The sequence below is a fragment of the Xylanimonas allomyrinae genome, from assembly GCF_004135345.1.
Classification (GTDB): Bacteria; Actinomycetota; Actinomycetes; order Actinomycetales; family Cellulomonadaceae; genus Xylanimonas; species Xylanimonas allomyrinae.
In genome coordinates, this window is record NZ_CP035495.1 from 518101 (window position 1) to 575771 (window position 57671).

Annotated in this window: 47 protein-coding genes and 7 pseudogenes (2 of these 54 only partly in view); 29 read left to right on the plus strand and 25 right to left on the minus strand. The window is 73.6% G+C overall.

From position 1 onward, the window contains the following. The 5 genes and pseudogenes from ET495_RS02310 to ET495_RS02330 form a co-directional block, all read right to left on the minus strand. Positions 1-1133 carry the 5' portion of an MFS transporter gene (locus ET495_RS02310; protein ID WP_342770140.1) on the minus strand. Its footprint begins 145 nt before the window's first position, so 1133 of the gene's 1278 nt are visible here — the first part of the coding sequence; the start codon lies at positions 1131-1133; its stop codon lies off the left edge, out of view. Between the two features lie 102 nt (positions 1134-1235). Then, the gene (locus ET495_RS02315; RefSeq protein WP_129202306.1) at positions 1236-1766 is read right to left on the minus strand and encodes a GNAT family N-acetyltransferase; all 531 of its coding nucleotides are present in this window, start codon (positions 1764-1766) and stop codon (positions 1236-1238) included. A 72-nt stretch (positions 1767-1838) separates the two neighbouring features. Beyond that, positions 1839-2158, minus strand: a pseudogene (locus ET495_RS18395) (AzlD domain-containing protein). Then, a complete protein-coding gene (locus tag ET495_RS02325; RefSeq protein WP_245993254.1) occupies positions 2155-2871 on the minus strand; it encodes an AzlC family ABC transporter permease in 717 nt (238 codons plus the stop codon). The pseudogene ET495_RS18395 and the gene ET495_RS02325 overlap by 4 nt, the downstream one beginning before the upstream one ends. Before the next feature lie 76 nt (positions 2872-2947). After that, complete coding sequence (locus tag ET495_RS02330; RefSeq protein WP_129202310.1) at positions 2948-4417, minus strand: NAD-dependent succinate-semialdehyde dehydrogenase; 1470 nt, start codon at positions 4415-4417, stop codon at positions 2948-2950. A gap of 76 nt (positions 4418-4493) precedes the next feature. Here ET495_RS02330 and dapA point away from each other — a divergent pair, with 76 nt between their 5' ends. Together dapA and ET495_RS02340 are read left to right on the plus strand one after the other, a co-directional pair. Then, positions 4494-5408, plus strand: coding sequence for a 4-hydroxy-tetrahydrodipicolinate synthase (gene dapA / locus ET495_RS02335; protein ID WP_129202312.1), 915 nt, complete (start codon positions 4494-4496; stop codon positions 5406-5408). A gap of 67 nt (positions 5409-5475) precedes the next feature. After that, on the plus strand, positions 5476-7161 hold the full coding sequence (locus ET495_RS02340; protein WP_129202314.1) for a ribonuclease J: 1686 nt from the start codon (positions 5476-5478) through the stop codon (positions 7159-7161). A 69-nt stretch (positions 7162-7230) separates the two neighbouring features. Here ET495_RS02340 and ET495_RS02345 read toward each other — a convergent pair whose 3' ends face one another. Beyond that, positions 7231-8070 carry an MBL fold metallo-hydrolase gene (locus ET495_RS02345; RefSeq protein WP_245993256.1) on the minus strand — a complete coding sequence of 280 codons (840 nt, stop codon included), beginning with the start codon at positions 8068-8070 and terminating at the stop codon, positions 7231-7233. Positions 8071-8396: 326 nt separating this feature from the next. Between ET495_RS02345 and ET495_RS18030 the strand changes: the two are divergent. Next, a pseudogene (locus tag ET495_RS18030) lies at positions 8397-10945 on the plus strand (FtsK/SpoIIIE family DNA translocase). Between the two features lie 8 nt (positions 10946-10953). Here ET495_RS18030 and ET495_RS02355 read toward each other — a convergent pair. After that, entirely contained in the window at positions 10954-12240 is a 1287-nt protein-coding gene (locus tag ET495_RS02355; protein WP_245993257.1) for a CapA family protein, read from the minus strand. A gap of 123 nt (positions 12241-12363) precedes the next feature. Here ET495_RS02355 and pgsA point away from each other — a divergent pair, with 123 nt between their 5' ends. The 3 genes from pgsA (at position 12364) to ET495_RS02370 (ending at position 14144) form a co-directional block, all read left to right on the plus strand. Next, a complete protein-coding gene (gene pgsA, locus ET495_RS02360) occupies positions 12364-12966 on the plus strand; it encodes a CDP-diacylglycerol--glycerol-3-phosphate 3-phosphatidyltransferase (protein ID WP_129202316.1) in 603 nt (200 codons plus the stop codon). Between the two features lie 70 nt (positions 12967-13036). After that, complete coding sequence (locus ET495_RS02365; protein ID WP_129202318.1) at positions 13037-13528, plus strand: CinA family protein; 492 nt, start codon at positions 13037-13039, stop codon at positions 13526-13528. A 274-nt stretch (positions 13529-13802) separates the two neighbouring features. Then, a complete protein-coding gene (locus ET495_RS02370; protein WP_129202320.1) occupies positions 13803-14144 on the plus strand; it encodes a helix-turn-helix domain-containing protein in 342 nt (113 codons plus the stop codon). A gap of 158 nt (positions 14145-14302) precedes the next feature. Here ET495_RS02370 and ET495_RS18400 read toward each other — a convergent pair whose 3' ends face one another. Beyond that, positions 14303-15385: an Fpg/Nei family DNA glycosylase gene (locus ET495_RS18400; RefSeq protein ID WP_245993260.1), complete on the minus strand. Its 1083-nt coding sequence runs from the start codon at positions 15383-15385 to the stop codon at positions 14303-14305. Between the two features lie 3 nt (positions 15386-15388). Further along, positions 15389-20422, minus strand: a complete 5034-nt coding sequence (locus tag ET495_RS02385; RefSeq protein WP_425471185.1) for an Lhr family helicase — start codon at positions 20420-20422, stop codon at positions 15389-15391. Positions 20423-20634: 212 nt separating this feature from the next. Between ET495_RS02385 and ET495_RS02390 the strand changes: the two genes are divergently transcribed. The 5 genes and pseudogenes from ET495_RS02390 to ET495_RS02400 all read left to right on the plus strand — a co-directional run bounded on the left by ET495_RS02390 (position 20635) and on the right by ET495_RS02400 (position 24046). After that, on the plus strand, positions 20635-20871 hold the full coding sequence (locus tag ET495_RS02390; protein ID WP_129202322.1) for a DUF3046 domain-containing protein: 237 nt from the start codon (positions 20635-20637) through the stop codon (positions 20869-20871). A 311-nt stretch (positions 20872-21182) separates the two neighbouring features. Continuing rightward, a pseudogene (gene recA / locus ET495_RS19600) lies at positions 21183-21815 on the plus strand (recombinase RecA); the annotation flags it as partial. A 6-nt stretch (positions 21816-21821) separates the two neighbouring features. Then, positions 21822-22856 (plus strand): annotated as a pseudogene (locus ET495_RS19605) (intein-containing recombinase RecA); the annotation flags it as partial. 24 nt (positions 22857-22880) lie between these two features. Further along, positions 22881-23372 (plus strand): annotated as a pseudogene (locus ET495_RS19110) (recombinase RecA family protein); the annotation flags it as partial. 65 nt (positions 23373-23437) lie between these two features. Then, positions 23438-24046, plus strand: a complete 609-nt coding sequence (locus ET495_RS02400; RefSeq protein ID WP_245993262.1) for a regulatory protein RecX — start codon at positions 23438-23440, stop codon at positions 24044-24046. Positions 24047-24286: 240 nt separating this feature from the next. Here the strand turns inward: ET495_RS02400 and ET495_RS02405 are convergent, their stop codons facing one another. The 4 genes from ET495_RS02405 to ET495_RS02420 all read right to left on the minus strand — a co-directional run bounded on the left by ET495_RS02405 (position 24287) and on the right by ET495_RS02420 (position 27594). Next, positions 24287-25180 carry an amino acid ABC transporter permease gene (locus tag ET495_RS02405; protein WP_129202328.1) on the minus strand — a complete coding sequence of 298 codons (894 nt, stop codon included), beginning with the start codon at positions 25178-25180 and terminating at the stop codon, positions 24287-24289. Beyond that, positions 25177-25854, minus strand: coding sequence for an amino acid ABC transporter permease (locus ET495_RS02410; RefSeq protein WP_129202330.1), 678 nt, complete (start codon positions 25852-25854; stop codon positions 25177-25179). The genes ET495_RS02405 and ET495_RS02410 overlap by 4 nt, the downstream gene beginning before the upstream one ends. A 76-nt stretch (positions 25855-25930) precedes the next feature. After that, a complete protein-coding gene (locus ET495_RS02415; protein WP_129202332.1) occupies positions 25931-26791 on the minus strand; it encodes a glutamate ABC transporter substrate-binding protein in 861 nt (286 codons plus the stop codon). Between the two features lie 53 nt (positions 26792-26844). Next, complete coding sequence (locus tag ET495_RS02420; RefSeq protein WP_162616529.1) at positions 26845-27594, minus strand: amino acid ABC transporter ATP-binding protein; 750 nt, start codon at positions 27592-27594, stop codon at positions 26845-26847. 182 nt (positions 27595-27776) lie between these two features. Here ET495_RS02420 and miaB point away from each other — a divergent pair, with 182 nt between their 5' ends. Then, positions 27777-29408 (plus strand): tRNA (N6-isopentenyl adenosine(37)-C2)-methylthiotransferase MiaB, encoded by a 1632-nt coding sequence (gene miaB / locus ET495_RS02425; RefSeq protein ID WP_129202334.1) that lies wholly within the window; start codon positions 27777-27779, stop codon positions 29406-29408. Positions 29409-29427: 19 nt separating this feature from the next. Here the strand turns inward: miaB and ET495_RS02430 are convergent, their stop codons facing one another. Beyond that, positions 29428-29940 carry a type III secretion system chaperone family protein gene (locus ET495_RS02430; RefSeq protein WP_245993263.1) on the minus strand — a complete coding sequence of 171 codons (513 nt, stop codon included), beginning with the start codon at positions 29938-29940 and terminating at the stop codon, positions 29428-29430. After that, positions 29937-30578 (minus strand): YbjN domain-containing protein, encoded by a 642-nt coding sequence (locus ET495_RS02435; RefSeq protein WP_245993264.1) that lies wholly within the window; start codon positions 30576-30578, stop codon positions 29937-29939. The genes ET495_RS02430 and ET495_RS02435 overlap by 4 nt, the downstream gene beginning before the upstream one ends. A gap of 84 nt (positions 30579-30662) precedes the next feature. Here ET495_RS02435 and ET495_RS02440 point away from each other — a divergent pair, with 84 nt between their 5' ends. Continuing rightward, complete coding sequence (locus ET495_RS02440) at positions 30663-31271, plus strand: hypothetical protein (RefSeq protein ID WP_129202336.1); 609 nt, start codon at positions 30663-30665, stop codon at positions 31269-31271. On the opposite strand, the gene ET495_RS02445 is transcribed toward ET495_RS02440, so the two are convergent. Then, complete coding sequence (locus ET495_RS02445) at positions 31264-31728, minus strand: VTT domain-containing protein (protein ID WP_129202338.1); 465 nt, start codon at positions 31726-31728, stop codon at positions 31264-31266. The genes ET495_RS02440 and ET495_RS02445 overlap by 8 nt on opposite strands. A 7-nt stretch (positions 31729-31735) precedes the next feature. Next, on the minus strand, positions 31736-32386 hold the full coding sequence (locus ET495_RS02450) for a CDP-alcohol phosphatidyltransferase family protein (protein ID WP_129202340.1): 651 nt from the start codon (positions 32384-32386) through the stop codon (positions 31736-31738). Between the two features lie 67 nt (positions 32387-32453). Here ET495_RS02450 and miaA point away from each other — a divergent pair, with 67 nt between their 5' ends. Together miaA and dapF are read left to right on the plus strand one after the other, a co-directional pair. Further along, a complete protein-coding gene (miaA, locus tag ET495_RS02455; RefSeq protein ID WP_129202342.1) occupies positions 32454-33440 on the plus strand; it encodes a tRNA (adenosine(37)-N6)-dimethylallyltransferase MiaA in 987 nt (328 codons plus the stop codon). A 28-nt stretch (positions 33441-33468) separates the two neighbouring features. Beyond that, entirely contained in the window at positions 33469-34398 is a 930-nt protein-coding gene (gene dapF / locus ET495_RS02460) for a diaminopimelate epimerase (protein ID WP_129202344.1), read from the plus strand. 12 nt (positions 34399-34410) lie between these two features. Here the strand turns inward: dapF and ET495_RS02465 are convergent, their stop codons facing one another. Together ET495_RS02465 and ET495_RS02470 are read right to left on the minus strand one after the other, a co-directional pair. Next, positions 34411-35067, minus strand: a complete 657-nt coding sequence (locus ET495_RS02465; protein ID WP_425471186.1) for a class I SAM-dependent methyltransferase — start codon at positions 35065-35067, stop codon at positions 34411-34413. A 9-nt stretch (positions 35068-35076) separates the two neighbouring features. After that, on the minus strand, positions 35077-35844 hold the full coding sequence (locus tag ET495_RS02470) for an IclR family transcriptional regulator (protein WP_245993265.1): 768 nt from the start codon (positions 35842-35844) through the stop codon (positions 35077-35079). A gap of 202 nt (positions 35845-36046) precedes the next feature. Here ET495_RS02470 and ET495_RS18405 point away from each other — a divergent pair, with 202 nt between their 5' ends. The 7 genes and pseudogenes from ET495_RS18405 (at position 36047) to ET495_RS02495 (ending at position 43551) form a co-directional block, all read left to right on the plus strand. Continuing rightward, positions 36047-36517: a hypothetical protein gene (locus ET495_RS18405; protein WP_162616337.1), complete on the plus strand. Its 471-nt coding sequence runs from the start codon at positions 36047-36049 to the stop codon at positions 36515-36517. Beyond that, positions 36460-37293: a hypothetical protein gene (locus tag ET495_RS02475; protein ID WP_162616338.1), complete on the plus strand. Its 834-nt coding sequence runs from the start codon at positions 36460-36462 to the stop codon at positions 37291-37293. The genes ET495_RS18405 and ET495_RS02475 overlap by 58 nt, the downstream gene beginning before the upstream one ends. Before the next feature lie 146 nt (positions 37294-37439). Next, a pseudogene (locus tag ET495_RS19335) lies at positions 37440-37709 on the plus strand (amidohydrolase family protein); the annotation flags it as partial. Positions 37710-37762: 53 nt separating this feature from the next. Then, positions 37763-38635, plus strand: a complete 873-nt coding sequence (locus tag ET495_RS19340) for an amidohydrolase family protein (RefSeq protein ID WP_342770141.1) — start codon at positions 37763-37765, stop codon at positions 38633-38635. A gap of 186 nt (positions 38636-38821) precedes the next feature. Continuing rightward, positions 38822-40372 carry a GTPase HflX gene (hflX, locus tag ET495_RS02485; protein ID WP_129202348.1) on the plus strand — a complete coding sequence of 517 codons (1551 nt, stop codon included), beginning with the start codon at positions 38822-38824 and terminating at the stop codon, positions 40370-40372. A gap of 86 nt (positions 40373-40458) precedes the next feature. Continuing rightward, positions 40459-42522 (plus strand): ATP-dependent DNA helicase, encoded by a 2064-nt coding sequence (locus ET495_RS02490; protein ID WP_129202350.1) that lies wholly within the window; start codon positions 40459-40461, stop codon positions 42520-42522. Positions 42523-42582: 60 nt separating this feature from the next. Continuing rightward, positions 42583-43551, plus strand: a complete 969-nt coding sequence (locus tag ET495_RS02495) for an L-lactate dehydrogenase (RefSeq protein WP_211340896.1) — start codon at positions 42583-42585, stop codon at positions 43549-43551. 389 nt (positions 43552-43940) lie between these two features. On the opposite strand, the gene lexA is transcribed toward ET495_RS02495, so the two are convergent. Next, on the minus strand, positions 43941-44732 hold the full coding sequence (gene lexA / locus ET495_RS02500) for a transcriptional repressor LexA (RefSeq protein WP_129202352.1): 792 nt from the start codon (positions 44730-44732) through the stop codon (positions 43941-43943). A gap of 270 nt (positions 44733-45002) precedes the next feature. On the opposite strand from lexA, the gene ET495_RS02505 reads away from it, so the two are divergent. Beyond that, positions 45003-45371: a LysM peptidoglycan-binding domain-containing protein gene (locus tag ET495_RS02505; RefSeq protein WP_162616339.1), complete on the plus strand. Its 369-nt coding sequence runs from the start codon at positions 45003-45005 to the stop codon at positions 45369-45371. 60 nt (positions 45372-45431) lie between these two features. Further along, entirely contained in the window at positions 45432-45932 is a 501-nt protein-coding gene (gene nrdR / locus ET495_RS02510) for a transcriptional regulator NrdR (RefSeq protein ID WP_129202356.1), read from the plus strand. Between the two features lie 4 nt (positions 45933-45936). On the opposite strand, the gene serA is transcribed toward nrdR, so the two are convergent. Together serA and ET495_RS02520 are read right to left on the minus strand one after the other, a co-directional pair. Continuing rightward, positions 45937-47178 (minus strand): phosphoglycerate dehydrogenase, encoded by a 1242-nt coding sequence (gene serA, locus ET495_RS02515; RefSeq protein WP_129202358.1) that lies wholly within the window; start codon positions 47176-47178, stop codon positions 45937-45939. 105 nt (positions 47179-47283) lie between these two features. After that, positions 47284-49578 carry a HelD family protein gene (locus ET495_RS02520; RefSeq protein WP_129202360.1) on the minus strand — a complete coding sequence of 765 codons (2295 nt, stop codon included), beginning with the start codon at positions 49576-49578 and terminating at the stop codon, positions 47284-47286. A 307-nt stretch (positions 49579-49885) separates the two neighbouring features. On the opposite strand from ET495_RS02520, the pseudogene ET495_RS02525 reads away from it, so the two are divergent. Both ET495_RS02525 and ET495_RS02530 read left to right on the plus strand, forming a co-directional pair. Next, positions 49886-50835, plus strand: a pseudogene (locus tag ET495_RS02525) (PAC2 family protein). A 104-nt stretch (positions 50836-50939) separates the two neighbouring features. After that, complete coding sequence (locus tag ET495_RS02530; protein WP_129202361.1) at positions 50940-51143, plus strand: cold-shock protein; 204 nt, start codon at positions 50940-50942, stop codon at positions 51141-51143. 109 nt (positions 51144-51252) lie between these two features. On the opposite strand, the gene ET495_RS02535 is transcribed toward ET495_RS02530, so the two are convergent. Continuing rightward, the gene (locus ET495_RS02535; RefSeq protein ID WP_245993266.1) at positions 51253-52185 is read right to left on the minus strand and encodes a spermidine synthase; all 933 of its coding nucleotides are present in this window, start codon (positions 52183-52185) and stop codon (positions 51253-51255) included. Between the two features lie 194 nt (positions 52186-52379). On the opposite strand from ET495_RS02535, the gene ET495_RS02540 reads away from it, so the two are divergent. The 3 genes from ET495_RS02540 (at position 52380) to ET495_RS02550 (ending at position 54699) form a co-directional block, all read left to right on the plus strand. Continuing rightward, on the plus strand, positions 52380-52886 hold the full coding sequence (locus tag ET495_RS02540; protein ID WP_129202365.1) for an SAV_6107 family HEPN domain-containing protein: 507 nt from the start codon (positions 52380-52382) through the stop codon (positions 52884-52886). Further along, entirely contained in the window at positions 52883-54175 is a 1293-nt protein-coding gene (locus tag ET495_RS02545) for a DNA polymerase IV (RefSeq protein ID WP_129202366.1), read from the plus strand. The genes ET495_RS02540 and ET495_RS02545 overlap by 4 nt, the downstream gene beginning before the upstream one ends. A 125-nt stretch (positions 54176-54300) precedes the next feature. Continuing rightward, a complete protein-coding gene (locus tag ET495_RS02550) occupies positions 54301-54699 on the plus strand; it encodes a DUF3040 domain-containing protein (protein WP_129202367.1) in 399 nt (132 codons plus the stop codon). A gap of 241 nt (positions 54700-54940) precedes the next feature. Here ET495_RS02550 and ET495_RS02555 read toward each other — a convergent pair whose 3' ends face one another. Both ET495_RS02555 and ET495_RS02560 read right to left on the minus strand, forming a co-directional pair. Then, complete coding sequence (locus tag ET495_RS02555; RefSeq protein ID WP_129202368.1) at positions 54941-57232, minus strand: transglutaminase TgpA family protein; 2292 nt, start codon at positions 57230-57232, stop codon at positions 54941-54943. Continuing rightward, positions 57229-57671, minus strand: partial view of a DUF58 domain-containing protein gene (locus tag ET495_RS02560; RefSeq protein ID WP_129202369.1) — the final stretch only. It continues 856 nt past the right edge of the window; the window shows 443 of its 1299 coding nt (coding positions 857-1299); its start codon lies beyond the right edge, outside the window; it ends in the stop codon at positions 57229-57231. Before ET495_RS02560 ends, ET495_RS02555 begins: the two co-directional genes overlap by 4 nt.

The following is a 57671-nucleotide window of genomic DNA, read 5'->3' on the forward strand; positions in this document are numbered from 1 at the left end:
GAGATCCAGCCGAACGGTGCGGCGGCGAGCATGATGCACGTGCGCTGGATCGCCATGACCCGGGACCGTTCGGCCTCGTCGACGTGCAGCGCCACGAGCGACTCCGAGAGCATGAACAGCATGCCCGCGCCGAAGCTGTCGAGCAGCAGGCACAGCGCGAGGAACGCGTAGGTGCCCGCGGTCGCGGCGCCGTCGGCGGCCGGGATGGCGACCAGCGTGAGCTGCCCGGCCAGGTAGACCCCGAACCCCCACAGGGTGGGCCGTTTGAGGTCGACGGCCGTCGTCAGCCGGGGGATGAGCGTGAAGAAGAACACCATCGACAGGATCGAGCGCACCATCGGGAAGAACGGCAGCACCGGGTCGGGCACATGCAGGTGCTGGCTGGCCACGACCTGCCAGAACGTCCCGTTGACGAGCGTGACCGCTGCCGTCAGCGCCGCGATAGCCAGGGCCATGAGCGAGCCGCGCGAACGCAGCAGCAGCCCGAGGGCACCCCGGTACCCGGCCAGCAGCTGCCACACGCTCTGCCCGCGCGTCTGCTCCATGCGGATCGTGCCCTGCCGGGTCTCCGACGACCACCGGTACAGCCAGATGATCTTGACCGTCATCACGAGGGCGGCGTTGACGAACAGGATGCGCACCGCGGGTTCGAGCCCGAGCTGCGCCACGAGCACGGCGGCCAGCGGCGCGAACAGCGCCGAGCAGTCGGCCGCGACCTTCACGAGCGAGTAGATCCGGGTGATCTTGCCGCGCTCGGCGTCCTCGACCATGAGGCAGTCCCACGAGTTCTGGGTCACCTGGAGGGTCCCGTTGACGAGCGACGCGGCCAGGAAGAACCAGAAGTTCTGCGCGAACGCCCACAGGATGCACGGGATCACCCAGGCGGCGACGTCGAACCACGCGGTGGTCGCGCGGCGGCCGAGCCTGTCGGTGATGATGCCGCCCGCCAGGCCGAACCCGACCTGCGACACCATCCCGAGCGTGGCGAGCAGACCGATCTGGGAGTCGTGCAGCCCCGGGCCAGCATGAAGACCGAGAGGTAGGGCAGCACGAGCGCCATGGACAGGCCCCACAGCGGCTCGGTCCACACGCAGGCGCGGGGGTTGCCGCGCAGGTGCACCAGGGTGCGCCACAACGAGTCGCCGGTCGAAGCCATGCGGCAAGTCAAGCAGCGGCAGCGAAAACGGTGTCGGAGCAGGCGCGCGTGGTGCGCGTCGGCGTCGCGCCGCGCGGGTCTACAGCAGCGCCGACCACCGGTGCTCGACGACGCTGCGCACCCCCAGGTCGTCGAGTCCGACGGCGAGGGTGCGCTCCTGCCCGTCGGGCCCGAGGCCTGATTCGGCGAGGAACCGTTCGCGGCCCGCGTCGCCGTCGAGCACCCAGGTCGCGACGGCCTCGGCGCCGTCGGAGCGCAGCCTGTCGACGGCGGCCGACAGCAGGCGCGACCCGTGCCCCCGGCGGCGGTGGCCGGGGTCGACCTCCAGCGCCAGCAGCTGCCCCGGGGCGACCGCGGTGAAGCCGACGACGGCGGCGCCCGCGAGCGCGACGAGAACCACGAACCCGGGCCCGGGCGGGGCGGTGACGGCCTCGGCCCAGCGCGCGCGGACCGCGTCGTCGTCGACCAGGTCCACGACGGGGTCGCCCAGGGCGGGCGCCACGCGCCACGCGGCCGTCTGGACGCGGGTGACCGCGGCCTCGTCACCGGGTACGGCGGGGCGGACGGAGACGTCGGCGGTGGCGCCGTCGGAGGACGTGAACAGGGCCATGCGCCCAACCTAGGGCCTCGGCGGGAGGTCGCGGTCCGCTGCGGCGACGGCGCCGCCGGTCCGTGCTGCCGGTCAGCCCCAGCCCAGTGCGCGCAGCCCGGCGGCCGTCGCTGCCGCGAGCACGACGACGACGACGAAGGGTGCACGTCGCAGCAGCGCGACCGCGGCGACCGCGAGTGCCGGGACGCGGGCGTCGAACGTGAGCCCGCGCCCCGCCCGAGCGTCTGGACGACGACCAGCGAGGCCAGCAGCGCGACCGTGACGAGCGACGTCAGGCGCGCGACGCGCGGGTCCGCCAGCCAGTGCTCGGGCACCAGGTGCCCCGCGAGCTTGAGCGCGAAGCACGCGAGCGACGCGGCCAGCACGGTGGCCCACAGGACGGCCGCGGTCATGCGTCCACCTGTGCGTCGGCGTCGCGGGCGCGCTCGGGCCGACCGGCAACGACCCCGACGGCGATCGCCGACGCCGCGGCCGCGAGCACCGGGACGCCCGAGGGGACCAGGGGTATGAGCCCGGCCGACACGACGACGGCGATGCCGGCCACGAGCTGGGCGGTGCGCGACGCGAGCCGCGGCCACACGAGCGCGAGGAACGCGGCGGCGGCGGCCGCGTCGAGGCCCCAGGCGCGCGGGTCGCCCATCGCGTGCCCGGCGAGCGCGCCGAGCAGCGTGAAGGAGTTCCACAGCACGAACACGCCACCGCCCGCGACCCAGAACCCGGCCCGCGCGGCCCGCGTGTCCGTCTGGGCGGTGGCGACCGCCGTCGACTCGTCGATCGTGAGCTGCGCCGCCGCGACACGTCGCAGGCCGTGCACGCGCAGCAGCGGCGTGACGACGGCCCCGTACAGCGTGTTGCGTGCGCCCAGCAGCGCCGCGGTCGCGACGGCCGCGACGGGGGAGCCGCCCGCGCCGACGACTCCGACGAGCGCGAACTGCGATCCGCCCGAGAACAGCAGCAGGCTCAGGGCCATGGTCGGCAGGACGCCGATGCCTGCGGCGACCGACAGCGCGCCGAACGAGATGCCGTACAGCCCGGTCGCGACCGCGACCGACAGCCCCTGCCGCACGGCGGCGCGCACCGCCGGGTTCGGGGGAGCGTGCGTCACGGCCCTACTGAACCATGCGCCGCGCGGGCGGTGCATGCCCGTGTCGGATTCGCGTGCCTGCCGGTGGCGACCGTGGTCACAGGGCGACGTACACCGTCTCCAGGTACTCCTCGATGCCCGCCTCGCCGCCCTCACGGCCGATCCCCGACTGCTTGAGCCCGCCGAACGGGGCGCTCGCGTCCGAGACCATGCCGCGGTTGATGCCGATCATCCCGGCCTCGAGCTCGTCGGACAGGCGCATCGCGCGTGCCAGCGACGTCGTGTACGCGTACGCGGCGAGCCCGTGCTCGGTGTCGTTGGCCAGGGCGATCGCCTCGTCGTCGTCGGCGAACGCGACCACGGGCGCGACCGGCCCGAAGATCTCCTCGCGCACCGCGCGCGCCTGCGGGTCGACCCCCGTGAGCACCGTCGGACGGTAGAAGGACCCCGGGCCGCGCGGCCGTTCGCCGCCGGTGAGCACCTGGGCGCCGCGCTCGGTGGCGTCGGCGACGAGCTCGTCGACCTTGTCGACGGCCGCCGGGTCGACGAGCGGGCCGAGGTCGACGCCGTCCTCGTTGCCCGGCCCGAGGCGCAGCGCCTCGAACCGCGCGGCGAGGCGGCGCGCGAACTCGCGCGCGAGCGAGTCGTGCACGAGGAAACGGTTGGCGGCGACGCACGACTGCCCGGCGTTGCGCAGCTTCGCGACGACGGCCCCGTCGACGGCGGCGTCGAGGTCGGCGTCGGCCAGCACGAGGAACGGTGCGTTCCCGCCGAGCTCCATCGACACGTTGAGCACGTGGTCCGCCGCCTGCGCGAGCAGCGTGCGGCCGACGGCGGTGGACCCCGTGAAGGACAGCTTGCGCAGTCGGTGGTCGGCCAGCAGCGGTGCCGTGGCCGCGGCGGCGCGCGCGGTGGGCACGACGTTGACGACTCCCGGCGGCAGGCCCGCGTTCGCGAGCTCCTCGCGCAGCACCTCGGCGGCGAGCATCGTCGTCAGCGGGGCGAGCCGGGCGGGCTTGACGACGACGGTGCACCCGGCGGCGAGCGCCGGCCCGATCTTGCGGGTCGCCATCGCGAGGGGGAAGTTCCAGGGCGTGACCAGGAGCGCCGGCCCGACGGGGCGGCGGTGGACGAGCTGCCTGTTGGTCCCGGCCGGGGCCGTTCGCACCAGGCCGGGGTGGCGCACGGCCTCCTCGGCGTACCAGCGCAGGAACTCGGCCCCGTAGACGACCTCGGCGCGCGACTCGGCCCGCGTCTTGCCGCACTCTGCCGTGATGAGGGCGGCGACGTCGTCGGCGCGGGCGACGAGGCGCTCGAAGGCGGCGCGCAGCACCTCGCCGCGTGCCCTCGGCGGGGTCGCCCGCCACGCCGGCGCGGCCTCGTGCGCGGCGGCGAGCGCGCGCCGCGTGTCCTCGGGGGCGGCGTCGGCGACGTCGAACAGGACGGCGCCCGTGGCGGGGTCCGCGACCTCGAACGTGCGGCCGCCGGTGGCCGGCCCCCAGTGGCCGTCGACGAGGAGGCCGGTGGGCAGATGGGCGACGAGGGCGGGAGACAGGACGGCGCTCATGGCTCCACCTTGCCCTGCCGCGGCGCGCGCCGCCGTGCGGCGGGTTGCTGACAGTGCGGGCCGGTACGGTGTTCCCATGGCATTGACGTCGAACCCTGCCCGCCCGTTCGGGGCGGTGCTCACCGCGATGGTGACCCCGATGACGGCCGGCGGGGAGGTGGACCTCGAGGCCGCGCGCACGCTGGCGACCTGGCTGGTCGACCACGGCTGCGACGGTCTCGTGCTCAACGGGACCACGGGCGAGGCGCCGACGACGCACGCGCCGGAGAAGGCCGCGCTCGTCGCCGCCGTCGTCGAGGCGGTCGGCGACCGTGCCGCGGTGCTCGCGGGCGCGGGCTCCAACGACACGTTGCACGCGGCCCGCATGGCCGAGCAGGCGGTCGAGGCGGGCGCCGACGGGCTGCTGGTCGTCTCGCCGTACTACTCGCGGCCCTCGCAGGAGGGCCTCGCCCGGCACTTCGAGATCGTTGCCGAGGCAGGCGGCAGGCCCGTCATGCTCTACGACGTCCCCGGGCGCACCGGGGTGCGTATCGGGGCCGACGCGTACGCGCGCCTCGCGCAGCACCCGTTGATCGTCGCGACCAAGGACGCCTCGGGCGACGTCGCCGCAGCCGCGGGCCTGGCCGCCAGCACCGGCCTGGCGTGGTACTCGGGCGACGACGCGCTGCTGCTGCCGTTCCTCGCGCACGGCGGCGCGGGCGTCGTGTCGGTCGCCACGCACGCCGTGCCCGACGCGTTCGCGCAGGTGGTCGCCGCCTGGGACGCTGGTGACACCGCGCGCGCCCTCGACGTCTTCCGCGGGGCGCTGCCCGCGATCAGCGCGCTCAACGCGGCGGGGTTCCAGGCCGTCATGGCCAAGGCAGCCGTCGAGGTGCTCGGCGTCGTGCCGGGCCGCACCGTGCGTCTGCCGCTCGTGGCGGCGTCCGACGACGAGGCGGCCGCGGTGCGTGCCGGGCTCCTCGCCGCGGGCGTGCTCACCGCGACCTCCTGACCGAGGCCACTCCCGGGCCGGCGGCACCGGCCAGATCCTTCCGTACCGACGTCCTGATGGAGTCACCGTGAGCCACCCCCACCCCGAGCTGACCCTGCCCCCGCCCCTGCCCGCGGGCGGCCTGCGCGTCGTGGCGCTCGGCGGCCTCGGCGAGGTCGGGCGCAACATGGCCGTGCTCGAGCACGCCGGGCGCCTGCTGATCATCGACTGCGGCGTGCTGTTCCCGGAGGACAGCCAGCCGGGCGTCGACCTGATCCTGCCGGACTTCGACTACATCAAGGACCGCCTGGACGACGTCGAGGCGATCGTCCTCACGCACGGGCACGAGGACCACATCGGGGCCGTGCCGTACCTGCTGCGGCTCAAGCGCGACATCCCGCTGCTGGGCTCGCAGCTGACCCTCGCGTTCGTCGAGGCGAAGCTCAAGGAGCACCGCATCACCCCGGTGACGCTCGCCGTCAAGGAGGGGCAGCGGGAACGCCTCGGGGTGTTCGACCTGGAGTTCGTCGCGGTCAACCACTCGATCCCCGACGCGCTCGCCGTCGCCGTCACGACGGCGGCCGGCACCGTGCTGCACACGGGCGACTTCAAGATGGACCAGCTCCCCCTCGACGGGCGCATCACGGACCTGCGCGCGTTCGCGCGCCTGGGGGAGCAGGGCGTCGACCTGTTCATGGTCGACTCGACCAACGCCGAGGTGCCCGGGTTCGTGACGCCCGAGGTCGAGATCGGGCCCGTGCTCGACTCCGTCTTCGCGCAGGCCGAGAAGCGCATCATCGTCGCGTCGTTCTCCTCGCACGTCCACCGCGTGCAGCAGGTGCTCAACTCCGCGCACAACCACGGCCGCAGGGTCGCGCTCGTGGGTCGCTCGATGGTGCGCAACATGGCCATCGCCGCCGACCTCGGGTACCTCCAGGTGCCCGACGGCGTGCTGATCGACCTCAAGAAGGCGACCGACCTGCCCGACGACCGCATCGTGTACATGTCGACGGGGTCGCAGGGCGAGCCGATGGCCGCGCTCAGCCGCATGGCCAACGGGGACCACCAGGTGCGTGTCGGCCACGGCGACACCGTGATCCTGGCGTCCTCGCTCATCCCCGGCAACGAGAACTCGGTGTTCCGCGTCATCAACGGCCTCACCCGCATGGGCGCGCGCGTCGTGCACTCGGGCAACGCCAAGGTGCACGTCTCAGGGCACTCCTCGGCCGGCGAGCTCCTGTACTGCTACAACATCCTCAAGCCCAAGAACGTCATGCCGGTGCACGGCGAGGTACGTCACCTCGTCGCCAACGGGGCGCTCGCGGTGCGCACGGGCGTGCCCGCCGACCGGGTGGTGCTCGCGGAGGACGGCGTCGTCGTCGACCTCGTGGACGGCAAGGCGTCGGTGGTGGGCGCCGTGCCCTGCGGGTACGTGTACGTCGACGGCTCGAGCGTGGGGGAGATCACCGAGGCCGAGCTCAAGGACCGGCGGATCCTCGGCGAGGAGGGCTTCGTGTCCGTCTTCGCCGTGGTCGACTCCGCGACCGGGAAGGTGCTCGCCGGCCCGCAGATCCTCGCGCGCGGCATGGCCGAGGACGCCGCCGTGTTCGACGACATCCGCCCCGAGGTCGTCAAGGCGCTCGAGGACGCGATCACCGCGGGGGCGACCGACACCTACCAGCTCCAGCAGATCATGCGCCGCGTGGTCGGTCAGTGGGTCAACCGGCGGCTGCGCCGTCGGCCGATGATCGTGCCGGTGGTGGTCGAGGCCTGACGGTAGGCGCTGCGCGGCGCCGGCGGCCCTGCCGGGCCCTGGCGCCCGCCCCGCCGCGCCCGCGACGGTTCAGCGACCCTCGCGCAGGAACGCGCGCTGCGCGGTGTGCTCGCGCGCGACCCAGGGGTCGGCCAGCCGCGGATCGGCCGCGTCCGGGCCCCCCGTCACGAGCGAGCGCAGGTAGGCGCGGTCGGCCGTGAACCGCCCACGGATCGCGTCACGCCCGAAGGCGGGCGTGCCGTGCCCGGGCACCAGGACGTCGACGTCGTACGCCTCGACCGCTCGTTCCAGCAGGTCCAGGGCGCGCGCATAGTCGCCCAACGGGTCGGCCGGGGCGCGCGACGTGTCACCGCCCGGGCCGATGTCGAGCAGCGGCACCTCGGCGTCGGAGAGCATGTCACCCGCCACGAGCACGCCTCGCGTCACGAGCGCCGCGTGCCCGGGAGCGTGCGCGTCGTGGACGACGACGCGGCACGCGGGCGGTGCCGGTGGCGGGAGCGCACCCCCGGGCGCGGCCATCGCGGTCAGCACGCCGAACAGCGACCGGTCGTGCCCCGGCGCGGCGGCCGCGGCCTCGGCCCAGGCGCGGTCGGCGTCGCCCGCGAGCGCGTCGATCGCGTGCGACGACGCGAACCGGGGAACGTCGCCGAGCGCCGGCGACCACAGCACATGGTCCCAGTGCGGGTGCGTGGCGAGTCCTGCCGTGACGTGCCAGCCGCGCGCGTCGATCGCCGCCGACAGCGCGTCGACCTCGTCGCGGGTGATCCCGGGGTCGACGACGAGCGCCGCGCCGTCGTCGACCACGACGACGGAGTTCGACGTCCAGATCCGCGCCGTCGCGACCCAGACGCCGTCCGCGACGTGTCTCAGGTCGCGCATGCGGCCGCCCACCGCCGTCACGTCGTTCACCGGGGCATCGTGGCACGACGGCGTCGGCGCGGCGCGCACTGCCGTGTCGGTGCGGCACGGTGCGGCATCCCTTGACTACCGTGGGGTTCACTATGGCGACCCGGACCCCTTCTTCGCGGGCGACGCAGAGCTCGGCCGGGAAGGCACGAGCCGCGTCGTCTGGCCGCACGGCCGGGCGCCCCGCGGCCGTACGGTCGCAGGGCACGGCGACGCGGGCGCGCGCAGCGGCGACCGGGAAGTCCAGCGGACGACCTGGCGGCTCGCGCGCCGCTCCCGCCGCCGGTGGCCGCGCGAAAGCCGCTCGTCCCGCCTGGCCCGTCCGCGCGCTGCGTGCCGTCTGGCTCGGCATCGCCCACGGCATCGGGGGCGCCGTCCGCACGATCTTCCGAGGAGCGAGAGACCTGGAACCCGAGCACCGCCGCGACGGAGTCGCCTTCTTCCTCATCGCGTTGGCCCTGGTGGTCGCGGCGCGCGAGTGGTGGGGCGTCTCCGGCGTCTTCGGCGAAGCCGTCCACGCCGTCGTCGCCGGGACCGTCGGCGCGGCGGGCGTCGCCGTGCCCGTGCTGCTGCTGTGGCTCGGTGTGCGCGTCATGCGTCACCCCGAGCGCGCGCAGTCCAACTCGCGTGTCGGCGTCGGCGTGACGCTGCTCGTGGTGAGCGTGTGCGCGCTGATCGCCGTCTCGGCGGGTGGCCCGAGCCCGCGCGACGGGTTCGAGGCGGTGCAGGACGCCGGCGGCGTCGTCGGCTACCTCGTCGCCACGCCCGTGGTCGCGGGGGTCACCGCGGGCGTGGCCGTGCCGATCTTCCTGCTGCTGGGGTTCTTCTCGGTCCTGGTCATCACGGCGACCCCGGTGCACCGCATCCCCGAGCGTCTGCGCGGCATCTACGACCGCCTCACGGGCAACCATCGCGACGCCGCAACCGACGCCACGCTCGAGCTCGCCGACGGCGTGAGCGCGCACGACGGCACCGACGCGCCGCCGGCCAAGCGCCGCCGCAAGTCGCGCGCCGAGCGCGCCGCCGAGAAGCGGGCGCTCGAGGCGCCCGAGGGCGGGTTCGCCGGGGACGAGGCGTTCGAGAAGGCGGCGCTGCTCGACAAGGGCCCCGCCGCAGGCAAGCCCGGACGAGGCGCCCGGCCTCCCGCCGCCATGCCGAACCCGGCGACGGAGATCCTCACGACGGTGCACCCCACCGACGCCGAGGCGTCCGTGCGCGAGACGCCGCCCCGCCCGCGCCCGCGCCGATCGGCCGTCCCGTCCAGCCGATGCTCGACGGCGACACGGTCTACCTGATGCCCGACGAGGACCTGCTGGTCCAGGGTGCCCCGCACAAGACCCGCTCGGCCGCGAACGACCGCGTCGTCGAGGCGCTCACCGGCGTGTTCGAGCAGTTCGAGGTCGACGCGCAGGTCACCGGCTTCATGCGTGGCCCGACCGTCACGCGCTACGAGGTCGAGGTCGGCCCCAAGGTGAAGGTCGAGCGCATCACGTCGCTGTCCAACAACATCGCCTACGCCGTCGCGTCGGCCGACGTGCGCATCCTGGCCCCCATCCCGGGCAAGTCGGCGATCGGCATCGAGATCCCCAACACCGACCGCGAGATCGTCGTCCTGGGCGACGTGCTGCGCTCGGGCGCGGCCCGCCGCACCGAGCACCCCATGGTCGTCGGCATCGGCAAGGACGTCGAAGGCGGGTACGTCGTCGCCAACCTGGCGAAGATGCCGCACATCCTGGTCGCGGGCGCCACCGGCGCGGGCAAGTCCAGCTTCATCAACTCGATGATCGTCTCGATCATGATGCGGTCCACGCCCGAGCAGGTGCGCCTCGTGCTCGTGGACCCCAAGCGCGTCGAGCTGACCATCTACGAGGGCATCCCGCACCTGATCACCCCCATCATCACCAGCCCCAAGAAGGCCGCCGAGGCCCTCGACTGGGTGGTGCGCGAGATGGACGCACGCTACGACGACCTCGCGGCGTTCGGCTTCAAGCACATCGACGACTTCAACGCCGCCGTGCGCGCCGGCAAGGTCACGCCGCTGCCCGGCTCCGAGCGCAAGATCGCCCCGTACCCGTACCTGCTGGTCGTCGTCGACGAGCTCGCCGACCTCATGATGGTGGCCCCGCGCGACGTCGAGGCGTCCATCCAGCGCATCACCCAGCTCGCGCGAGCCGCCGGCATCCACCTGGTGCTCGCGACGCAGCGCCCGTCGGTCGACGTCGTCACGGGCCTCATCAAGGCCAACGTGCCGTCACGGCTCGCGTTCGCGACGTCGTCCCTCGCCGACTCGCGCGTGGTCCTCGACCAGCCCGGCGCCGAGAAGCTCATCGGGCAGGGCGATGCGCTGTTCCTTCCGATGGGCGCAGCCAAGCCGATGCGCGTGCAGGGCGCGTGGGTCTCCGAGAGCGAGGTCCACGCCGTCGTCGAGCACGTCAAGGCGCAGCTCAAGCCCGTCTACCGGGCCGACGTCGTCGCACCCGCCGGGGCGAAGAAGCAGATCGACGACGACATCGGCGACGACCTCGACGTGCTGCTCCAGGCCGCCGAGCTCGTGGTGACCACCCAGTTCGGCTCGACGTCGATGCTTCAGCGCAAGCTGCGCGTCGGGTTCGCGAAGGCCGGACGGCTCATGGACCTGCTCGAGTCGCGCGAGATCGTGGGGCCGTCCGAGGGGTCCAAGGCGCGCGACGTCCTCGTCCCGCCCGACGACCTGCCCGCCGCGCTCGCGCTCATCAGGGGTGAGCAGGCCCAGGTCTTCGACCAGGACGAACGCGCGGCCGGCGACCCGTATGCCGACGGCGTGGACGGGCACCGGCCGCCCGCCGCGACCGACTACCACGACGGCGCCGACACCGACCCGGAGACCGGCTGGCGCTGAGCCGCGGCTCAGGCGGCCCGCGGCACCACGACCGGCGCCGGACCCGTCGGCTCGGGCGGTGCCGTCCGCTCGGGCGCCTGCTCCCCGACGACGTCGCGCACCCGCTGCGCGCGGGCAGCCAGCTCGGCCGGGGCGAGCGTTCCGGCACTTGGGTCGGCCTCGGCGTCGGGCAGCGCGCGGACCCGGTGCCCCGCGGCGCGGTCGACCGTGATCGGCGTCCACTCGACACCCGTCACGCGTGCAGGCTGCCCCGGCTGCGCGACGACGGTCGCGGTCAGCAGCACCCCGCTCGACGACGCCGCGGTGCAGCAACCGGCGCTCTGGTTCGACACCAGGTTGCCCAGCCCGTAGGCGACCCACATGCCCGAGCCGTCGGGTCCGCCGTCGAGCCGCACGACCGGCTGCGGCACGTGGGCGTGGTGGCCCAGCACGAGGTCCACCACGCCCGATGCGGCGAGCGCCTGCGCCACCACCCGCTGCTCGTCGGTGGGCTCGGCGCGGTACTCGACGCCGTCGTGCAGGCTCACGACGACGAGGTCGGCGCCCGCGGCGCGCGCGGCGGCGGCGCGGGCGACGGTCGTCTCCACGTCGACGAGCTCGACCGCCCACGGGGCGGCGGCGGGCAGCGTGAGCCCGTTGAGGCCGTAGGTCACCGACAGGTGCGCGACGGTCAGCGTCCGGTCGGCGCGTTCGAGCCGGTAGAGCTGGGGTGCGTCGGCCTCGGCGGCGCTGCGGGCCGTGCCCGCGTGACCCAGACCCGCGGCGTCGAACGCGTCGAGTGTCGCGACGATCCCGGGCCAGCCCCGGTCGATCGAGTGGTTCGACGCCGTCGAGCAGCCGTCCCAGCCCTGCTCCGCGAGGTCGGTGACGATCTGCGCGGGCACGCCGAACATCGGATAGGTGGTGACCCGCTCCCCGGGTGGTGCGACCGGCGTCTCGAAGTGGCACAGGGCCAGGTCGGCGCCCTGCACCCACGGGTCGAGCCCTGACAGCAGGTCCGAGTAGTCGAGCACGCCGCCGTGCGTGGCGGACTGCGTGACCGGGGCGTGCAGGAGCACGTCTCCGGCGGCCACGAGCGTGAAGACCGCGGGCTCGGGCGGCGGCGGTGCGGGCGTCGCCGACGTGGCCGGTGTGGCCGGTGTGGGCCGCTCTGCGGCGGGCACGGTCGGCTGCGGCGTTGGCCCGGCGTCGGCGAACGTGCCGGACGTGAGGGCACCCGCCAGGACCCCGCCGGCGAGGCCCAGCGCTGCGAGCCCCGCGGCAGGTCCGCGGCGCAGGCCCGCGCGCCGGTTCACCAGGCGCCAGCTGCGGTCGGGGCCGTGATCTGCATCGTCGAACGGTAAGGCATGAAGGTGCTCTGGGCGACGACGGCTGGCGTCGGCGGCCCGGGGTCTGCCGGCACCAACTAGGCTGGTCGGGTGGTCGCCGCAGCTCCCTCCCCGTGGAACGTCGCCAATCTGGTGACGATGGCACGCATCGTGCTCGTGCCGGTCTTCGCGTGGGCGCTGCTCGCCGGGGACGGTCAGAGCATCGCGTGGCGGCTGGTCGCCACGGGCGTGTTCGTCGTCGCCGCCGCGAGCGACCGTGTCGACGGTTACCTCGCCCGCAGCCGCAACCTCGTCACCGACCTGGGCAAGCTCCTCGACCCGATCGCCGACAAGGCGCTCGTGGGCGTCGCGCTCGTGCTGCTGTGGGTGCCGCTGGGGGAGCTGCCGTGGTGGGTTCCCGTGGTCGTGCTCGTGCGCGAGCTGGGCATCACGGCCATGCGCATGTCCTTGCTGCGCTACGTCGTCATCCCGGCATCCCGCGGGGGCAAGCTCAAGACGGCGCTCCAGGTCGCCGCCATCACGCTCTTCCTGCTGCCGCTCGAGCATCTTCCGGGCATCGTCCGCGTCGTGGCATGGGTCGTGCTCGTCGCCGCGATCGCGGTGACCGTGCTGACGGGCGCGGACTACGCCGTGGCCGGCTGGCGTGTGCGCCGCGACGCGCACCGCGACCCGTCCGTTACGTCTGCATCGTGAGGTCGACGGCGACCGGTGCCGTGCGCGGCGCCCTCGCGACGGGTGCTGGGTCGTCTCGCGCGACGACGCCGTGAACACGGGCGCGCCGCACCGGGGACCGGGGGAGCGGCCCGCCGAGGTCCTCAGGCTGGCCGCAGCGCGCGGCTGGACGCTCGCCGTCGCGGAGTCGCTCACCGGAGGGCTCGTGGCCGCGGCCCTCGTCGACGTCCCCGGGGCGTCGTCGGTGCTGCGCGGCGGCGTCGTCGCATATGCGACCGATCTGAAGGCATCGCTGCTGGGCGTCGACGCCGCGCTCCTCGCCGAGCGGGGCGCCGTGGACCCGGACGTCGCGACGGCGATGGCCGCGGGCGTCCGACGCGTCGCGCGTTCAGACGTCGGGCTCGCGACCACCGGCGTCGCGGGCCCGGACGCCCAGGACGGTCAGGCGCCGGGCGTCGTCTACGTCGCCGTCGTCACCCCGGAGCGCACCGACGTGCGACGCCTCGACCTCGCCGGGGACCGCGCTGCGATCCGGTGCGGCGCGGTCGGCGGGGTGCTCGATCTCGCGGCCGAGGTGCTGTGACCGCGAGGTGAACTCCGTGTCACGATTCGGAGTCGAGGTTGGCACGGACGCGGTACGCGTGGGAGGTTCAAGACATGGTCACGTGTGACGAGCGTCCCACGGGCGGCGGCCCAGGGAACAACGGCCGGGGGCCGGCGTTGTGGAGGGCGTGATCAGCACCAGGCCAACAGGCCGGCCCGGGATGCGCCAGTCGAGGCTCGTCTCCGGGACCACAGGGTACGGTAGGTCGACTTCCGGTCACGGGGACCGGATGGGTGACGAGAGGGGGCGCGAAATGGTCGTTCTTCGACGAGAGATCGGCGACGTGCTGCGCGATGCGCGGCAGCGTCAGGGGCGCACCCTTCGTGAGGTGTCCTCCGCCGCACGGGTCTCGCTCGGCTACTTGAGCGAGGTCGAGCGCGGTCAGAAGGAGGCGTCGTCGGAGCTCCTGGCCTCGATCTGCGAGGCGCTGGACCTGCCGATGTCGCTCGTGCTGCGCGAGGTCAGCGACCGCATCGCGATCGCTGAGGGCCTCGCCATCCCCGACACCATCCCCGCGGACTTCGTGGTCGGCTTGCTGGCCCGCGGTGGGGACTGGCGTACGGGCATCGAAGCGGAGCTGACACCGGTCGGCTGATCCGCACCAGAACTCATCTGACGACGTGAGGCGGGCCGCCCCCGATGGGGCCGCCCGCCTCACGTCGTCCACACCCGAGATCGCGCGCTCCGGGGCCCGTGCCGCGGGCGTGGGGCACACCCCGCCGCGGCACTCCGCTGCCGACCCGCACGGCGGGTTCACGCCCCGGGCGCCTGGCAGCGCGGACACCAGTAGACGACCCGCTCAAGCGCTCCCTGGTCGGGGCGGACGTCCTGCCCTCGCGTCGACCCCAGCGCGATCGGCGTCCCGCAGCGCACACACGGCCCACGGTGGCGGCCGTGGACGCGCCGCTCGACGGCGCCGAGCCCGGCCCGCCGAGCGACCGTCACGCTGGCGCCGACGAGGCGCGACGCCGTCAGGAGCAGCCCTCGGACTCGCCGTGCGTCGAGAACGCCGACGGGGGTCCACGGCCACAGCCGCTCGGCGAACAACGACTCCGCCATCCAGATCGTGCCGAGTCCCGCAACGACCCTCTGGTCGAGCAGTGCGACGCACACCGGGCGCTGCGGCGCGACCAGGAGGCGGCGGACGCCCTCGTCGACGCCGCCGTGCGCCGTGGGGCCGCTCGACGCGAAGGCGTCGGCCAGCACATCAGGACCCAGCCCGGCGAGCAGCGTGTGCTCGTCACGCGTGCGCAGCAGGTCCAGCATGCCCAGATGCCACCCCACGCAGGTCCAGGTGCTGGTCGCGAGCACGGCGCGCACCGCCGGGGACCGCCCGGCCGCTTCGCGGCTGCCCGTCCTGTGCACGCGCCAGAAGCCGTCCATCCTCAGGTGCGTGTGCAAGGTCCAGCCGCCGGCCCGGCTCGCTGGCGTGGTCGAGCCGAGCCGCCCCGAACGCGCGGACGACGCCTCCTGCCGGGCGGATCGTGAGGCCTCGTCGGATCGTGGAGGCACGCCAGGGCGCGGGACCGCGCTGGTGTTCCGGGACTCACCGACCTGTTCGGTGGTGTCGCGCGGGGACTCACCGGGGCGCACGGTCCCGCGGGTGGGCGGGGCCGCGCCGGTCCGCGGGCCGGCGCCGTGCGGCGTGAGGTTCGGGCCCGCGTCGAGGCGCAGCAGCAGGTGCTTGCCGTAGGCCGTCGACTCGACGAGCGTCCGGCCGACGAGGTCGGCGCCCGCGACGGAAGGCCAGCGCAGCTCGGCGCGCACGAGCGGGGACCCGCCGAGCGCGGCACCGAGCCGCTCGGCCGTCAGGCGCAGCACATCTCCCTCGGGCATCGGTCAGCCGCCCGCCACCCGCAGCCCCCGGGGCGTCACGGCGAACCCGGCGTCGAGCAGTGCACCCGCACCGAGCGTGCGTTCTCGGGCCGCCGTGAGCGCGGCGACGCCGTCGACCCGCTGCACGAGCACGCGCCCGAGACGACCCGTCCGGGCCGCGTCCGCCAGCACCCGCCCGGCGGTCGCGAGGCGTCGCACGGCGCCCGGCTCGGACGAGCCGAACGTCAGCACGGTGCGCCCTCCGCGCTCGACGAAGAGCACCACGTCTCCGTCGACCAGGACCACGACGGCGCCCGCCTTGCGGCCCGGACGGTGCGCGCCGGGGCCGTCTGCGGACGTCGACCCGGGCGGCCAGGCCAGAGCGGCGCCGTACGGGTTGGCGGGATCGGTCGCGGCCAGCAGCAGTGCGCCGGGCACCGAGACGTGAGCGGCGAGCGACCCGTCCGGGCCGCCGACATGATGCGGGAGCTGCCGGGACGCGGCGAGGCTGCCCGCCTCGTGCGGGCCGGTCGTCTCGTGCGGCCGGGTCGCCGCGTGCGGGTCGCCGGCGCCACGCGTCCCCTGCGGATGCCACGAGCCGGCGACGAGGTCGGGCGGGTTCGTGCGGAACGCCTGGGTCACGTCGGATCCGTCGTCCGGGTCGACCTCATGGGCTCGGGCACGGTCGGCGGCGTCGGTGCGGAGCTGGTCGACGGCTCCCGGCAGAGCGAACTGCGACCCGCCGAGCCCTTCCACGAAATAACCGCGACGCACCGCACCGCGCTCCTCGAGCTCGCGCAGCACGCGGTAGACGTCGCGGAACGCTCGCGTCGCTCCCTCCGACGGAGCGACCGCGCGGGTGAGCACGCCGTGCCGTTCCAGGAGCACCTGCGTCAGCGCGTGCGCGCGCAGCGTCGGGTCCCGTTCGACGGCAGGCAGGGCGGCCCAGCGGCCGCCACCGGTTCGCACCGCCGACGCGGGCGACACGGCCGGTCGGCTGAGTCCGCCGAACCGTGAGTGCCGCACCGGGCGTGCCCGCGCCGGCGCGCGCGGCGCCCGGTGTGCGCCTCCGGCACCCGCGCCGACGGCCTCACGCAGCGGCCCCAGCCCGTCGTTGGTGACCCAGCCCGCCCACACCAGGTCCCACAGCACGTCGAGCGTCGCACTCGTCGACGCGTCCGCCAGCTCGGCCAGTCGGGTCAGGAAGTAGCCGCCGGATCCCGTGAGCAGGTCGAGCACCGCGCGGTGCAGGTCGGTGTCGAGCGCGCCGCCCTCCTCGACCGGGTCGGGTTCCCGCAGCGTCAGCGGCGCGCCGTCGGCCAGGTGCAGCGACACCATGCCATCACCGCCGCCCGACCCGGGCAGCCGCGCGTGACCGCACCACAGCACCTCGCCCGCGGTCGTGAGCTCATCGAGCAGCGCAGTGGAGTAGTCGGGCACACGCGCAGGCAGCACGAGCGTCTCCAGCGCGCTCGCGGGTACCGCGGCACCGGCAAGCTGCTCGACCGCCCTCAGCACACCGTCGACGCCTCGGGCCGCCGAGCGGGCGCCGACCTGCTGCCAGTGCGGCAGGAAGACACCCAGCGCCTGCGGCTCGACGGGCTCCACCTCGGCGCGCAGCGCCGCCAGCGACCGGCGTCGGAGCCGTCGCAGCACCTCGGGGTCGCACCATTCGTCGCCCGTACCGCCCAGCGAGGACGGCCGCAGCGCCCCCCGCACCACGGTTCCCGCCGCCTCGAGCCGAGCAAGCGCATGCAGGACGACGGCGATGCCGAGCCCGAACCGTGTCGCGACGTCGGTGGCCGCGACCGGCCCGTGGGTGCGCACATGGCGGCGCACCAGGTCGCCCAGCGGGTCGGGAACGAGTTCGGTGTAGGCCTCGGGCACGCCGACGGGGAGCGCGACGCCGAGCGCGTCGCGCAGCCTTCCCGCATCCTGCGCGACGGCCCACTGCTCGGCGCCGGCAAACCGCACCCGGATGACGCGCCGGTCACCTTCCAGCGCGTCGAGCCACCCGGCGACCTCGGTGCGCGACTGCGTACGCGTGCGCGCCTCCAGCGCAAGGAGGTCGTGCGGCCCGGTCCGGCGCAGTACGTCCCACAGGCCCTCGGCGTCCTTGGCCTGCCGCTCGGGCGCGAGCGCCTGGAGCTCCGCCTCGGTGCGCTCGACGGCGGCCGGGTCGAGAAGGTCGGCGATCGCGGTCGCACCCTGTTCGCCCAGCAGCTCGGCGAGCAGGTCGGGATCGAGCGAGAGAGCGGCAGCGCGGCGCTCGGCCAGTGGGGCGTCGCCGTCGTAGAGGAACTGCGCCGTGTACCCGAACAGCAGCGACTGCGCGAACGGTGACGGGCTCTGCGTGGTCACCTCGACGATGCGGATCCGGCCCGCGGCGACGTCCGCCATCAGGGCGCCGAGAGCGGCGACGTCGAAGTCGTCCTGAAGGCACTCCCGAGCGGCCTCGAGCGTGATCGGGAAGTCGGGGAACTGGGCTGCGACCTGCAAGAGCTGGGCCGCGCGCTGGCGTTGCTGCCACAGCGGCTGGCGGCGGTCGGGGCGCCGGCGTGGCAGCAGCAGGGCGCGCGCGGCGGCCTCGCGGAAGCGGGCGGCGAACAGCACCGACGAGCCCAGCTCGTCGCGGACGGCGCGCACGACGTCGTCGGGATCGACCAGCAGGTCCTCGGCGGTGACGAGCGGAGCATCGCCCCCGGGGCCGCCCTCGGCGGGAACCTCGGCGACGTCCCAGGCGGCCCCGGCGTCGGGCAGCCGCAGCACGATCCCGTCGTCGGAGTGCATGGCGGCGACGTCGAGGCCGTGCCTCTCGCGCAGCCGACCGGCGAGGATCAGTGCCCACGGTGCGTGCACGCGCGCGCCGAAGGGTGAGTGGACCACGACGCGCCAGTCGCCGAGCTCGTCACGGAACCGCTCGACGACGATCGTGCGGTCGTCGGGCACGCGACCCGTCGCGATGCGTTGCTCCGTCAGGTACGCGGCGAGGTTGTCGGCCGCCCAGGCGTCGAGCCCGGCCTCGCGCAGGCGGGCGCGGCCGGTGGCGGCGTCGTCGGCGAGCAGCGCGTCGCTGGTGCGGACGAACGCGCCCATCGCGCGGCCCAGCTCGACCGGCCGACCCGGCGAGTCGCCCTTCCAGAACGGCAGGCGGCCGGGCAGCCCGGGTGCGGGGGAGACGAGCACGCGGTCGGGCGTGATGTCCTCGATGCGCCACGTCGAGGAGCCGAGCGTGAACGTGTCGCCCACGCGGGACTCGTAGACCATCTCCTCGTCGAGCTCGCCCACACGCTTGCCGCCGCGCTGCGCCACGCCGTCCGCGGCGTCGCCCGACGCGAGGAAGACGCCGTAGAGCCCCCGATCGGGGATGGTGCCACCGCTGGTGGCCGCGAGGCGCAGCGCGCCTGGCCGGGCCGACAGCCGCCCGGTCGCGCGGTCCCACACGATGCGGGCGCGTAGCTCGGCGAAGTCCTCGGAGGGGTAGCGGCCGGCGAGCATGTCGAGCACCGAGGCCCAGGTCGCCCGGCCCAGGTGGGCGTAGGGGTGCGCGCGGCGGAACGTGGCGAGGAGGTCGTCGGCGTCCCAGTCGTCGGTCGCGAGCGCGGCGACGACCTGCTGGGCGAGCACGTCGAGCGGCGTGGTGGGCACGTGCAGGGGCTCGATCTCGCCGTCGCGCATGCGCTGGGCGACGACCGCCGCGGGAACGAGGTCGCCGCGGTGCGTCGGGAAGACGACGCCGTGCGACACCGCGCCGACCTGGTGACCGGCGCGGCCGATGCGCTGCAGCCCGCTCGCGACCGACGGCGGCGCGCCGACCTGCACCACGAGGTCGACCGCGCCCATGTCGATGCCCAGCTCGAGCGAGCTCGTGGCGACGACGGCGGGCAGCCGTCCCTCCTTGAGCTCCGACTCGGTGCGCGTGCGCTCGGTGCGGCTCATCGAGCCGTGGTGGGCGCGCGCGAGGATCTCGACGCCGGGAGCGATCCCGGCCGCCGTGCCGGACTGGCCGGGGGCCTGTGCAGGCCACGTGCCGCTCGGGTCGGCGACGCGCTCGCCGAGGCGCTGCGCCCACAGCTCGTTCATACGGCTGGTGAGACGCTCGGCGCCGCGCCGCGAGTTGGTGAACACGAGAGTCGATCGGTGCGAGGCGACGAGGTCGACGACGCGCTCCTCGACGTGCGGCCACACCGACGACCGGCGCAGCGGCGAGGTGGCGTCCCCCGCGATGTCGGGAATGCCGGGCACCTCCGGGGCACGGGCGAGGTCGTCGTCCGACGGCGCCGAGTCCTCGGGCCCCGACGCGCCCGGCGCGGTGCCGGGGGGCGCGTCGAGGTCGGACAGGTCCGGGACCGGGACGACGACGTCGATGGCCCATTCCTTGGCCGCGGGCGGCTGCACGACGGCGACCTGACGCCCGCCCTCGTCGGGTGCACGGTGCCCGCCGAGGAAGGCCGCCACCTGGTCGACGGGCCGGACCGTCGCCGACAGCCCGACACGCTGGGCGGGTGCCGAGCCCGCGCCGACCAGGAGCGCGTCGAGCCGTTCGAGGCTCAGGGCCAGGTGCGCCCCGCGTTTGGTGCCCGCGACGGCATGGATCTCGTCGAGGATCACCGTCTCGACGCCGAGCAGGCCCGCGCGAGCCTGCGAGGTGAGCATGAGGAACAGCGACTCGGGCGTCGTGACGAGGATGTCGGGGGGCCGGGTCGCGAACGCGCGGCGCTCGTTCGCAGGTGTGTCACCGGTGCGCATCCCGACGTCGATCCCGGGGGTCTCGATCCCGGCGCGGGCCGCGGCCTGGCGGATGCCCGTCAGCGGAGAGCGCAGGTTGCGCTGGACGTCGGCGGCCAGCGCCTTGAGCGGCGAGACGTACAGGACGCGACAGCGCAGCCCGCGCTCGGGGAGCGGCTCGTGGTGCAGGCGGTCGATCGCCCAGAGGAATGCGGCGAGCGTCTTGCCCGAGCCGGTCGGTGCGACGACGAGCGCGTGGTTGCCCTCGCCGATCGCCTCCCACGCGCCCGCCTGGGCCGCCGTCGCCCCTCGAACGCACCCGCGAACCAAGTGCGAGTCGCGGGGCCGAAGCGGGCCAAAGGAGAGGTCACGCGACCATTCTGGACCGCGGGTCCGACACGGCGCCGACCTCCTGTGGACGACGCTGGGCAGCAGCGTCGTCGTGCGCGCGGGCAAGGTCGCGGCGAGGAGCAGGCGCCGGTGGACGACGCCGGGGCCGCCCGTGCCGGCCGGAGGCTTGACGGCGGTGGCACGCTTGCCCCGTGCGTCTGCGGGAGTTCTGGGAGTTGATCGACGAGGTCTTCGGGCCCGGGTACGGGCGCGCGCTCGCGCGAGAGCAGGTGCTGGCGGCGCTCGGCGACCGCACCCCGGCCGAGGCGCTGGACGCGGGGCTCCAGCCGCGCGACGTCTGGCACGCGCTGTGCGACGCGCTCGACGTGCCCGACGCGGACCGCTGGGGCACGAGCCGCGGGCGCAAGGCGCCGCCGCCGTCGCGCTGACGGCGCACCGGCGCTTCACCGGCGCTCGCCGGCACCTCGCCGGCACCTCGCCGGAGCCGAGAGGCCGCGTCGTGGCCGCTCGACCGCTCGGCGGAGACGCGGACGCGTCGTGGACGCGTCGGCGTGTCGCTCGCATCGAACAGATGTTCGGCTAAAGTCGTCCACAGGCACGGATTCTGGAACCTTGTCGTCAGGCAGGGGCCGGAGAAGGCGTCCGTGTCGGTGGCTGCACATACGGTCTGGCACCGATGAGCTCGCAGACACAGAAGCCGGCGCGCACTCGCCGCGCCCCGACCACAAAGGTGACCGACATGCCCGCACCGGCAGACCGCGACAAGGCCCTTGAGGCTGCGCTCGCCCAGATCGACCGCAGTTTCGGCAAGGGCTCGGTCATGCGCCTGGGCGACGACTCTCGCGCTCCCGTCGAAGTGATCCCCACCGGCTCGATCGCGCTCGACGTGGCGCTCGGCATCGGAGGACTCCCGCGCGGGCGCGTCGTGGAGATCTACGGCCCGGAGTCCTCGGGCAAGACGACGGTCGCCCTGCACGCAGTCGCCAGCGCGCAGCGCTCGGGCGGCATCGCGGCCTTCATCGACGCCGAGCACGCGCTCGACCCCGAGTACGCCAAGAAGCTGGGTGTCGACACCGACGCCCTGCTCGTGTCCCAGCCGGACACGGGCGAGCAGGCGCTCGAGATCGCCGACATGCTCATCCGTTCGGGCGCGCTCGACGTCATCGTCATCGACTCGGTCGCGGCACTGGTGCCGAAGGCTGAGATCGAGGGCGAGATGGGCGACAGCCACGTGGGCCTCCAGGCGCGTCTGATGTCGCAGGCACTGCGCAAGATCACGGGTGCGCTGAGCTCGTCGGGTACGACCGCCATCTTCATCAACCAGCTGCGCGAGAAGATCGGCGTCTTCTTCGGATGCTTCGACTACTCGACGCGTGTCGTGCTCGCCGACGGCACGACGGAGCAGATCGGCACCATCGTCGACGAGAAGCGGCCGGTCGAGGTGCTGTCGTACGACCCGGAGTCGGGCCAGGCGGTTCCGCGGAAGGTCGTCAACTGGTTCGACAACGGCCCTGCCGAGCGGTTCCTGGAGTTCACGGTCGAGTCGGGCACGGGTGAGGGCGCCCAGTTCGCGGCGACGGAGAACCACCTCGTCCGCACCCCGGGCGGCTGGCGCGAAGCAGGCGAGATCCTCGCGGGAGACCGCGTCATGGTTGCCGAGGACGCGCTCCTGTCCGACCAGCAGTGGCAGGTGGTGCTCGGTGGACTGCTCGGAGGCGCCACCCTGTCGTCCCTTCCCGGCGGACGAGCTCAGTTCCGCATGGATCACAGCCCCGCGCAGGCCGCGTACCTCGGCTGGAAGGCGTCGATGCTTCACAACGTGGGGCAGACGCGCACGGTCCTGCCGGACGGTGCGACGCAGGTCGGTCTGAGGCCGCTCGCCGAGCTGTCCGAGCTGCGCGAGGTCGTCGACTTCGGCGACGGCAAGAAGCACATCACGGAGGACTACCTCAAGGCGCTCACCCCGCTCGCCCTCGCCGTCTGGTACATGGACCGCTTCTCGGTCGACGTCATGTCCGGGTGCCCGCAGGCGAGCACGGGCGGCAGCGTGGGGCACGCCGAGGTCTGCGTCGACGAGATGAGCCCCGGATCGCGCGAACGTCTGGCCGGCTACCTGCGGGACAGCCACGGCGTCGACTGCGCGCTGCACCGGCAGGACTCCGGGCAGCAGTGGGTCATCCGGCTCACGCAGGCTGGGACGGCACGGCTCCAGGAGGTCGTGGCACCGTACGTTCACGCCTCGATGCAGCACCTGCTGGACCCGCGGTTCCGGGGGCAGTTCGACGTGACGCCGGAGGTCGTGGCGCCGCGTACCGTTCTGATGCCCGCGCGCGTTAGCGACGTCCGCGTCAAGCCGAAGGCCCCCTCGATGCGCCGCTTCGACATCGAGGTGGAGGGAAACCACAACTACTTCGTCGACGGCGTGATGGTGCACAACAGCCCGGAGACGACGACCGGCGGCAAGGCGCTCAAGTTCTACGCGTCGGTCCGCCTGGACATCCGTCGCATCGAGACCCTGAAAGAGGGCACGGAGCCGGTCGGCAACCGCACGCGCGTCAAGGTGGTCAAGAACAAGATGGCCCCGCCGTTCAAGCAGGCGGAGTTCGACATCCTCTACGGGGTGGGCATCTCACGCGAGGGTGGCCTCATCGACATGGGCGTGGAGCACGGTCTCGTGCGCAAGTCGGGCTCGTGGTTCACCTACGAGGGCGACCAGCTCGGCCAGGGCAAGGAGAACGCGCGAGGGTTCCTGCGCGACAACCCCGACCTCGCCAACGAGCTGGAGAAGCGCATCAAGGAGAAGCTCGGCGTGGGCGCCAAGCTCGACGCACCGGCCGACGACGTCGCGGCAGGCAAGGCGGGCACCGCAACGCCGGCCGCCGCCGCCGCGCCCGCCGCGGGTGCCAAGGGCAAGAAGGCACCGTTCTGATGCTCGGTTCGCCGGGGTCCTCCGTCCCCGGACCGGAACGTGATGGCGACGAGGGGGGTCGCGGCGTGGGGAAGCGCCGCGGCCGGACCGGTCGGAGCGGTGTCGGTGCGCGCTCGGGTGAGCGCGCACCGCGCCGTTCCGTCACCGAGCGCCTTGAGGCGGGCGAGGTCACGGTCGACGAGGCCGGCGACCTGGCCCGCGAGACCGTCCTTCGCATCCTGACCGCTACGCCGAAGAGCCGCCGCGAACTGGAGCAGGCGATGGCCCGCAAGGGCTACCCGGAGCCGGTGGTGGCGCGGGTCCTGGATCGGTTCGCCGAGGTGGGCCTGATCGACGACGTCGAGTACGCCCACATGGTCGTGCGCACCCGGCACTCCGAGAGGGGCCTCGCACGCCGCGCCATCGCCGCAGAGCTGCGCCGGCGCGGGATAGACGACGACACGGCGGCCGAGGCGCTCGGTCAGGTTGCCGACGACGACGAGCGCGAGACGGCGGCGCGCCTCGCCGGCGGGCTGGTGGCCCGCACGCGTGGGCTGGCGCGCGACGCCCGCGTCAGGCGGGCCGCGTCGGCGTTGGCCCGGAAGGGCTATCCGACCGGGGTTGCGTTCGCGGCGGTCAAGGACGCGCTCGCGGCAGAGGGTGTGGAGACCGGCGACCTCTCCGAGCTCGGATAGGTGCCACGGCAGTCGGTCGAGTGCGTGCCATCGGCCGAGTGCGGGCGCGGCCCCCCCGAGATCTTCGTGGCGAGCGGGGCGATGCCCGCAGGGTAGAGGCGCGGCCGGCGCACGAGCGGGTCCACGAGCCGGCAGACGACTACCTTCACGGCCCCATCGTGGGCCGCTGACGCCGACCCTGCGGTGCCCGGCCTGGACGAGCGTGGCCGGGGTCGCCGCAGAACCCGCGCGGCGCGCGCATCACCCTCCGGCCGTCACACCGGGCGCGGTCCGTGGGACTGCGATGCCTGGGCCGATGCCGCTGCCTGTGGCCGTCTTGCCGGAGGTTCGGCTGGACAGTCGCCGGGCGAGCCTGCGCGCGACCCACGACAGCACGACGTTGAGCAGGATGAACAGGATCGCGGCGACGAACAGCGCCTGCAGCGGGTTGCCGCCTCCTGAGGCGAGGATCTGGGCGGAGCGCAGCAGCTCCTTGTACCCGATGAGCTGGCCGAGCGCGGAGTCCTTGAGAACGACGACGAGCTGGGAGACGACTGCCGGGAGCATCGCGATGAGGGCTTGGGGGAGCTGGATCGAGCGGAGGGTCTGCCCGCGTGTGAGGCCCAGCGACACGCCGGCCTCGGCCTGCCCGCGCGGCAGGCTGCCGACGCCCGAGCGAACGAGCTCGGCGATGACCGACCCGTTGTAGAGGATGAGCGCCACGACGACGGCGGTGAACGCCGAGTCGGCGACGACGCCCCGCAGCGTGACCCCGAAGAGGATGTTGAGGAAGACCATCATCAGGAGCACGGGCACGGCGCGCAGGAACTCGACGAGCAGTGAGGAGACCCAGCGGATCGCCCGCAGGTGCGACAGCCTGCCCATGCCGAAAAGAATCCCGAAGACGACGGCGCCGACCGTGGCGAAGGCCGCCGCGCGCAGGGTGTTCTGCAACCCGGGCAGGTAGTAGTACTGCCACGCGCGCGGGTCGACGGCGGTGCGCCACAGGCCGGCGGCGAGCTGGCCCTTGCCGCTGAGGACGACGAGCACCCAGGCGAGGATGCCGAGCACCACGACCGCGCCCAGGGCGTTGCTGATCGCCATGCGGCGCCGGCCGCGTGGGCCGGGGGCGTCGAACAGGACGGAAGCGCTCATCGACGGACCGCCAGACGGTTGGAGAGCCAGGTGGTGGCCAGCCCGATGGGGATGATGAGGATGACGAAGCCGATCGCGAAGGTGAAGAAGATCTCCCACAGGTAGTCCGGGCGGATCTCGATCATGGTCTTCATGACGCTCGACGTCTCTGTGGACACGGACGCGGCTGCCGCGACCGTGGAGTTCTTCAGCAGCGCGATCAGGGTGTTGCCCAGCGGCGCGATCGCCCCGCGGAACGCCTGGGGCAGCACGATGATGCGGGCCGCCGAGAGGAACGGGAGGCCGATGGCGCGAGCCGCCTCGGCCTGGCCGACGGGCACGGTGTTGACGCCGGAGCGGATCGCCTCGCACACGAACGCCGCGTGGTAGGCGCCGAGTCCGAGCACTGCGAACAGGAAGAAGTTCGTGGTGAAGTCCCGGGAGAGCGTGACGCTGAGCTGGGTCCACACTGCGAGCACCAGGAACGTCATGATGACCGTGAGCGGTGTGTTGCGGACGATGTTGACGTACGCCGCGCCGGCCCACTGCAACGAGAGCAGCGGCGAGATCCGCATGACGGCGAGGACTGTGCCCAGCACGAGGGCCAGCAGCGCACCCCAGACGGTGAGCTGCACGTTGACCCAGAACGCGCCGAGCACGTCGTAGCTGGCGAGCACGTCGAAGAACCCGGCCACTAGCGGCTCCTTTCAGGTGTGTTCGACGGGCTCGGCCACTGCGGGTGGCCGAGCCCGTCGAAGCGCGGTCCGAGCGTCAGGAGCAGGCGTCCGGCGTCGGCGGGTTCTCGGCGGCGTTGGGCGTGTAGCCGGTCCCGGCGGTGTTCTTCTCGATGAGCTGCTCCCACGTGCCGTCGTCGATCATCTCCTTGACGGCCTCGTTGACCTTCTCGCACGTCTCGGTCGAGCCCTTGGGGAGCCCGATGCCGTAGCGCTCTTCCGTGAACGGCGCACCGACCACCTTGACCTTGCCCTTGTTGGCGTCGGTCGCGGCGAGGCCTGCGAGGATGATGTCGTCCGTGGTCACCGCGTCGACCTGGCCCGCGACGAGGGCGGTGACGCACTCGGCGTAGCCGGGACGCTCGAGCAGGTTCACCCCGGCCGAGTAGCTGTCCTTGATCTTCTGGGCGGACGTCGACCCCGTGACCGAGCACAGGTTCTTGCCCTCGAGCGCGTCGGGGCCGGTGATGTCGGTGTTGTCCTGCGAGACGAGCAGATCCTGGCCCGCGATGAAGTACGGGCCGGCGAAGTCGACGATCTCCTTGCGAGCGTCCGTGATCGAGTACGTCGCGAAGATGATGTCGACCTGCCCGGTCTGGAGCATCGTCTCGCGCTGGGCAGACGGTGACTCGACCCACTGGATCTGGTCGGGCGTGTAGCCGAGCTTGCCGACGACATAGGTGGCGACGTCGACGTCGAAGCCTGTGTGGTTGGGGCCGTCCTGAAGGCCGAGGCCGGGCTGGTCGTACTTCACGCCGACCTTGATGGTCTTGCTCGTCCCGCCGCCGTCTTCCGAGGGGTCGGCGGCCGGTCCGCCTGGTTCGGCGCTCGAACAAGCGGTGAAGGTGAGCGCGGCTGTCGCCGCGAGGGCGAGGAGCCCGGTGGTGCGTTTGCGCATGATATCCCCTTCGTTCGGTGCGTCCCCCCGGACGCGTGTGGCGATGTGGTGCCTCAGTGGATGAGGATCTTTGAGAGGAAGTCCTTCGCCCGCTCCGACTGAGGCGCGGTGAAGAACGTGTCGGGATCTGCTTCCTCGACGATCTGACCGTCCGCCATGAACACGACTCTGTCCGCGGCTTTGCGGGCGAATCCCATCTCATGTGTCACGACGATCATCGTCATGCCCTCCTTGGTGAGCGCCACCATCGCGTCGAGCACCTCGTTGACCATCTCGGGGTCCAGGGCGCTGGTGGGCTCGTCGAAGAGCATGACCTTGGGATGCATCGCGAGGGCTCGGGCGATCGCGACGCGCTGCTGTTGGCCGCCGGAGAGCTGGGCGGGCATCTTGCGCGCCTGGTCCTCGACACCCACGCGCCGCAGCAACGCCAGCGCCTCCGTCTCTGCATCCTTCTTCGACGCCCGGCGGACCTTGCGCGGTCCGAGCGTCACGTTGTCGAGCACGGTCTTGTGCGCGAACAGGTTGAACGACTGGAACACCATGCCGACCTCCGCACGCAGCTTGGCGAGCCCGCGGCCCTCGCCAGGCAGGGGGTTGCCGTCGACGCGGATCTCGCCCTCGTCGATGGTCTCGAGCCGGTTGATGGCTCGGCACAGCGTTGACTTGCCCGAGCCCGACGGCCCGACGACGACGAGAACCTCACCCTTGTGGACCGTGAGGTTGATGTCGCGCAGCACGTGGAGAGCGCCGAAGTGCTTGTTGACCCCCGTGAGCTCGACCAGTGGCGGTGCGGCTGTCTCCATCGTGATCGGCCCTTTCGTCGGTGTCGTCCTCAGCCCCAGCATCCCTGCCTCGTGTTTCCACGAACAGCCCCGGACCGCCCAGTCCTGCAACAAATTGGTCACGGTATTCCCCTTGGCGGTCATGACCTGCTCCGATGCGGGTCTGGTTCCGTGCCCGGGGTGGGGACCGTACCCTAGACGCGATGTCCTCCGCCACCCTCCCCGTACCAGGCGCGCCCGCAGCGCGCACCTACGTCGTGCGCACCCTCGGGTGCCAGATGAACGTCCACGACTCCGAGCACATGGCCGGCTTGCTGGAACAGGCCGGCTACGTGCGTGCGAGCGCCGCCGACGACGCCGCGAACAGCGCCGACGTCGTCGTGATCAACACCTGCGCCGTGCGGGAGAATGCGGCGACGCGCCTTTACGGAAACCTGGGTCATCTGGCGAGCATCAAGGCGCAGCGGCCGGGCATGCAGATCGCCGTGGGTGGTTGTCTGGCGCAAAAGGATCGGGGCGAGATCGTCGAGCGAGCGCCCTATGTCGACGTCGTGTTCGGCACGCACAACCTTGACGCGCTGCCGGTGCTCCTGGAGCGTGCCCGGCACAACGCGGCGGCGCAGGTCGAGATCGCCGAGTCGCTCCAGGTGTTTCCCTCGACGCTGCCCACGCGTCGTGAATCGGTCTACGCCGGCTGGGTGTCCATCTCGGTGGGCTGCAACAACACGTGCACCTTCTGCATCGTGCCGCACCTGCGCGGCAAGGAGCGTGACCGGCGCCCCGGCGAGATCCTCGCCGAGGTGCAGGCGCTGGTCGACGGCGGTGCGATCGAGGTGACGCTCCTGGGCCAGAACGTCAACTCCTACGGCGTCGAGTTCGGCGACCGCGGCGCCTTCGCCAAGCTGCTGCGCGCGTGCGGCCAGGTCGAAGGGCTGGAGCGGGTCCGCTTCACCTCCCCGCATCCGGCCGCCTTTACCGACGACGTCATCGCCGCGATGGCGCAGACGCCCAACGTCATGCCGAGCCTGCACATGCCTCTCCAGTCGGGATCCGACAGGGTGCTGCGCGCGATGCGCCGCTCGTACCGGTCCGAGAAGTTCCTCGGCATCCTCGACCGTGTGCGCGCGGCGATGCCGGACGCCGCCATCACGACCGACCTCATCGTCGGGTTCCCGGGCGAGACGGAGGAGGACTTCGCGGAGACGCTGCGTGTGGTCGAGGCCTCCCGGTTCACGTCCGCGTTCACCTTCCAGTACTCCCCGCGGCCGGGAACCCCCGCCGCGACCATGGCTGACCAGGTTCCCAAGGATGTCGTGCAGGAGCGGTTCGACCGGCTGCTGGCCTTGCAGGAGCGCGTCTCGGCGCAGGAGGCCGCCCGGCAGGTGGGCCGCACGATCGAGGTGCTCGTCGTCGAAGGCTCGGGCAAGAAGGACGGCGCCACGCAGCGGATCTCGGGCCGCGCACCCGACAACCGGCTGGTGCACGTCGCACTGCCCGGCGGTCTCGTCGCACCCGGCGCGCCGGCGTCGCTTGACGACCCGCGCCTGGCCGACGCGGCCGACCTCGACCCCCGCCTGCCCCGCCCGGGGGACATGGTGACCGCCGTCGTCACGCACGCGGCGCCGCACCACCTTCTCGCCGATTCCGCGGCCCATTCCGCTGCCGACGGCGGTCCCGACGGCGGTACGCACGCGGTGCGTCGCACGCGCTCGGGTGACGCGTGGGCCGCCCGCGAGCGGACGCGGCTCGGCGCGCCCGACGACGGTCACACGCACGGAACGCCCGCGCCCTCCGGGCCGGTCTCGCTCGGACTGCCCACGCTGCTGCGACGCTGAGCGCGTCCGGGGGAGTGCGCTACCCGGCCGCGGGAGGCGCGAGCGTGGCCAGCGAGTCGAAGAACTGCGTCGCCGTCACCAGGCCGCAGGACACGGTCGCGGCGACCTGCGCGTCGGTCGCCCCGTGCTCGAAGTCGACCGACACCTCGGCGTACAGCGCGAGGCCGTCCTCCTCCTCGCGTATGTAGACCTTGGGCCAGATGCGCTCGCGGTTCCAGTCGTTCACCGCCTGGAGCACGGCCAGGCGGGTCGTGGCCGCCACCTCCCCGGCCCAGCGGCCGCGCACCTGGAGGATCTCCTTGTGGTCGCCCAGCAGCAGGAACCAGAACCGGTTGCCGTCCCACGTACCGGTGATGTCGCCGTCCGAGTCGATGCGGAAGCGGTAGCCGCGGCGGGTCAGCTCGTCGCCCACGCGCTGCGCGGTCAGCGGTTCGGGTGGCCGGGCGGACCGGCCACCGGTGGGCCGGGTCGCGCCCTGGCCGCGCGGCGCGAGGCCGCGCGCGCGGTCGAGCCACGCGGCCAGGCGGCTCACGGCGCCTCCTGGAGCGGATCGGGGTAGGTCTCGTCGAGGCTGTCGAAGAACATCGAGCCCGTGATGAGCCCGCACTGCAGGTGCTGGGCGAGCTGGTCGTCGGTCACGCCGGGCTCGACGTCGACGGTGCACTCGGTGCACACGACGACGCCGCCGTCGTCCCGCACGCGCGTGTACGCCTTGGGCCAGATGTGGTCGGCGTTCCACGAGTTGCAGGCCTCGAGCAGCTCCTCGAGGCGCTCGATGGTGGCCTCGCGGTGCCACTGTCCGCGCACCTGGAGGACTTCCTCGCGCTCGCCGAGCACGAGGAAGTAGAACAGGCGCCCGTGCCACAGCCCGCCGATGTCACCGTCCGAGTCGGTGAAGTAGGTGAACCCGGACCGCTCGAGCCATGCGCTCACGCGGTCGTGGGAGAGCGGCGCGGGCAAGGGTTCCTGGGCAGGCTGCCCGGTCCTGCCGCGCGGGCTGCCGACGACGCGCGCCAGCAGGCCTTCGACTCGTTCGCGCAGCTCCTGGTCGTCCAGGGCGGGCGGCGCGTCGGCGGACGCGGTGTCGTCGGCTGGCGGCGTGGTCGGGGACCATCCCTCGTCTCGCCCCGAGGGGCGTCCGGTGTCCCGGCGTGACCCGAAGAACCTCACCCCGTCCACACTACCGGGAGCGCCCCGCGCCGAGCACACACGTGCAGCCGTTCGAAGGCGAGGCGCGACGGTACTGTCGGGCGCGTGCCGTGCCTCGTCGTCGTTCCCGCCACGCCTCTGCTCGCGCAGGGCGTCTCGGGAGGCGCAGACGCCCTGCCCGGGCTGCGCCGCACGGTGCGGGACGTTCTGTCGGGCGAGCTCGCCGTGTCGCGTGGCGGCGTCGCGGTGCTCGCGACGGGTCCGACGGCGCGGGCCGGGCGGCTGCGGCCGAGCCTGGCCGCGGTCGGCGTCGCCGACGCGTTCGTTCCCCTGATGTCCGCCTTCGGGCCGCGCGGCGAGGACTGGGACGGCATCGCCGCGCCCGGGGCCTCGGTGGCGCTGCTCGCGCTCGGCGACGCCGGGCTCGACGTCGCGACGTGCCCGGTCGACGTCGTCGAGGTGCCGGGGGAGCCGGCGACCGCGGCCGTGCTTGCAGCCACGGCCCGGATCCGTGCGACGTTCGACGACCAGGCGGTGACGTCGACCGCCGGAGGGCTCCTCGTCGTCGCGGACCAGCCGGCGCCGGGCGTCGACGCCGTGCTCGAGCGCCTCCTGGCGTCGGGCCGGTGGACGCACGACGTGCTCGACGTGCACCAGCGCCACGAGCACCTGCCCGGCTCCTACAGCGTGACGGTGCACCGACTCGTCACGTGAGCACGGCCCCGACCCCGGCGAGGATCAGCCAGGCGCGCACGGCCCGGCCCACCGCGACGGTTGGGACGAACACCTCCAGGCGGACACGCAGCGCACCGGCGACCAGCGACATGACCAGCAGGGGCGGAACCCCGGCGATCGACGCGGCCAGCAGCACCGCGGCGGTGAGCCAGGGACGGCCGGCGAGCGTGGTGTGCCAGCGGTCGAACGTGCGCTTCCACGACTCCTTGGAGAGCTTCTTGGCGACCCACTGCGACTGCATCGAACGCGCGGCCAGCCAGTACCAGACGAGCTTGCCGACGACCGTGCCCAGCCCCGCCGCAGCCGCGCACGTCAGGGCCGCCGCGGCGTCGTCGCCGATCCGGGTCGCGAGCACGCCGAGGTAGACCTCGAGGTTCACGAAGGGGACGAGCGCGGACAGGATCGAGGTGCCGAACGTGGCGAGCGCAGCGAGCACGGCGTTCTCAGGCCGTCGCGGACGGCGCTGTCGGCGGGACGCTCGACGGCGCGGCGTCCACGCGGGCGGGGATCGGAAGGCCGAGACGCAGCAGCCACCCGAGCGAGACGCACTTGAGCACCAGCAGCCCGGCGGCCACGACGGTGCCGACCCACGGCGTCGACGTCACCAGCAGCAGCACCGCGAAGAGGGCCGAGTTGACCGCCTTGCCCGGCTTGGACCAGTTCCACGCCCAGATGCGCCGGTCGACGTCGTAGAAGTAGTTCGGGCTGCGCACCGACCACGCGAGGAACGCCAGCGACAGGAACGCGTCGACCACGAGGAACTCGAACAGGTACACGCCCACCGGAACCGCGTTCTGCGGCAGCAGCCACACGAGGCCGAGGTAGAACGCGGCCGCGTTGAGCCGGTCGCACAACAGGTCGAGCACCGCTCCGATGCGCGTCTCGCACCCCAGGAACCGGGCGACCGCGCCGTCGAGCATGTCGCCCACCCAGTACACGCCCAGCCCGGCGACCAGCAGCGTGAGACTGTGCTGGTGGGCGGCCACGAGACACAGCGCGAGCGATGCGAGGGTTCGGACCGCCGTGACCGCCGTCGCCGGGGTCCACAGGCGCTCCGACGCGGGATCAGCGTCGATGTCGGAGGGACGTTGCATGCCCGGAGGGTAGCCCTACGTCGGGGGTGGTCGTGGGCAGGACCCGCGTCTCACGTAGCGTGGGCCCGTGATCGTCGTCGCCGTCGTGGGCCCCACCGCCACCGGGAAGTCGGACCTCGCCATCGATCTCGCACAGGCGCTGTCGCAGCCCGGCGTGCCCGCCGAGATCGTCAACGCCGACGCCTACCAGCTCTACCGCGGGATGGACGTCGGCACGGCCAAGGTCCCGCCCGGCGAGCGGCGCGGCATCGTCCACCACCAGCTCGACGTGCTCGACCCCGGCCAGGACGCGTCGGTCGCGCGATACCAGGCCGCGGCGCGTGCCGACCTCGACGCGATCGCCGCGCGCGGCGCGCGCGCCGTCGTCGTCGGCGGGTCGGGGCTGTACGTGCGCGCCCTGCTCGACCACCTCGACTTCCCCGGCACCGACCCTGCCGTGCGCGCCGGGCTCGAGGAGCGTGCCGAGCGCGAGGGGCGGCGGGCGCTGCACGCCGAGCTCGCGCGTCTCGACCCCGCTGCGGCGGCGAGCATCGGCCCGCACAACACGCGCCGCATCGTGCGCGCCCTCGAGGTCATCGCGATCACGGGGCGGCCCTACTCCGCCAACCTGCCCCGCCAGGAGTACGTGCGACCGGCCGTCCAGATCGGGCTCGACTGCGACCGGGAGGCGCTCGACGCGCGCGTGACCGCCCGTGTCGAGCGCATGTGGGCCGCCGGCCTCGTCGAGGAGGTACGCGGCCTCGCGGGCCCCGACCAGGGCGGGACAGGTCTCGGCCTGGGTGCGACGGCGGCCCGCGCCGTCGGGTACGCCGAGGTGCTCGGGCTGCTCTCGGGCCGGTGCACGGCCGACGAGGCCCGCACCGAGATCACCGCCAACACCCGGCGGCTGGCGCGCAAGCAGATGGGCTGGTTCGGGCGAGACCCGCGCGTCCAGTGGCTGGACGCCGCCGCCCCCGACCTCGTCGAGCGCGCACTCGCGGTCGTGGCCGCCGCCGACGCCGGGACGCTGCCCGCGCCGGGAGACGCCCCCGTGCGCCGTAGTCTGGGGTCATGACGAGCGTGCCGACCGCCCCCGGCCACCCTTGCGGTTCACCAAGGGTCACGGCACGCACAACGACTTCGTGCTCGTCGCCGACACGCGCGGCGACCTCGACCTGACCCCCGAGCAGGTGCGGCGCCTGACCGACCGGCGCGGCGGCATCGGCGGCGACGGCGTCATCCGGCTCGCCCCCACGGCGGCGATGGCGCGCGCCGGCGAGACGATCGCCGACGACGTGCTCGCCGAGGAGCCGGCCGCCATCTGGTTCATGGACTACCGCAACGCCGACGGCTCCGTCGCCGAGATGTGCGGCAACGGGGTGCGCGTCTTCACCGCGTTCGCCGAGGCGCTCGGCCTCGCCACGCTCGACGGCGGCGCCGAGCTCGCGCTCGGCACGCGCGCGGGCGTCAAACGCGTCCGCAAGGAGACCGGACCCGACGGCGCCCCCTGGTACGCCGTCGACATGGGCCGGTGGCTGCTGCCCGGCGGCCCCGACGCCGAGGCCGCCGGCGCGGACGCCGCCGTCGCGGTCCACGGGTGGGCGGCGCCCCGGCCCGCGCTGTCGGTCGACCTCGGCAACCCGCACACCGTCGTCGCCCTCGGGTCGACGGCCGAGCTCGACGCGCTCGACCTCACGCGCGCCCCGCAGGTCGCCCCCCACCCGCCGCACGGCACCAACGTCGAGCTCGTGGTGCCGCTCGGCGAGAGCGCTGGCGGCGACGGCACGGTCACCGGGCGGGTGCGCATGCGCGTCCACGAGCGCGGTGTCGGCGAGACGCAGTCGTGCGGCACCGGGGCGGTCGCCGCGGCGCTCGCGGTGCGGACGTGGGCTGCGGCGGGTGGCCGCCCGCCGGTCGACACCTGGTTCGTCGAGGTGCCCGGCGGCCTGCTGCGGGTGCGGGCCCTGCCGGGCGGGCGCGCCGAGCTCGCCGGGCCGGCCGAGCTCGTCTTCTCGGGTGAGGTGCGGGTCTGACGGCTCCCGGCGTCAGCGGTCGCGCGTGACGCGCAGCACGCGGTAGCCCTTGTCGCTGGCGGCGCGCACGACACGCACGCCGAGCGGGCCGGCGAGCTCCTCGGTGATCCAGCGCGCGAGCGAGTCGGCGCCGAGGTTCTTCTGCACGACCAGCCACGCGCCGTCGGCGTCCGACGACGTCGGCGCCAGCCGCGCCAGCCACGTGCGCAGCATCCCGTGAAGCACCTGCTTGCCGACACGGATCGGCGGGTTGGACCAGATCGCCGCGAACGTGACGTCGTCGGGCACGCCGCCGGGCCCGGGCGAGGCGGCGCGCACGTTGGCGAGGCCGAGCCGGGCGGCGTTGCGGCGCGTGAGGTCGAGCGCACGCTCGCTGACGTCGACCGCCCACACGGTCGCGCCCGGCGCCTCGGTCGCGAGCGTGAGCGCGATCGGCCCCCACCCGCAGCCGAGGTCGAGCAGGTCGCCCGACGGCGGTGGCGTGGGCGCCTCGTGCAGGAGCACGCGCGTACCAGGGTCGATGCGGCCCGGGGAGAACACGCCCGGGGCCACCTCGACGTCGACGTCACGTCCGGCGATGCGCACGGACACGGTGCGCCGCTCGGCGTCCGTCGCGGGCCCGCCCGTGAAGTAGTGCTCGGTCACGTCGGGCAGGTCGGCGTCGCTCACCCGGAAATCCTAGGCGCCACCGCCCAGGCGCCGGCCGATCTCGGCCGCGGCGCGTCCCAGAGCGACTGCCAGCTCCCCGCGCCGGGCGTCGTCGGCCACGGCGGAGGGGAACGAGAGCGCGACGCCCCCGAGCGGGAACCCGGTGTGCGCGACGATGGCCCGGCCTACCGACGCCACTCCTTCCATGACCTCGCCGTCCTCGACCGCGTACCCGCGCCGGCGCGTCAGGCGCAGGACCTCGCGCAGCTCGCCCAGGCTGCGCGGCCCCACCCCGGTGCGGTCGGCGAAGACCGCCCGGTTCGGGTACAGGGCGCGCACGTGCGCGGCCGGCAGGCGGGCCAGGATCGCGCGCCCGATCGCGGTCAGGTGGCTCGGCAGGCGCACCTCGACGTCGGTCACGAGCGGTGGACCGCCCGGCGCCCGCTCGTCGACGAGGTAGAGCACGTCGCGGCCGTCGAGCACCGCGAGGTGGGCGCTCAGGCCGGTCGCGTCGACCAGGCGCGCCAGCACGGGTCGGGCCAGCCGCGTCAGGGGTGCCTGCCGGGTGTAGGCGGTGGCGAGCGAGTGCGCGGCCGGCCCGAGCGTGTACCGACGCTCCTCGCGCAGGTGGGTGACGTAGCCCTCCTCGCGCAGCACCGTCAGCAGCCGGTACACCGACGAACGGGGCAGACCCAGGTGCTGGGCCACGGCGGCCGCGGGAGCCGGCCCTGCCCGGGCAGCGAGGTGGTCGAGGACGCGCAGCGCACTGCGCACGGCCGGCACGTCGCTGTGAGGCATGTCAACGACCATAGCGGCTTGCGGCGGTGTCTCGGATACGAGACACAATGGGCTCCGCGCGGCCCCCGCAGGCCCGGGCGAGCGTGTGGCATGGAGGCATGAGCAACCCTGGCACCGCCCGCGGCGGCGACGCAGCGGGGCGCAGGCCGCGGGTGCCGGCGCACGAGCAGACCATGCGCGAGCGGACCGTGGCAGGTGTCGCATGACCCGCCCCGCCGAGGCGCCTGCGACGGGCCGGCTCGCGGCGATGCTCGACGATCTCGCGGGCATCGGACGCACCGAGCGCGGGAGGTACTCACGCTTCGCGTGGACCGCGACCGACCTGGAGCTGCGTGAGTGGTTCGTCGCGCAGGCGGCCGCGCGAGGGCTCGACGTCACGGTCGATCGCGCGGGCAACCAGTGGGCGTGGTGGGGCGACCCGGACACGGAGGGACCGGGCGTCGTCTCGGGCAGCCACCTGGACTCGGCGCCCCACGGCGGAGCGCTCGACGGCCCGCTCGGGGTGCTGTCGGCCTTCATCACGATCGACGTGCTGCGCGACTGCGGCATGGTGCCCGCCGCCCCGCTCGGCGTCGTCAACTTCACCGGCACGCTGGGTGCGCGGTTCGGCCTGCCGTGCGTAGGTTCGCGCGTGCTGACGGGCGCTGCGACCCCGAGCGTGTCCTTCGCCTGACGGACGCCGACGGCGTCACCCTCGCGGAGGCGCTCGGCCGCGCCGGCCGCGCCGCCGGGCTCCCCGGCGGCGACCCCAGGGACTGGTACGGAGCGGATCCCGAGGCGCTCGCACGCGTCGGCGCGTTCGTCGAGCTGCACACCGAGGAAGGTGCCGTTCACGGCCTCTCCGGCCATGGGGACCCGCCCGTGGCGGTCGGCGAGGGCGTCTGGCCGCACGGGCGCTGGCGCGCCGACCTGCGCGGCGGCGAGGACGGCGCGGGACCCGCGGGGCGCGCCCGGCGAGACGACCCGATGCGCGCGCTCGCCGGCCTCGTGCGGAAGATGCGCGCTGCGGCCGAGCGGCACTCCGTCGTCGCGAGCGTCGGCAAGGTACGGGTCGATCCCGGCCACGCGGACGTGCACCACCCGCGCGTCTCGGCATGGATCGACGTCCGAGGTCCGCGTGAGGCCGACGTGCGCGCGGCCGCCGACGCGCTCGGCATGCTCACCCTGGAGTCCTGGAGCCCGGCCGTGCACTTCGACGATGCGCTGGCCGCCCGCGTCTCGGCCGTCGTCGGCCGCAGCGCCTACGGGACGGGGGCCGCCCCGCGCGTGCCGACGGGTGCCGGGCACGACGCCGGCGTCCTCGCCTCCGCGTGGGTGCCGACCGCGATGATCTTCGTCCGCGACCCGGACAGGGCGGCGGCGCGCGACGACGACGCCACGCCCGCCGCGCGCGCCGGGGCGGCGCTGACGCACGTCCTGGCCGACCTGGCGGGAACGGTGAAGGGTTGAGCGCAGATCCACCGTCGTTCTGGGCCCCCTGCGCGTGGCTGCCCGAGGGTCCCGCACGTGAGGTCCGCATCGAGACCCGAGGCGGCACCATCAGCGCCGTGCTCGCGGGGGTTGCCCCGCGCCGCGGCGACCACCGGTTGCCGGGGATGGCGTTCCCCGGGTTCGCCAACGTCCACTCGCACGCGTTCCACCGCGCGCTGCGGGGGAGGACGCACCGCGAGCGGGGGACGTTCTGGACGTGGCGAGAGCAGATGTACGCGCTTGCCGAGGTGCTGACCCCCGACGGGCTGTTCACCATCGCCCGCGCCGTCTATGCCGAGATGGCGCTCTCCGGCATCACCGCGGTCGGCGAGTTCCACTACGTCCACCACCCCGCCCACGGGGGCCGGTACGGCGACCCCAACATCATGGCGCGCGCGCTGCAGGCCGCCGCCCGCGACGTCGGGATCCGCCTCACGCTGCTCGACACGTGCTACCTGTCCGGGGGCTCACCCCGGCCGGCCCGCGCCCGCTCGACGCGCTCCAGCTGCGGTTCTCGGACGGAGACGTCGCCGCCTGGGCGGAGCGGGTCGACGAGCTCGCCGACGCGCCGGGGATGCGCGTGGGCGCCGCGGTGCACTCGGTGCGCGCCGTGTCGCGCGACGGCCTGGCACGTGTGGCCGGGTGGGCCCGTGACAGGTCCGCGCCGCTGCACGTCCACCTCTCGGAGCAGCCCGCCGAGAACGAGGACTGCATGGCCGCGTACCGTCGCACACCCACCCAGGTGCTTCACGACGCCGGGGTGCTGGGACCGCGCACGACCGCCGTCCACGCGGTCCACCTCTCCGACGACGACGTGGCGCTGCTGGGCGGGACGCGCACGTCGGTGTGCCTGTGCCCGACGGCGGAGCGCGACCTCGGCGACGGGTGCGCGCCCGGGGCGGCGCTGCGCGCCGCCGGCTCGGCGTTGTGTCTCGGATCGGACCAGCACGCGGTCGTCGACCTGTTCGCCGAGGCGCGCGCCGTCGAGGAGCACGAGCGGCTCGTCCGCGGGATCAGGGGAGTGCTGTCACCGGAGATGCTCGTGCGGGCACTGACCAGCGACGGACACCGGGCGATCGGCTGGCCCGAGGCGGGTGTGCTGCGGCCCGACGCCCCCGCCGACATCGTCGTGGTGCGCACCGACACGGTCCGGACCGCGGCCGTCGACGCCGCCCAGCTCGTCATGACCGCCTCGGCAGCCGACGTCGACACGGTGATCGTCGGCGGGCACACGGTCGTCCGCGGCGGCCACCACGTGCGTGGTGACGTCGGCGCCCTGCTCGCCGACGCCGTCGGCGCGCTGTGGCGGGCGGCGTCGTGAGCCGCGGCGACGCGGCGAGCGGCCTTCGCGCGGGGTCTCCCGGACCGGCGTCGCGCTCGCGCGCCCCTCGCTGACGTGGTGAGCCGCCTGCGGTGAAAATGCCGGGGACCGGGACGGGGCGGCGTGGGAAACTTGTTGTCACGAACACCGGGCACACCGGTGCACCCACCGCGCGAGAGGCACGCCTTGACCCAGACCCCGCAGGACCCGCACGCTCCGACCCCGGAGCACGCCGACGACGCTCCCGCCGCCGACCACAGCGCGCAGGCCATCGCGAACGACGTCGTGGCACGGGTCCTCGCCCGGGCGGGGACGGCGCGTGCCGAGGGCGGAACCGTGCACATGACCCACGACGGCGACCAGCTCGACCTCGAGGAACGCACCGCGCTGCGCCGCGTGGTCGGCCTGTCGACCGAGCTCGAGGACGTCACCGAGGTCGAGTACCGCCAGCTCCGCCTCGAGAAGGTCGTGCTCGTCGGCCTCTACTCGGGCGGAGAGGCCGCGGCCGCGGAGGCCGAGGTCTCGCTGCGCGAGCTCGCCGCCCTCGCCGAGACCGCCGGTTCCCAGGTGCTCGACGGTCTGCTCCAGCGCCGCCAGAAGCCCGACCCCGGCACGTACCTCGGCTCGGGCAAGGCTGCCGAGCTGGCCGACGTCGTGCGTGCGGTCGGCGCCGACACCGTCGTGGCCGACACCGAGCTCGCGCCGTCACAGCGGCGCGCGCTCGAGGACATCGTCAAGGTCAAGGTCGTCGACCGGACCGCCCTGATCCTCGACATCTTCGCCCAGCACGCCAAGTCGCGTGAGGGCAAGGCACAGGTCGAGCTCGCGCAGCTCGAGTACCTCCTGCCGCGCCTGCGCGGCTGGGGCGAGTCCATGTCCCGCCAGGCGGGCGGCCAGGTCTCCGGTGGTGCCGGCATGGGCTCGCGCGGCCCCGGCGAGACGAAGATCGAGCTCGACCGCCGCCGCATCCGCAACCGCATGGCCAAGCTGCGCCGCGAGATCAAGGACATGGCCCCCTCGCGCGCGACCAAGCGGCTCGAACGCAAGCGGCACTCCATCCCCAACGTCGCCATCGCCGGCTACACCAACGCCGGCAAGTCGTCGCTGCTCAACGCCCTGACCGACGCGGGCGTGCTCGTGGAGAACGCGCTGTTCGCCACGCTCGACCCCACCGTGCGGCGGGCGCGCACCGACGACGGGCGCGTGTACACGCTCGCCGACACCGTCGGGTTCGTGCGCCACCTGCCCCACCAGCTCGTCGAAGCGTTCCGCTCCACGCTCGAAGAGGTGGGCGACGCCGCACTGCTGCTGCACGTGGTCGACGCGTCGCACCCCGACCCCGAGGGGCAGATCACCGCGGTGCGTGAGGTGCTCGCGGAGATCCCCGGCATCGACGACGTCCCCGAGGTCGTCGTGCTCAACAAGGCCGACGTCGCCGACCCCACCGTCGTCGGGCGCATTCAGCGGCGCGAGCCGCGCACCGTCGTCGTCTCGGCCCACACCGGCGAAGGCATCGCCGAGCTGCGCGCCCTGATCGCAGGCGAGCTGCCGAGGCCCGACGTCGCGATCGACGTCGTCGTGCCCTACTCGCGCGGCGACCTGGTCCACCGCGTCCACCAGTCGGGCGAGATCGACCACGAGGAACACCTCGCGGCCGGGACGCTGCTGCGCGGGCGCGTCGACGAGGCGCTCGCGGCCGAGCTCGAACGGGTGAAGGTCGTCACGACTGCCGGGTGAACGCCGCGACCGTTCGGTCGCGGCCTCCTGTGGACGGCGGGCGTCGGGTGCGTGGCGCGGTGCCCCGGCGTGCCTAGGATCGTCTGGTGACCACCGCCCCCGACGCCGCCGAGAGCGCCGACGCCGAGGTCGCCTCGGTCGAGGAGCTGCTCGATCTCGCCGTCGCGCGGCTGGGCGGCGGGCGACGCGAGGGCCAGCACCGCATGGCGGTCGAGGTCGACGCGGCCGTCGAGGGTCGGCGCCACCTCCTGGTCCAGGCCGGCACGGGCACCGGCAAGTCGCTCGGCTACCTCGTGCCGGCGGTGCGGCACGCCGTCCTCGCCGACGAGCGCGTCATCGTGTCCACGGCGACGCTCGCGCTCCAGCGACAGGTGGTCACCCGCGACCTGCCGCTCGTCGCCGACGCCGTCGCCCCGCTGCTGCCGCGCACCCCGAAGGTCGCGCTGCTCAAGGGCTGGCACAACTACCTGTGCCGGCACAAGACGAGCGGCGGGTACCCCGCCGACGACGCGACGCTGTTCGACCTGTCCGCGCTCGCACCCGGAGAAGGCGCTGCGGACCACCCCGCCGAGGCCGGCAGGACCCACCGCGACGACGGGACGGCGTCGCTCGCAGACCACGTGCGGCGGCTGCACGCCTGGGCGCGCGAGACGGACAGCGGCGACCGGGACGAGCTCGTTCCAGGCGTCCCGGACCGGGCCTGGCGTCAGGTCTCGGTCACCTCGCTCGAATGCCTCGGGCAGCGCTGCCCGCTGCTCGCCGAGTGCTTCCCCGAGCAGGCGCGCGCAGCGGCGCGCGAGGCCGACGTCGTCGTCACCAACCACGCCATGCTCGGCATCGCCGTCTCGGGGAACCCGGGCGTGCTGCCCGAGCACGGCGTCGTGATCGTCGACGAGGCGCACGAGCTCGCCGACCGTGTCACCTCGGCGGCGACGGTCGACCTGTCGCTGACGACCATCGAGCACGCGGCGCGGCTCGCACGCCGCCACGCCGCCACCGAGACCACGCAGCTCGACGCAGCGGCGCAGGCGTTCGGCTCTCTCGTCGCCCAGGCACCCGCGGGCACCTTCCCGCTGGGCCTGCCCGACGACCTGCGTACCGCGGTCTCAGCCGTGCGAGACGCGGCACGCGAGCTGCTGACACGCGTCAAGCCCGACGGCAAGGCCAAGGACACCCCGCCCAACGGGGGGTCCAAGATGGCGCAGTCCGCGGTGCTCCAGCTCTTCGAGGTCGCCGAGCGCATGGCCGCCGAGGACACGTCGGGCGACGTGCTGTGGTGCGCCCGCCCCGGCGAAGGGCCAGGATCGGGCTGGGGTGACGGCGTCTCCCGGCTGCACGCGGCGCCGCTCCACGTCGCCGGGCTCATCCGGGCAGGCCTGCTGGCGGAGTCGGCGGGTGTCTTCACGTCGGCGACGCTCACCCTGGGTGGCCGGTTCGACGCCGTCGCCGGGTCGCTCGGCCTCGGCCGCGACGGCGACGAGGGTGGGGACTGGACGGGCATCGACGTCGGCAGCCCGTTCGACTACCCCCGCCAGGGCATCCTCTATGTCGCCCGCCACCTGCCGGCACCGGGCCGCGAGCCCACCACCGAGGCCCAGTTCGACGAGATCGCCGGGCTCATCGAGGCCGCCGGCGGGCGCACGCTCGGGCTGTTCTCCTCGCGGCGCGCGGTCGACGCCGCCGCCGAGGCCATGCGTGCGCGGCTCGACGTCCCCGTGCTCGCGCAGGGTGACGACCAGCTCCCCACGCTCGTGCAGCAGTTCGCCGCGGACCCTGCCACGTGCCTGTTCGGGACGCTCTCGCTGTGGCAGGGCGTCGATGTCCCCGGGGCCTCGTGCCAGCTCGTGCTCATCGACCGCATCCCGTTCCCGCGCCCTGACGACCCCGTGCGCTCGGCGCGTGCGCGCGCCGTCGAGCAGTCCGGGGGCAACGGGTTCATGCAGGTCTCCGCGACGCATGCCGCGCTCCTGCTCGCCCAGGGTGCCGGGAGGCTGATCCGCACCACGGATGACCGTGGCGTCGTCGCGGTGCTCGATCCGCGCCTCGTGACCGCGCGCTACGGCACCTTCTTGACACGGTCGATGCCGGACTTCTGGCCCACGACCGACACTGCAGTCGTGCGTGCTGCGCTGCGCCGACTCGACACCTAGTCTGGGCGGCGGCACGGTCCTCCGGGACCGGGCCGCCGCACGCCACCCACGGAGGACCACGTGACCGTTCCCGCTCTGCGGAGCACCACCACCAAGCTTGCGATCGTCGGCGCCGGCGCGGTGGGGTCGACCCTCGCCTATGCCGCGCTGATGCGCGGGACGGCGCGCACCGTCGCACTGCTCGACGTGAACCGGCAGAAGGTGGAGGCCGAGGTCCTCGACCTCCAGCACGGCATGATGTTCATCCCGCCCGCCGAGATCGTCGGATCCGACGACGTCGAGGTGTGCCGCGGTGCGGACGTCGTCGTCATCACCGCGGGAGCCAAGCAGCAGCCGGGCCAGACGCGGCTCGACCTCGCAGAGGCCACCATCGGGCTGACGAAGAAGATCCTCCCCGGCCTGCTCGACGTCGCGCCCGACGCGATCTACATCATGGTCACCAACCCCGTCGACATCGTCACCTATGCCGCGCAGAAGATCTCCGGCCTCCCGCGCGAACGAGTCTTCGGCTCGGGAACCGTGCTCGACTCCTCGCGCCTGCGTGCCGCCCTCGCCCTTCACTGCGGCGTCGCAGTGGGCAACGTGCACGCCTACATCGCAGGCGAGCACGGCGACTCCGAGATCGTGCTGTGGAGCTCGGCGACCATCGGCGGCGTGCCCTTGCTCGAATGGAAGGCCCTGCCCGGGCGCGGCGAGCTCGGCGAGACCGAGCGCGCAGCCATCGCGCACGAGGTCGTCGACTCCGCCTACCGGATCATCGCCGGCAAGGGGGCGACCAACTACGCCGTCGGCCTGGCATCGACCCGCATCATCGAGGCCGTGCTCAAGAACGAGCACCGCGTCCTGACCGTCTCCTCGCGTCTCGACGACTACTACGGCGTGACCGACGTATGCCTGTCGGTCCCGTCCGTCGTGGACCGTCGGGGGGTGCCGGAGGTGCTGCGGGTGCCGCTGTCCGATGCGGAGATCGCGGGGCTGACGGCGTCGGCCGAGAGCATGAAGGCGGTCCAGAAGCGGTTCGGACTGTAGGTCGCAGCGTCGCCGGTGCGGCACGCGTGACCGACCGTCCTCGAGGACTGGCCGCGATCCTTCGGCGCTGGGGTTCACGGGGCGGCGGTGCCGATCTCGCGCGCCCCGTCTGAACGCGCCCTGTCTCATCGGCGCACCCGTCTCGACGCGCCCTGCCTCGGCGCGCTCGTTTCGGCGCACCAGTTTCGGCGCGCTCGTTTCGGCGCGCCCGTTTCGGCGCGCCCTGCCTCGGCGCGCTCGTTTCGGCGCGCCCGTTTCAGCGCGCCCGTTTCGGCGCGCCCGTTTCGGCGCACCCGTTTCAGCGCACCCTGTCTCTGCGCGCGCAGAGGGCGGGCGCGACGCGCCCTGGCTGGTGCGCGCGTCCGGTCACGCACGCTCGACGGTCTCCGTCAGAGTGCGCGCAGCACCGCGACGACACGGCCGAGAATCTGGGCCTCGTCTCCGGGGATCGGCGCGTACGCCGGGTTCTGCGGCAACAGCCACAGGTGCCCGTGGTCCCGCTTGAATGTCTTCACCGTCGCCTCGCCGTCGATCATCGCGGCCACGACCTCGCCGTTCTCCGCGACGGGCTGTCGCCGCACCACGACCCAGTCGCCGTCGCAGATCGCGGCGTCGACCATGGAGTCGCCCTGCACCTTGAGCAAGAACAGGTCACCGTCGCCGACGAGCTGGCGGGGGAGTGGGAACACGTCCTCGACGAGCTGTTCGGCCAGAATCGGGCCACCGGCCGCGATGCGCCCGACGACGGGCACGTACGACGGTGCGGCGAGCTGCTCGTCGTCGAGGCCCACGTCGAGACCGGCGACGAGTCCTGCCGCCGGGTGTGCCTCGCGGCCGGCGGAGGGAGCGGCCGTCTGTGCACCGCCTGTGTCGTCGCTGTCGGCAGCGGACGGGTCGACGACCTCCATCGCACGCGGCCGGTTCGGGTCGCGGCGTAGGTAGCCCTTGCGCTCAAGGGTCATGAGCTGATGCTTGACCGACGAGGGGCTCGCCAGCCCGACGGCCTCGCCGATCTCACGCATCGTGGGCGGATACCCACGGGTCTCGACCGAGGTGCGAATCGTCTCGAGGACGCGCTGCTGCCGCGGGGTCAGACCGCGCTTCGACCCCGGATCGGGAAGCGTGCTCACCGTCGCCAGCCCAGGGGCGCCCGTCCCCGTGCTCGTCGTGCGACCCGTCATGACCTCTCCGTCCGTCGTCGTTCGCACACCCTTCGCGGGTGCGCGTCTGCCTCGTCGGTGGTGACCGTCCGGCGACCGTCTGACGACCTTTGTTTGTGCTGGTCGTAGGCCCAGCCTAGGGCACGAGTCCCGCGGGATCAAACACGTGTTCGACGCGTGTCTCGACATTGTCGGCGGGCCGTGTCATGCTACAGGTGTTCTAACGAACGCCTGTTCTAACGAACCGGTGTTCGAAGCCGAAGACCGACCCCGGAGGATCTCATGGCCGCCATGACCGTCAGCCCTGCGGCTCGTACGTTCCCGTCCGCCCCGCGTGGGGTGTCGATGCCCCACGGCGCCTTCGGGCTGGGTGGCCTGCGGCTGACGGTGCGCGGACGGGTGGTGCTGATCGCCGTCGCCGTGCTGGTCTCGGGCGCGTTCCTCGGGCTGGGTGGGCGCGCCTTCGCGTCCGATCCGGGACGTCCGACCGAAGTCACGGTCCATACTGTCGCACCGGGGGAGACTCTGTGGGGCTACGCGCGGCAGGTCGCCGCGCCCGGTGAGGACGTGCGCGATGTCGTGGCACACCTGCTCGACCTCAACGAACTGAGCTCGGTGGCACTCACCGTCGGCCAGACCATCCTCCTTCCCGCCGCCTGACCAGCGAATGTGCTGAGATGTGCGCACTCACGGTGCGCCGCGCCCGGTAGTCTCACGGGCATGCACTGCCCGTTCTGCCGTCACCCCGACTCACGTGTGGTCGATTCGCGAACCTCAGACGATGGCTCGGTGATCCGTCGTCGCCGCCAGTGCCCGTCATGCGGACGCCGGTTCACGACGCTCGAGACAGCGAGCCTGTCGGTGGTCAAGCGGTCCGGTGCAACAGAGCCCTTCAGCCGCGACAAGATCGTGCTGGGCGTGCGCAAGGCGTGCCAGGGTCGGCCGGTGAGCGAGGACGACCTGGCGATCCTCGCCCAGAAGGTCGAGGAGACCCTCCGCCAGCAGGGCAGCGCCGAGATCGACGCGTACGAGATCGGACTGGCGATCTTGGGCCCGCTGAGGGACCTCGACGAGGTCGCCTACCTGCGCTTCGCGAGCGTCTACCAGGCGTTCGAGTCCCTCGAGGACTTCGAGAGCGCGATCACGTCGCTGCGCGCCGAGCACGCCGACCGACTGACCGACGACGAGGCGACGACGTCGGAGCCGAACCGGAAGGGCTGAGCCCTCAGGCCCCAGCGGCCGGGCCCGGAGGGAACTCGGGACGGTCGAATGCGTCCCGGATCCGCAGGCGCACCGTGGTCGCCATCTCCTGAAGCTTGGCCGAAGCCCCGCGCTGGGCGACGTCGGAGATGTCGGTGACGACGTAGCCGACGTCGCCGCGCGTGGCGAGAACCTGGCCCTCGATGTTGGCGCCGTGCTCGGCGAAGACCTGGTTGACTGCGGCCAGGACGCCAGGCACGTTGCGGTGCAGCACCATGATGCGGCCGACGCCCGTGGGAGCGAGCTGGAGGTTGGGCAGGTTGACGCTCAGCATGGTCGAGCCCGTGGCGAGGTAGTCGCGCAGCTTGCCGGCGACGAACTCGCCGATCGCCTCCTGCGCCTCCTCGGTCGAGCCGCCCACATGGGGCGTCAGGATGACGTTCGGCAGCCCCCGCAGCGGCGAGTCGAACTCGTCGCCGCGCTTCTTCGGCTCGGTGGGGAACACGTCGACGGCGGCGCCCGCAAGGTGCCCCGACTCGATCGCGGCGCGCAACGCCTCGACGTCGACGACGAAACCCCGTGACAGGTTGAGGAAGATCGCCCCTGGCCGCATGCGCTCGAAGAGGTCCGAACCGAAGAAGCCGGCGTTGCCCGGCCTGCCGTCGACGTGGATGGTCACGGCGTCCGCGACCTCGAGCAGCTCCTCGATGCTGCGCACCCGGCGTGCGTTGCCGAGCGAGAGCTTCTCCTGCACGTCGTAGAAGACCACGCGCATTCCCAGGTTCTCGGCGAGCACCGAGAGCTGTGAGCCGATGTTGCCGTAGCCGATGATGCCGAGCGTGCGGCCGCGCACCTCGTGGGCGCCGTCGGCCGTCTTGTCCCAGACGCCGTCGTGGAGCGCCTTGTCGCGCACCGACAGGCGTCGGGTCAGCGAGATGATCTCGGCGAGCGCGAGCTCGACGACCGAACGGGTGTTGGAGTACGGCGCGTTGAAGACCGCGACACCGTGAGACGTGGCCGCGGCCAGGTCGATCTGGTTGGTGCCGATCGAGAACGTGCCGACGGCCACGAGGCCGGGGGACGACTCGAGGACCTTGCGGGTGACCGTGGTCTTGGACCGGATCCCGAGGACGTGGACCCCGTCGAGCGCCTCGATCAGCTCGGCTTCGTCGAGTGCGCCGGAGCGCGTCTCGACCTCGAACCCCGCGTGACGCAGGATCTCGGTGGCGACGGGATGGACGTTCTCGAGGAGAAGGGCTCGCAACACGCCCCCATGGTGCTCCCTGAGGCGAGCCGCGTCCAAACCCGTCTCACGCTGTCCCACTCCGGTGTCGCCGGGCGTCACCCCGCCGGATGGCCTCGAGGGACGGGATCAGCCCGTGAAACCGGGCGGCAGAGCGCGCTCGTGCACGACAGTCAGGCGCTGTGTCGGGCGCGTCATGGCGACGTACAGGTCGGACCAGCCGCCCGGCCCGGCCGCGACGTCGACGGGCTCGACCAGCACGACCGCGTCGTACTCCAGGCCCTTGACCTCTCGGGGCGCGAGCACGGTGACCTGCTGGTCCTCGGGCCGCTGCGCGGCGAGGCGCGCGAACTCGTCCGCGCCGAGGACGTCCGGGAGCGCGTCGTCGACGGCAGCACGCAGCGACGGGAGCGCCGAGGCGTCCGCGATCACGGCGACGCGTCCGCCGCCGTCGGCCCCGACGAACTCCCGTGCCAGCTCCGCGACCGCGTGGGCGACCGCGTCGGCGGTCCCACCCGCGCGCACCTCGACGTCGACGATGGCGCCCGGCACCTCACGTGCGGCCGTGAGGGGCGAGGCGGGCAGGCCCACGGCCTTGGCCACGCGTTGTGCGGCGTCGGCCACCGCGGCCGGGGTGCGGTAGCTGACCGTGAGCTCCTCGAGCCGCCAACCGTCACGCAGCACGGGAGCCAGCGCGGCGGACCACGAGCGCGCACCTGCCGGCGAGGCAGTCTGGGCGACGTCGCCGACGATCGTCATGGAGCGCGTCGGGACGCGTCGTGCGAGCAGGCGCCACGCCATCGGCGACAGCTCCTGCGCCTCGTCGACGACGACGTGGCCGTAGGTCCACGCGCGGTCGGTCGCGGCCCGCTCTGCCGTCGTCAGGCGCGGACCTCCCGACGCGAACCGCTCGGCGAGCGTCTCGGCGTCGACGGGGATCATGGCGCCCGCCGCCGCTCCCGACGCCAGCACCGACCTGGCGTGCCGGAGCGCCTCGGCGCGCTCGGCGGCCAGCGCGCGCTCCTCGGCGCGCGAGACGTCGTCGTCGTCGCCCAGCAGCTCGGCCGCCTCGTCCAGGAGCGGGACGTCGGACTCGGTCCACGGCGCCCAGGGTGCGCGCAGCACTGCCGCGCGCTCGGCGTCGGTGAGCTCGGGGGCGGCCTCGGCGAGCCGGTGCGGCCGCGAGAGCAGGTCGTCGACCAGCTTCTTGGGCGAGATGGGGAACCACGCGAGATTGAGCGCTACCCGAACCTCGCGCATGCCGCGCAGGTCCTCGAGCACCATCGCGCGGTCCTCGGGCGTGTGCTCGCGACCTTCGGCCGCCTGGTACTGCTCGGCGAGACGAGCGAGCATGTCGCGCACGAAACCGGTGCGGGCCTCGTTGTGGGGCCTGTGGGTGCGGCGTGCCCGGGCGATCGCGTCGCGCACGTCACGGCGACGGATGACGAGGTGGTGGCCGTCGAGCTGCACCCGCACGTCCCGCTCGGGTACACGCTCGCGCGCCCGCACGGCGCGGCGGACCACGTCGGCCCACAGCAGCCGGCCCTTGATCTCGGCGACGGCACCGTCCTCGACCACGGTCGCGGTGATGCCGGGAAGCAGCTCGCCGAGCGTGGTCGAGACGACACCCGTCTCGCCGAGCGAGGGGAGCACCTGATCGATGTAGCGCAGGAACGAGCGCGACGGACCCACGAGCAGCACACCGGACCGCTCCAGCTGGCGCCGGTGGGCATAGAGCAGGTAGGCGGCGCGGTGCAGGGCCACCGCGGTCTTGCCCGTGCCGGGCCCGCCCTGGACGACGAGCGCTCCGCCCAGGTCGGAACGGATGATGCGGTCCTGCTCCGACTGGATGGTTGCGACGATGTCGCTCATGCGGCCGGTGCGACGCGTCGCGAGCGCCGCGAGCAGGGCGCCTTCGCCCGACAGCGACGCAGCGCCGAGCTGGCCCCCATCGTCGGTGGCGTGCTCGAGGTCGAGCAGCTCGTCCTCCACGCCCGTGACCCGGCGGCCCGAGGTCACCAGGTGGCGACGGCGGCGCACGCCCGCAGGCTGGAGCGACGTCGCACGGTAGAACGCCTCGGCGGCGGGGGCGCGCCAGTCGGTGAGCAGCGACCGCTGCTCGTCGTCGGTGAGGCCGATCCGGCCGACATACCGGACGGCGGTCTCGCCGTCTGGCTCGGGCGCGGCGAGGTCGAGGCGGCCGAACGCGAGGCGGTCCTCGACCGCGTCGAGCTGGGCGGCGCGGTCCTCGTAGAGCGTCGCGAACGCGTCGCGTTCCGAGCGGTTCTGCGGCGAGCCCGAGGGTCCTTCGCGGCGCACGTCGCGCAGGCGACCACGTGCGCGCGCCCGCAACACGTCCAGGCGGGCGTAGAGCTCGTCGACGACTGCCTGCTCGTGCACGATCTCGTCCTGCCTGCCTGCCACGAGTCCTCCCATCGCGCCGCGTCCGTGCGACCCGTCCGACGGGTCGGCCGTCCATTATTGCCGACGAGCGGTGCCGCGGTGTTCGCGTCCGAGCCGCGGACGCCGCTGCGGACGCCGCCGGGGGCGCCGTGCGGGTGTTCGCGGGCTCGTCCCCTGGGACCGTCCGGTGCGCCGCGCCGTCGGCGCGCAGGCGAGCCGCGCTGGTCCGCGATGGTCCGCGCTGGGCGAACATGCGGGCGGGAAGCATGGTGGTGTCCGGCTGGTTGACGTCGATGACGGCAAACGTCGCCGCACACAACGTCGCCGAATGGAAGGAGTGGACGTGCTCGATCCGCAAGGAGTCGTGACCGTCGACGAGGAGGCGGTCGCCGCGACGCTCGGCATGCGGAGCGCTCAGGGCACCCGGTCGGGACCGGTGATGCTGCACGCGCTGCGCGGGTTCGTCGACGCGGGAAGCGCCGGGGTGATCGGTGCCACGCACCTGGTCACCGAGCTCGAGTCGACGCGCGTGGCGACGTTCGACATCGACCAGCTTCTGGACTACCGCTCGAAGCGGACCTTCATGACGTTCGACGCGGACCGATGGACGGCCTACGACGAGCCGTTCCTCGCGATCGACCACCTGCGGGACGGTGACGGCACGGGATTCCTGCTCTTGCACGGAGCCGAGCCCGACCTGCAGTGGGAGCGCGTGATCGCGGCGGTGCGGCAGCTCACCGAGGAGTGGGGGTCTCGCTCATGGTGGGGTTCCACGGTGTGCCGATGGGAGTGCCCCACACACGCCCGCTCACGCTCACGGCGCACGGCACACGTCCGGGTCTGACGGAGGACTACACCTCGTTCTTCGGGACCGTGAAGGTGCCCAGCTCGATGGGCGCGCTGCTCGAATACCGCATGGGCGAGGCGGGGCACGACGCGCTCGGGTTCGTCGTCCACGTGCCGCACTACCTGGCGTCCTCGCAGTACACGCCGGCAGCCGTGGTGGCGCTGCAGCACGTGGAGCGGGCGACCGGCCTGAACCTCGTCACGGGTCGCCTCGCCGCAGCTGCGGCCGACGCGACGGCGGAGGTCGAGCGGCAGGTGCGCGACTCGAGCGAGGTGCGTGCCGTCGTGACGGCCCTCGAGGAGCAGTACGACAGGCTTGCGCGCAGCCTCGGCAGGACGAGCCTCCTGGCGGAAGCCGCGCCCATCCCGACGGCAGACGAGCTTGCGGCGGAGTTCGAGCGGTTCCTCGCCCAGCAGGCCGACGACGAGTGAACCGGCCTGTGGAGAACCCGTGACGCGGGGCGTGTGACGTGCAACACTGCATCGACGGTCGGCCAACAGGCCCGCCGGAGGCAGCAGGAAGGTCGAGCACGAGCATGGCGCAGGGTTCTGTGAAGTGGTTCAACGCGGAGAAGGGCTTCGGGTTCATCGCCCAGGACGGCGGCGGTGCCGACGTCTTCGTCCACTACTCCGCCATCCAGACGAACGGCTACCGCACGCTGGAGGAGGCGCAGCGGGTCGAGTTCGAGATCACGCAGGGTCCGAAGGGCCCGCAGGCGGACCAAGTCGTCCCGCTCTGACGACGCCGTCACGCCGGCCGTGGGCGCGGCCCGGTTCCCCGATGCGTTCGGGCGCCGGGTCGCACCCGCGGCCGCGTCGTGTGCGCGTCGTGGCGGCGGCGTTCGCCGCTCAGAGCGGGCGGGCCGTCGCGATGAAGCGTTCCAGCCCGGGGCCTGTGACCGGCTGGGCCGGGACCGGGAGGGCGCGCAGCGCGCGCGCCAGCGCCGGGACGCTCAGGTCGGGTGTCTCGGGTTCGATCGCTGGACCCTGGCTGGCGCTCAGTCCGGGTTCGGGTCCGGGCGCGGCCGGGAGGCCCGTGCCACCCCCGGCGCGTGAGTCCGTGGACGGCGACACGTCCGTCTGGGCGTGCTGCGCGCGAGCCGGTCGCGAGACTGACCGCACTGCGGCGAGGACCAGGTTGCCGTATCGGCGGCCCTTGAGGATGCCGGGCTCCGCGACGAGCGCGAGCCGTCCCTCGGCCACCGCGTCGGGTCCGAAGGCCGCGGCGAGCGTCGCCAGCTCGCGCCGGACGCGCGCGAGCGGCGGGCGGTCGGCACAGTTGACGAGATAGATCCCGCCGGGCCGCAACGCCTTGACGACGTGCTCGGCCGTCTCGCCCGTGACGAGGTGCTCGGGTGTGGCGTCGCCCGCGAACACGTCCCGGACGACGACGTCGTAGCTCCCCGGCGCCGCCGACGCGACGGCGCGGGCGGCGTCGTCGGCCCGCAGGCGCAGACGCGGGGCGCGCGGCAGGTCGAACCACTCGCGCACGAGCACGACGAGTCGGGCGTCGATGTCGACCGCTACCTGGCGTGACCCCGGGCGCTCGGCGTCCCAGCACCGGGCGAGCGCGCACCCCGCGGCCCCCAGGTGCAGCGCGCGCAGCGGGCCCGAGGTCGTAGCGCAGACGACGGCGTTCATCTGCTGCATGTACTCGAAGGCGAGGAACCCGGGGTCGGCGAGGTCGAGGTAGGAGCTCGGGACTCCGTTGACCTGGAGGGTCATGCGTGCGGAGTGGTCGGGGTCGGGCAGGACTTCGGCGGTCCCCGTGTCGATCGGCACGGGCCCGGAGGGGAGCGCGCCGCGGGATGTCGGTGGCTCGGCGGACGATGGGGAGCGTCTCGAGGGACGCGCGCTGCGGCGGGCCATAGGTCAAGTGTCCCAAGGGTTGTGAACCACACGGTCACAGTTGACAAGTATCGAACAGGTGTTCGAGACTGGTGGGGCGGGGTGACCCGCCGGACGGGAGGTGCGAGATGACCCTCAAGCACACGGCGCGGCGCCGGACGGCAGCATCGGCCGTCGGCGAGCGAACGGCCCCTTCTGCGCCGGCTCCCGTGGCGCCGCCGGTCGTGCCGGGTGCCGTCGCGCGTCTGCTCGTGCTGGCCGACGCCGAGCTCGCTGAGGCGGCCGACGCGAGCGACCCCGCCGACCGCTTCCTGCACGCACATCTGGCGGCACTGCGCAGTGCCGCGGCCGTGGTGGAGCTGCGGGGGCAGCCCGGGCCGCGTTCGGGGGTGCGCACGGTGTGGGAGATGCTGGCCAAGGTCGAGCCGTCGCTGGCCGCGTGGTCGGTGTACTTCGCTTCCGGCGCCCGGCTGCGAGCGAGCGTGGATGCCGGGCACGGGGAGGCGGTCAGCGCCGAGCGGGCGGCAGAGCTCGTCGCGTGCGCCGAGGACTTCCGCGACGAGGCCGCGATGATCGTCGACCCCGCCGCCGGGTTCTCCCGTCCGCTGCGCTGGGCGGCGACGGCGGCCTCATGAGCAAGGCCCCGCGGTCGGCGACCGCGAACCGCGACTGGGGCTCGGACGAGTCCCGCACCTCGATCATGCATGTCGACATGGATGCGTTCTTCGCAATGTGCGAGCTCGCGCGCCGGCCCGAGCTGCACGGCCTGCCCGTGATCGTCGGGGGACGTGAGCGCGGGGTCGTCCTGGCCGCGACCTACGAGGCGAGGGCGTTCGGAGTGCGGTCGGCAGTCCCGATGGCCTCAGCCCTGCGCTTGTGCCCGCAGGCCGTCGTCGTGCCGCCCGACCACCGTCGGTACACCGACGTCTCGCGCGCGATCATGGCGACGATGGGGGAGATCACGCCGATCGTCGAGCAGATCAGCATCGACGAGGCGTTCCTCGACGTGTCGGGCGCGCGCCGTCGCCTCGGGCCGCCGACGGCGATCGGTGCGCGCCTGCGCGCCCACGTTCAGGCGGTGCACGGTGTGACCTGCTCTGTCGGCATCGCGAAGAACAAGTTCCTCGCCAAGCTGGCGTCGACCCATGCCAAACCCGACGGCATGCTGCTCGTGCCCGCGGAAGCCTCGGTGCCGTTCCTGCGCACGCTTCCCGTCGGGGCGCTGTGGGGTGTCGGGGAGAAGACAGAGGCGAGTCTTGCGAGGTGGGGGATCACCACGGTCGCGCAGGTCGCGGACACCGACGTCGCGACGCTGCAGGCTGCGGTGGGTCGCGTCCAGGGCGCGCACTTGCACGACCTCGCCTGGGGCCGTGACCCGCGGCCCGTGGTCCCGGTCAGCCACGAGCGCTCGATCGGCAACGAGACGACGTTCGGCGCGGACCAGAGCGACCTGCGCGCGGTCGAGTCGCGAGTCCTCGAGCTGTGCGACAAGGTCGCGGCGCGGTTGCGCGAGCAGAGCGTGGTCACGCGCACCGTCGCGCTCAAGGTTCGCACGAGCGACTTCCGCACCCTGACCCGGTCCCGCACGCTCGACGGCCCGACAGACGTAGCGCGCGAGCTCTACCGCGTGGCGAGAGAGCTGCTCGCAGGGGTCGATCTCCAGGGGCTGCCCGTGCGGTTGGTGGGCGTGCGAGCCGAGAGCCTGCAACCGCGCGCCGGGCTGGCGGAGCAGCTCACGCTGGACGAGGCGAGCGCGGAGCGGCCTTCCGCGCAGCGCGACGCCGAGCTCGCTCTGGACGCCGTCCGGCTGCGGTTCGGCAAGTCCGCGATCGGGCTCGGACCAGGCGGAATGGCGTCGGCGAGCAGGCGCGCGGTGGAGGATGGCGAGCGTCTCCGCGACTCCCGACACGCCCCGACCGGGTGAAGTTGCTCCCGGAGCCGAGTCCGAGGTGCGTCGTGCGATCGGACGGTGTTCGCCTGATTACCCCAACGTCTCGCGGCGGGCCTATCCTGTTGTGAGGAAGAACTCCACCAGACGAGGGGGTCGCGATGCCTCTGTCCGAGTACGAGCAGCGCGTGCTGGAACAGATGGAACGCGCCCTGACGAGCGACGATCCCCGCCTCGCCAATACCCTCCAGTCCTCAGGCCGTCGCCCCGTGGCGCGCTACGTGGTGGCCGCCATCGGACTGATCGTCGGCCTGCTCGTTCTCGTGCTCGGCGCGGCGAAATCGAACGTCATCGTCGGTGTCGTCGGATTCGCGGTGATGTTCGCCGCCGCGGCCTGGGCCTTCGCGTTCGTGCCGCGCTCCCGGGGCCCGGCCGGGGCCGTCCGTGACGACGGCAGTGTCGCAGCGCGACCAGCGCGAAAGCGCGGACGCCAGGGCAGGGCGGGCCTCATGGCGCGATTTGAGGCGCGCTGGGACCGTCGGCGCGACCTCGGGCGCTGAGGGCGCCCTACGTCCCGGAAGAACGAGCCGCAGTACCCGGGCACGAGGGGCCGAACGGCCCGAGCGGCCCGCGCGGAACGTGCCCGTGGAGTGACGTCGGCGGCGGAGTTGCGCACCCGTGGCGACGCGCTCCCGAGCAGCGCATGCGCCCCCACGGCGCGCGGCGAGTTCCGCGCGAACGGTTCGCGGCCCGCGAGGTCCGGCGCGTGGTGCCCGCGCGGTCCTCATGCTGCGCAGGTGCTCAGCGCCCGGCGCCGACCCGGGACCGACCGACTGCCGCGACTCCCGCGGTGACGTCGCGCGTGAGCTGGGCGAGCCGGTCCTTGCCGAGCGGATCGACCTGCGCGGCGTAGCGCTCGGCCTCCAGCGCGCCCGCGAGCGAGGTGAGCGCGTCCTGCACCGGGTCCGGGATCGCCTCGCCTGTGCGGGCAGCCCAGGCGCGCGCCACCTCCTGAGGCGCTTGGCGCGGGGTCGTCGCGGTCGGGAGAGTGATGCCCGCTCCGGCGAGCGCCGTCACGACGCGTACCCACGCGGACTCGGCGTCGAGCGGGGGACGCACGGACCGACGGCGCAACCACAGGACCACGATCGCCGCTCCGGCCGTGAGCGCGAGGCCCGCACCGACGAGCCAGCCGCGCGAGGACGACGTCCCCTCCACGACCTGCTCCTGGGCGCGCGGTGTGGCCGGGGAGGTGCCTGGTGCGGGCGCCTGGGCCGTCGCTGCGGTCGTGGGCGCCGTGCGCTCGTCGGCGGTGGGCGTCGGTGCGGGGCTCGCGCCGACGCTCGACGGGTCGGCGTAGGAGGGGACGGCGCCGGCCTGGATGGCGGGCGTCGGTTCGAAGCGGACCCAGCCGCTGCCGGGGAAGTAGAGCTCGGGCCAGGCGTGCGAGTCCTCGCCCGTCACGGTCCACCGGACGCCACCGTCGACGGGGGTGCCGGGTAGGTAGCCGACGCCCAGGCGGGCCGGGATGCCGAGCGTGCGGGCCAGCGTCACCATCGTCGTGGCGAACTGGACGCAGAAGCCCTGGCGCTGCTGGAGGAAGTCCCACACGGGGTCGCCGGTCTCCCCGCGCGGCACCTCGACGTCGTAGGTGAAGCGTGTGGCGTCGCGCAGGTACGACTGGAGGGCGACGGCGCGGTCGTAGTCGGTGGCGGCGTCGCCGACGATCTCGCGGGCGGTGCGCGCGATGTCGGCCTCATGGCTCGTCGTCGGCACGGAGAGGAACTCGTCGGAGACGACGTCGGCGCCTGCGGGCGCGTCCCGCAGGGCGTCGGCGGTCAACGAGCGCGGGTGGACGTCGAGCGTGAAGGTGTCGCCGTCATGCGTCGTGGGGCCTCCGACGACCTCGTCGCGGTCGGCGTCGTAGCGCCAGCCACCGTCGGCCGTGACGGCGCGCGGCTCGATCGACAAGGGCAGCCGGTCCTCGCGCATGGTGCCGACGGTGACGTCGACGCGTGTCGGCTCTTCGGCCGGGCGCGTCTCCTGAGGGAAGAGGAGATCGCCGGGTTCGAACTCGACGCCGTCGACGTCGGGACCGCCGGTCCAGTGACGGCCGTCGAACGACGACAGGGTCAGGAGCCTCAGCGGTCCGACGGTCGAGCCGGTCGAGGTCCGGTAGCTCAGCACCTCCGCGGTCGAACGCGTGCTGAGCGAGCGGGCCATGTCGAGGTCGTCGGCGAGCCGCACGGAGCGTGCCGTCGTCGTGAACAGGGATGTCCAGGATCCACCGGACCCGGTCGTCCCCCCGGCGGCCGCCGAGGCCGCGAGCGCAAGCGCGGTGACGCCGGCAGCCGTGACGGTCGTCCGCGCCGCCCGCCGCCACTCGGCTTGCCGTACCTGCGCTCCGACGCGCAGGTCGTGCGTGCGTCGTGTCGCGGGCGGCGCGTCGAGCGCGAGGCCGAGCAGGAGCGTGGCCGCGGTGACGGCGAAGGTCACGCGCGGCACGCCGCCCGTGAGCACGAGCTGGGGGAGCCACAGCACCAGCACGGCGGCGGCCGCGAGCAGCGGGTGTCGCAGGCCTGAGGCGAGCGCGTCCGCCGCGAGGAGCACCCCGAGCGCGCCGCCTACGCACAGCAGGGCGACGGGCGCGGTGGCGACGACGGGAGCGACCTCGCCGCGGATGATCTCGCCGGCCGCCCCGAGCAGGTCGCCGAGGCGCGAGAACGACCCGGCGTCCGGGAGCCACTGCGTCGTCCCGCCGACTCCCCCGAAGCGCGCAAGCAGGTACCAGGCCGCGACGAGCGTGCCCACCAGAGTGGGGACGCTCGAGGACGTGCCGCCGTCGTCGCGCGGGACACGCCCGATCTGCGCGCCGGCCCGGGCCGCGGCGGCGACCCGGGCCCGGCGCCCGCCGATCGCGGCGCGTGTCGCGGCGATCGCGGCCCCGACCAGCAGCACACCACCGACGCCGACGGCAGGCCACGGTGGCAGCACGATCGTGCGCAGCCCGAGCATGGACGTCAGGACTGCGAGCATCACCAGCCCGGTCGAGACGGCGAGTCGCACGGTCGCCGGGGTCCTGGCCGGGATCATTCGGCACGCTCCGCGAGCGCCGACCATGCCCGGTCGTGCGACGTCCCCGGGGACGTCGTCGCGACCCGCCAGCCCGCGGACCGCAGGACGGCGACGGAAGTCGCGGCGTCGGTGGCACGCCGGGCGACGAGAAGCGCCCAGCACGAGGCCCCCTCGGTCGACAGCGCGGCCAGCTCGCCCAGCGCGTCCGTGGACTGGGGGTGGAGGACGGCGACCATGACCTCGCCGGGGGTGCGTCCGGCGCGCAGGGAGCGTGCGGTCTCGGCGAGCGCCGCGTCGGCGTCTGCCGCGGTGCGAGGACCGGCCAGGTCGACGGTCGCGTCGAGCAGGGCGGGCCGGCCGGTGCGTGCGCCGGTGACGAACCGAGGGGAGTCGCCCAGCGCCGCGCGTGCGGTCGGGACGAGCCGCACGGGGTGGCCGGCGTCGAGGAACGAGCACG

Excerpts from the sequence above, each read along its gene's own strand:
- ET495_RS02315 (WP_129202306.1), bottom strand. The coding sequence starts at position 1,766 with ATGGCCCTGTTCACGTCCTCCGACGGCGCCACCGCCGACGTCTCCGTC.
- ET495_RS02330 (WP_129202310.1), bottom strand. The coding sequence starts at position 4,417 with ATGAGCGCCGTCCTGTCTCCCGCCCTCGTCGCCCATCTGCCCACCGGC.
- dapA (WP_129202312.1), top strand. The coding sequence starts at position 4,494 with ATGGCATTGACGTCGAACCCTGCCCGCCCGTTCGGGGCGGTGCTCACC.
- ET495_RS02370 (WP_129202320.1), top strand. The coding sequence starts at position 13,803 with ATGGTCGTTCTTCGACGAGAGATCGGCGACGTGCTGCGCGATGCGCGG.
- ET495_RS18400 (WP_245993260.1), bottom strand. The coding sequence starts at position 15,385 with ATGCCCGAGGGAGATGTGCTGCGCCTGACGGCCGAGCGGCTCGGTGCC.
- ET495_RS02405 (WP_129202328.1), bottom strand. The coding sequence starts at position 25,180 with ATGAGCGCTTCCGTCCTGTTCGACGCCCCCGGCCCACGCGGCCGGCGC.
- ET495_RS02415 (WP_129202332.1), bottom strand. The coding sequence starts at position 26,791 with ATGCGCAAACGCACCACCGGGCTCCTCGCCCTCGCGGCGACAGCCGCG.
- ET495_RS02420 (WP_162616529.1), bottom strand. The coding sequence starts at position 27,594 with ATGGAGACAGCCGCACCGCCACTGGTCGAGCTCACGGGGGTCAACAAG.
- miaB (WP_129202334.1), top strand. The coding sequence starts at position 27,777 with ATGTCCTCCGCCACCCTCCCCGTACCAGGCGCGCCCGCAGCGCGCACC.
- ET495_RS02450 (WP_129202340.1), bottom strand. The coding sequence starts at position 32,386 with ATGCAACGTCCCTCCGACATCGACGCTGATCCCGCGTCGGAGCGCCTG.
- ET495_RS02470 (WP_245993265.1), bottom strand. The coding sequence starts at position 35,844 with ATGCCTCACAGCGACGTGCCGGCCGTGCGCAGTGCGCTGCGCGTCCTC.
- ET495_RS18405 (WP_162616337.1), top strand. The coding sequence starts at position 36,047 with ATGACCCGCCCCGCCGAGGCGCCTGCGACGGGCCGGCTCGCGGCGATG.
- lexA (WP_129202352.1), bottom strand. The coding sequence starts at position 44,732 with ATGACGGGTCGCACGACGAGCACGGGGACGGGCGCCCCTGGGCTGGCG.
- ET495_RS02505 (WP_162616339.1), top strand. The coding sequence starts at position 45,003 with ATGACCGTCAGCCCTGCGGCTCGTACGTTCCCGTCCGCCCCGCGTGGG.
- nrdR (WP_129202356.1), top strand. The coding sequence starts at position 45,432 with ATGCACTGCCCGTTCTGCCGTCACCCCGACTCACGTGTGGTCGATTCG.
- ET495_RS02530 (WP_129202361.1), top strand. The coding sequence starts at position 50,940 with ATGGCGCAGGGTTCTGTGAAGTGGTTCAACGCGGAGAAGGGCTTCGGG.
- ET495_RS02540 (WP_129202365.1), top strand. The coding sequence starts at position 52,380 with ATGACCCTCAAGCACACGGCGCGGCGCCGGACGGCAGCATCGGCCGTC.
- ET495_RS02545 (WP_129202366.1), top strand. The coding sequence starts at position 52,883 with ATGAGCAAGGCCCCGCGGTCGGCGACCGCGAACCGCGACTGGGGCTCG.
- ET495_RS02550 (WP_129202367.1), top strand. The coding sequence starts at position 54,301 with ATGCCTCTGTCCGAGTACGAGCAGCGCGTGCTGGAACAGATGGAACGC.
- ET495_RS02555 (WP_129202368.1), bottom strand. The coding sequence starts at position 57,232 with ATGATCCCGGCCAGGACCCCGGCGACCGTGCGACTCGCCGTCTCGACC.